The organism is Actinopolyspora lacussalsi subsp. righensis, from assembly GCF_900116555.1.
In the GTDB taxonomy this organism is placed as follows: domain Bacteria; phylum Actinomycetota; class Actinomycetes; order Mycobacteriales; family Pseudonocardiaceae; genus Actinopolyspora; species Actinopolyspora lacussalsi.
The window spans coordinates 343,075-400,745 of sequence record NZ_FPAT01000004.1; the positions used below are offsets into that span (position 1 = coordinate 343,075).

Sequence of the window (57,671 nt, forward strand, 5' to 3'; positions counted from 1 at the left end):
AGGCGAACGGGCGGGCCAGCACCTTCGGGGCGTACTGGGTGAGGAACAGCGCGATTCCGCCCGCCACGGGCATCGCGATGATGAGCGCCACCAGCGAGCTCGCGACGGTGATCCAGGCGAGATCGACGATGCCGAAGGCCATGTTCTCCGGATCGCCGGTCCGCCACTGCCCCGAGAACAGGAAGTTGGCCTCGTTGGCGTGCAACGCGGGGATGGCCCTGACGAGCAGGAACAGCCCGATGGCCGCGATGATGGTGACGACGAAGATCCCTGATCCGGTCGCCACGCCCTGGAACAGCCGGTCCCCGAGGCGTACCACCTTCTTCTTCCCGCCCGGTTGCTCCGGCGGTGTGGGTGGTTCCGGCGACACCGGCTCTTCGGGGCTTCCCACGAGGGTGCTGCCGGCCTCGCCCGGCGGTGTGACTGCTTCGCCCGGCGGTGCGGACCGCCACTCGGAATTCGTCGACTCGGTCACCGTTGTTCGCGACCTCTCAGTTTCCGGATTTCCCGGTCGTACTCGTGTGCCGTGGCTGCCGCACGGCGCGAGCACGCACTAGCCCGGGAGGACGTCGGGTTGGTGGCGACCTGGCTCGGCACTGCCGGGCTCAGGTCCGGATCGCCTCGACCGCGTCGAGGACCTTCTCGCGGAACTTCGGAGGCAGCGGCACGTAACCCGCCTGCTCCAGGTTCTCCTGGCCCGCGTGTGCCGCGATCCGCAGCGCGGCGGTCACGGACTTCGCGGTCTGCTTGTCGTAGCCCGCCGAGCACACGACCTCGTAGGTGGCCAGCACCAGCGGGTAGACCCCCGGCGAGTCGTTGCCGTAGATCGACTCCAGGTTCAGCCGGAGGTCGTGCCCGGTACCGGCTATCTCGGCACCGTCGATGGCCTTGCCCGCGGATCGGCTGGTGAGTTCGACCGGACCGTTACCGCTGTCGATGGCGGCGATGCCGAGTCCTGCGTTCTTCGGGAAGGCCCAGGCCGCGTAGGTGATCCCACCCTCGGTCTGCTCGACCGAGGAGGTGACTCCGTCGGTACCTGCCCTGCCCTGGCCGACACCGGATCCGGGGCGGAACGTCTTGCCCGAGCCGTTCCACATCCCGTGGGTGGCGATGGAGAGGTATTCCTGGAAGTTGGCCGAGGTGCCGGACTCGTCGGAGCGGTAGAACGGCACGATCTCGGTTCCCGGCAGGTCGGCCCCCTGGTTGAGCCGCTGGATGGCCGGGTCGTTCCACGTGGTGATCTCGCCCTGGTAGATCTTGGCGATCGTCTCCGGGCTGAGGTTGAGGTCGTCGACCCCCGGAAGGTTGTAGGTGATCGCGAGCGGCCCGAACACCATGGGGATGTTCCAGGCGGGGTTGCCCCCGCAGCGTTTCCTGGCCTTCGCGGCCTCGGCACTGTTGAGCGCCTCGTCCGACCCGGCGAAGTCGACCTGCCCGGCGGTGAAGGCGGATATGCCCTTGCCCGAGCCGGAGGCCGTGTAGTTGAGCTGCCTGCCCTCGCACTTGACGCCGAAGTCCCTGGCGAAGACATCCATCGCGTTCTTCTGCGCGGAAGAGCCCTCGGCGACCACGGAGGCGTCTCCGCAGTCGACCTCGAGTTGCCGCAACTCGGTGTTCAGATCGGCCGTGGTGACGTTGCGATCGGTTCCGCAGGAGGTCAGCGCGAGAACACCGACCGCGAGAAACCCGAGCGCGAACCTGTGCCGCCCGAAGTGCACGTCGCTCCTCCAAGACAACGGAGTTGACGGCGTGTGCCGTTCCGAGAGCGACCCTAAGCCGACTCGGTAGCCATCGACCGCCATCCAGGTGAACAGAAAATGAACACGGCACGCTAAGTAAGCAAGCACACAGCTAAGCGGGTGAGCACACCCGAAAACTGCTCACCCGCACCACAATATTGAACACCCTCAGTGTTCAGCGTTGCTCATCGGCCGAGCTGTGCGTCGACATCCCAGCGCTCGAAGCCGAGACGACGGTAAACACTGACGGCGGGACCGTTGTCCGCCTCCACGTAGAGCAGCACCCTCGGACATCCGACGTCGCGCAGGTAGCGCAACCCGGCCAACGTCAGAGCTCTCCCGAGTCCACTACCCTGCGTGTTCGGATCGACTCCGACCACGTAGACCTCGCCGCTCCCGTCCGGGTGAATCTTGGTCCAGTGGAATCCGAGCAACCGGTCGGCATCGTCCACGGCCAGCAGGAACCCCGCCGGATCGAACCAGTCCAGTCCTTCCTTCTCCCGCAGCTCCGCCTCGGTCATCCCGCCCTGCTCGGGGTGCCAGGAGAACGCGAGGTGATTGACTCGGACCAGTTCCGGTTCGTCCTCGCCGACCCGGAAACCACGTACCGTCACTCCCTCCGGCAGGACCGGCTCGTCGAGTTCGGCACCGCTCAACTCACGCCCCATCCGCCACAGTTCGCGAACCCGGGTGAAACCGAACCGGTCAGCCAGCCGGACCGCGGCCGCGAGCAGGCCGTGCGACCAGATGCGCAGCCGGTACGAATCCCCTTCGTCGTCGGGTTCGACGGGTATCTCGGCACGTTCCAACAACGCCGCCACCAGCTGGGTACCGATCCCGTTCTCGCGGAAGCGGGGATGTACCGCGAGTTCGGCGACCAGGGGTTCCCCCCGGGATTCGCCCTCGGTGTCCATGTGGGCGTAACCCGCCAGTTCGCCGCCGTCGGCACGGATCACGAAGTGTTCCGAACCCGCGACATCGGCCTGCACCGGCTCGATCTGTTCACTGACCCCCCGGTGGGAGCGCAACCGCAGGATCACGTGCTCACCTACGGGCGCCACCCCGTCGGCTCGCTCGGCAGCGGTCAGCAGGTCGAAGACCTCGGCGGTCTCGGTCTCGTCAAGTCCGTTTCGCCACGTCAGATGCACCACACGACCGAGATTACCGATGTTCAACCAGCGTTGGTTGCCCGCGTGACCCACCTCCGGCTAGAAAACCAACCGAACAACCGTCACAACCGCGACACGATCCCGGAGGGGAGTGAGTCGACGGCTGCGGAGCAGCGTCGATTTCTCGCGAAATCGCCGCGTCCGCGAAGCTCCCAAAGCCGAGCCCCAACCACTCCCGCAGGCTGAACTCCGACCATCCTCGCAGCCCGCACCGCCGCGGGTTCTCTCGTGCGGCTCTCGCGAGGACGGCCCCGACGTTGTGTAGGTCGCTACCCGATGTCGGGGCATCCGCAGCGAGAGCCGCACGAGAGGTTCCGCCAAGCGACCAACCAGGCAACACAAGCCCATCACCCAAAGGAAAGTGGTCATGCGTTTGAAAGCCCGCCTCGGTACCGCCGACGCGGTGACGATCGGACTCGGTTCGATGATCGGCGCCGGGCTCTTCGCGGCGTTCGCCCCCGCGGCCTCGCTGGCGGGCTGGAACCTCGTCCCGGCACTGTTGCTGGCGGCGTTCGTGGCGTTCTGCAACGCGTCGAGCTCGGCGGCGCTGGCGGCCCGCTACCCCACCGCGGGAGGTACCTACGTCTACGGCCGCGAACGGCTCGGTCCGCTCTGGGGCTACCTGGCCGGTTGGGGATTCGTCACCGGCAAGACGGCTTCGTGCGCCGCGATGGCGCTGACTGCGGCGAACTACCTCTCGCCGTCGCACCGCGAGGCCGTGGCGGTGGTGTTCGTGCTGCTGCTCGCCGGGACCAACTACATCGGGATCACCCGCACGGCGCGGCTGGCCCGAGTGCTGCTGGTGATCACGCTGGCCGGGTTGGCGGTGGCGCTCGTCGCGACATGGCTCCCGGACTCGGATCCACCGCTGCTGCCCGGCACCGGGGCCGTCTCGTCGGATACCGGGTCGCGCTGGGGCGGCCTGTGGGGGACGACCGGCGCAGCGGGGTTGCTGTTCTTCGCCTTCGCCGGGTACGCGCGGATAGCCACCCTCGGTGAGGAGGTCCGCGATCCGGAACGGACCATCCCGCAGGCCATTCCGATCGCCCTGGGCATCGTGGTGCTGCTGTACCTGGTGGTCGGAGTGACGCTGCTCGGTTCGCTGGGGCCGTCCGGGTTGGCCGAATCCACCGCACCGCTCGCCGAGGCGGTAAGGGAGGGCCCCCTTCCGTGGCTGGCACCGGCCGCACGACTGGCCGCGGGTACGGCCGCGCTGGGAGCGCTGCTCGCCCTGCTCGCGGGGGTGGGAAGAACCGCGATGGCGATGGCCCGCGAGCGAGACCTGCCGGGCACGCTGGAGCGCGTTCACCCCCGGTTCGGCACCCCGCACCACGCCGAGCTCGGAGTAGCCGCCGTAGTGGTGCTGCTGATCGCGGCGGGTGACCTGCGCGCGGTGATCGGCTTCTCCTCGTTCGGTGTGCTGATCTACTACGCGATCGCCAACGCGGCGGCGTGGACCCTGCCCGGGGAACAACGGTGGTTCCCCAGGGCGCTACCCGTCGTGGGCCTACTGGGGTGCGCTGTACTCGCGTTCAGCCTGCCGTGGCAGGCCGTCGTGGCCGGGATCGGCTGCTTCGGCGTCGGGATCCTGTTCCGCGAGCGGCGGAAGATCCGCTCTCTCCTGCGCGGCCGAGTCGGCACGTCGTGAACCGGTCGCGTCCCGGTTCGTCCGCGAGGGCCGCACGAACTTGTAGCCCACGCTGCGGACCGTTCCGATCATGGCCTCGTGCTCGGGGCCCAGCTTCGCGCGCAGCCGCCTGATGTGCACGTCCACCGTCCGGGTACCGCCGAAGAAGTCGTAGCCCCAGACCTCCTGCAGCAGCTGCACCCTCGTGAAGACCCTGCCCGCGTGGGTGGCGAGGTGCTTGAGCAGCTCGAACTCCTTGTAGGTCAGTTCGAGTGCCTTGCCCTTGAGCCTGGCCGTGTAGGTCTCGTCCTCGATGACCAGGTCGCCCACGGTCACCGGTCCACCGGCGACGGATTCGGCCCCACGCTGCGCGGTGCGCAGCCTGATCCGCGCGTCGACCTCGGCCGGACCCGCGGTGGGCAGCAGCACGTCGTCCACGCCCCACTCGGCGTTGACCACCACGAGGCCGCCCTCGTTGACCACGGCGAACACCGGCACCCCGGCGCCTCCCGAGGACAGCATCCGGCACAGGTTCCTGGCGTTGGCGAGGTTGTCGCGGGCGTCGACGACGACGAGTTCGTGTCCGCTGGCAGTGACCATCGCGGAGCTGTCCGGAGCGATCACCCGCACCCGGTGCGGCAGCAGGGACAACGCGGGCAGCACGGACTCGCAGTCGGACTCGTTACTCAACAGCAGCAGATCGGAGCTCATACAATGCCTCCGTGAACCGGCGCGAACGCCGGAAGTGGGCGATACGGAAAATGCGCCGTAACCGGGCTGTGAGGCTCCGTTGCCTCCGATGACGGTGAGAATACCCATAACACGCCGGACAAGCACGGGTAACGCAACACAGGTCACACGAGCGCGGCAGCGCTGCCAGCGCGAAGAGCGGCCAGTCCGAAGAGCGATCGGTCTCGAACCGTCCGGTGGCGGGAATTCGCGCGGCGAGCACGGAACGGCCGCGCACCCGACGCGGCGCGGCCCGAGGGATTCCGCCACGAGAGGTAAGCGACGAACTCCTACTAGAGTGAAAACACCGTGTCCCCCGCGGCGGATACACCAGACAGAAACGGAAACCTCCCGGTGCGACGTGCCTTCCCGTTCAAGAAGCTCACGATCACGCTGGTCGTGCTGCTCGGCCTGTTCCTGGCGGCCGACTTCGGCGGCGCGGCCCTCGCCGAGTACCAGGTGTCCAAGAAACTGGGGAGGAAACTCGAACTCGGGCGCGACCCGGGAGTCCGGATAACCGGCTTTCCGTTCCTGACCCAGGCGGTGCGGGGTGACTTCCGCGACGTGCGGTTACGCGTACCGGGTGTGGACGTCGGTCCGCTGCGCGACGTCGACGTCCGGGCGGAGCTGCATCACGCGCGGATCTCCACCCTCGGCATGTTGACCGGTGAGAACAACCGGATAGCGGTCGACGAGGTGACCGGCGAGCTCCGAATCGGCGAATCCGATCTGGACAAGGCGGTGCCGGTCGAGGACCTGCGCATAACCCCGGTCGATACCCCCGCGGCCTCGGCGGCCGCGTCCGGCGGCGCGGGCAGCGACTCCTCGACGGGTGTACGGCTGCGCGGAAAGGTCGACATCGCGGGGACGACCAACCGGGTCACCGTCACCGGCACGCTGCGGCTGGAGAACGGCAAGCTGCGGATCGTGCCGAACGAACTGGATCTGGAGAACAGCGCCGTCGGCAGGGTGGACATTGCGGGCACCTTCGAGAAGATGATCCTGCGGCAGTTCGACACCACGCTCGACCCGGGAGGACTTCCGTTCGACGTACGCCCCACGGCCGTCGAGGTGGAACGCGGCACCCTGGTGGTCGCGGGCAGCGCCGACAACGTGATCATCAACGGGAACGGGAGTGGTGGCTGATGCCGCCGGAGTGGTGGGCGCTGCTGCTCTCGCTGATCGCGACGCTGGTGCTCGGCTCGGCGCTTCGCGCGCGGGAGGGGCGGATCACCACGCGGAATAACCACCGCGGCAGCGGAGTTTCCCGGGAAGTGTTCGATCAGCTTCCCGCGGAGATCGCCGAGGTACTGCGCCGCGAGGTGACCGGAACCGGCGGCGAGGTGACCGGCGACGGGGTGACCGGAACCGGGCGCACAACCGGTTCGGTGGCCGGCTCCGCCGCACGAGACGCCACGCCCGAGATCACTCTGTTGCAACTGTCCACCACGTTCTGCGCCCCGTGCAGACACGCCCGCATCCTGCTGTCGACGATGGCCGAACGGACCACGGGACTGCGCCACGTGGAGATCGACCTGACCAACCGTCCGGAGTGGTCGGCACCGTTGGGCGTGCACACCACACCCACCACGCTCGCGCTGGACACCGACGGGCGGGAACTGTTCCGGCTCTCGGGGGTGCCGCGCCGCGAAGGGCTCACCGAGGCACTGCGCCCGTACCTTCCCTGATCGAAGTTTTCCGATCGGGTTGTCGGGTCGCTCGCTCGGCGGAACCTCTCGCACGGCTCTCGCTGTGGGTCCCCCGACATCGGGTAGCCAGACCGGCACAAGAAGCGCCGGTTCGGATACATCCATCCCAACAGGTGAACAATCTTTCCGCTCGCCGCTCGTGACGGGTAATCTCCGAAGTGTGCATGTACTGCTGACCTCCAGGCGCGCTGTGGATCTGTGCCGCGTCGGAAGCAGCCTGTGTCGCGGGTGACGACCCGGGCGGCGGCACCGAATGCGATCGGTTCTCACACCGACGTGGCGGCCTTCCCCGTCCCGGCGGATTCGGCACCCTGTTCCACCAGCCAGGAGACACCATGCCCAGTGATGACCGCCTCGATCCACGCGGTGTCCGTTTCACGGCATGGATCACCAGCGGCATCCTCGTCCTGGGGCTGCTGACCGGTAGCTGGCGGATCCTGGCCGCACAGACCGCGCTGTTCGCGCTGTGCGCGTTCGTGGGGCTACGCCTCAATCCGTGGGGACACCTCTACCGGCAAACGGTGCGCCCTCGGTTGCCCGAGGGTGGCGAGCAGTCGTACGAGGACCCCGAACCGGTTCGTTTCGCCCAGGGAATCGGATTCGCCTGCACCCTGGTGGCAACCGTCGGATACGCCGGAGAGTGGCTCCTCTTGGGGGTGACGGCGAACGCGCTGGCACTGGTCGCCGCGCTGCTCAACGCCGCCTTCGGCTACTGCCTCGGTTGCCGGTTGTATCCGTTGATCCGGAGGTTGGTTCCCGCGGGCTCGACCTCCCAAATCCGCTGAGAATTCACTTCGCCGATACGAGCAAAGGAGTCGCTCGATGAGTCGTGAACAGGTCCTGGTAACCACCGACTGGGCCGAACAGAACCTGGATACCGACGGGGTCGTGTTCGCCGAGGTGGACGAGGACACCACAGCCTACGACGGTGGACACATCCGCGGCGCGGTCAAGCTCGACTGGCGCAACGAACTGCAGGATCACGTGCGGCGTGACTTCGTGGGCCGGGAGGACTTCGGCAAGCTTCTCTCCGCCAAGGGGATCTCGAACGACGACACGGTGATCCTCTACGGCGGCAACAACAACTGGTTCGCCGCCTACGCCTACTGGTACTTCAAGCTCTACGGGCACCGCGACGTGCGGCTGCTCGACGGCGGCCGCAAGAAGTGGGAGCTGGACGGCCGGGAACTGACCAAGGAGGTCCCGGAGCGCCCCGCCACCAACTACGTCGCGGGTGAGCCGGACAGCTCGATCCGCGCGTTCCGCGACGAGGTCGTGGATTCGATCGGTGAGCGCAACCTGGTCGACGTACGCTCGCCCGACGAGTTCTCCGGGAAGCTGCTCGCCCCCGCGCACCTGCCGCAGGAGTCCGCGCAGCGCGGCGGTCACATCCCCTCGGCGATCAACGTTCCCTGGAGCCGCGCGGCCAACGAGGACGGCACCTTCAAGTCGGACGACGAGCTGCGCAAGGTCTACAACGAGGCCGGGCTCGACGAGTCCAGGAACACGATCGCCTACTGCAGGATCGGCGAGCGTTCCTCGCACACCTGGTTCGTGCTGCACGAACTGCTGGGGCACCAGAACGTGAAGAACTACGACGGTTCCTGGACCGAGTACGGCTCGCTGGTCGGCGTGCCGATCGAGAACCCGAGTGAGCAGGAGGCATGATCGTGAGCAGTGGATGCGGAGCACCGGATCAGTCGACCGCGGGCGCGGACACCGGTGACCAGACCGTCGTGGCGGGCAAGGTGCGTTCCGGTGGTCAGCCGGTGGGCGGTGCCTTCGTCCGACTGTTGAACCCGGCGGGCGAGTTCACCGCCGAGGTCGTCTCCGCCGAGAGCGGTGACTTCCGGTTCTACGCGGCAGAGGGAACCTGGACCGTCCGTGCGCTGCACCGCGACGGCAGCGGCGAATCCGAGGTGGCCGCGAACGGGCCGGGGCTGCACGAGGTGGAGATCGCCGTGGCGTGACGCCGGAGGTCGGTGTCGGCGCTCCGCGCGCCGACACCACCCCCGAGCTCGGTCTCACTCCCCGACGTCGCGGGAACGCAGCAGGGCGAACGCCCGCTCATCGCGGTCCTGTGCCGCCGGATCGGAGTCCGTGGTGTTGCCGACGGTGGTGAAGTCGAGCACTTCCCACCCCGTGCGGTCGAACAACCTGCGCAGCCCGGCCTCCGAGAAGATCCAGAAATTCGTGGCGTCGTTGTTCGCCTCGGTCGGGTGGAGCAGATAGGCCACCGGCTGCTCGGCGAACCGGGTGCCGTGGTCCGGGCTCAGTTGCGCGATCCGGGTGGAGACGAAGCAGAGTTCGCTGTGCCGGGCCAACGTCTCCAACACGTAGAACGGGTTCTTCAGGTGGTACAGCAGACCGAGGAACAACACGGCGCGGTAGTGCTCGGCCGGTAGCCGGAACTGGCTGTCCAGATCCACGTCGTGGATGCCCGCCTCGGAGCCCAGCCGCTCGGCGAGCAGCCGTGCGCCACGCAGTCCGTTGTAGTTGGGAGCCGAGGTATCGACCACGTCCAGTCGGCATCCCAGCTGGGATTCCAGGAAGAAGCCCAGATCACCGTCGGCGGCGCCGATATCGGCGATCCGCTGCCCCGCCAACCGGTCGAACACGGCCCGGTTGCCCCCGGACAACAACCCGTCCAGATGAAGCATGTTGGCGATGGTGTCGAAGGGGTACCAGGGGAACTCCGGATCGATCTCGGACTTGCGCCCGAGTAGCCACTCCCGGTAGTTCATCGCCTTGTCCCGCAGCGTCGCGAACTCCATGTGATACCCGTCTCCTCGGCGCCGGCCCCAGACCCGCTGAGCACCGAAACGCGGCTTGGCAACCCTCTGGTCCGAGCAGATCATGCCTGAGACCACATCCCACTCGAGCCGGGTGGTGGTTATGCTTACGGCCGTGACACTCATCGACTTCCTGCACTACGGCCTGGTCACTCTGGTGGGGATCGCCGCCCTGGCGACGGTCTGGTTCGCCTTCTACGTGGTGTATCGCCTGCACAGCGACTGATCCACCCAGCACTGGACGGGGGAGCGGCGACGAACGCGGCGAGCCTTCGAGGTAACCTCGAAGGCGATGTCTGCCACGCCCAACCAGCCGTCCGAACAGTCCGACCCGTCCAACGGTCAACCGCAGCCCGGCAGCGGTGACGCGGCGGTGCGCGCCCAGGCCGAGCGCGCGGAGAAGACCCGCGGGCGCAACATTCCCGAGTTCGACGACCTGCCGGGAATCGGGGACACCGCGAACCTGCGCATGGGCCCGGAGCTCAACGGCGCCTGCCTGGGGCTGCTGCCGCTGGTCGGTGTCTGGCGGGGCGAGGGCGAGGCCAACCACCCCACGCTGGACGAGAAGTACCGCTTCCTGCAGCAGGTGACCTTCGCCCACGACGGCAGGCCGTTCCTGTACTACGAGAGCCGCGCCTGGAAGCTGGACGGCGAGGGCGGCGAGATCGTGGAGCCCGCCTTCCGCGAGCTGGGCTGGTGGCGGCCGCAGCCCGACGACAGCATCGAGCTGCTGCTGGTGCACTCCTCCGGCATCGCGGAGATGTTCTTCGGCAACCCCCTCAACCAGACCAGCTGGCAGTTGTCCACCGACGCGGTGCTGCGCACCCCGACCTCGGAGGACGTGACCGCCACGACCAGGCTGTACGGCGTGGTGGACGGCTCGCTGGCCTACGTCGAGGAACGCGCCACCTCGGAGCACGAGCTGCAGCCCCGCCTCTCCGCCAAGCTGGAACGCGTGGTCGGCTGACCTCAATCCTCGGGGCGTGTGGTGAGAACGCGGCGAACAACTCAGCCGGCTCCGTTCGGACTCGGTGTGACACGTTCGGCTCGGCGCTCGTTGCCGCTCTCCGGCGCGGCGAGTGCCGAGCCGACTCGCACGGGGTGAAGTCCGGACACCCACAGCCGGGAGCCCACCCCGGAGACAGCCAAAAGACAAGGGGACTCTGACACCCGTTCGGTCCCGGAGTTCGCCATGAGCAGTTCGTTCGTGTGTTGTTCGGGCTACCCCGGCTCGGACGTAGTACACGACACGAAGCAGCCAGGATATGGTGCACGGTCGTGACTACCGGACTACTGTCGCATCGCGCTGTTCACGAGCCCACATGATCCCGGCGTGTGTGGCGGCCAAAGCGCCGGGCCAGGCCGGTTTCATCGGTCCGGCCCGGGCCATCGGTTCCCGATGGGACCAACCAGGTCTCAGTCCGAGCGACGAGCGCGGGGGATCTCAGTCAGTGCCGGCTCCACGGCACGGTGCCTCGTTCCACCGACGGAGCTTGTCGGCGACCTTCCGCAGCCGGCCATCACCAGGTCCGACCTCGATCTGGAAATGCCCCTGTTTGGGCATTCTCTCGTCGCCGCCCCACCGCAGGACACCTTCGCAGTCGTTAAGGATCTCGCGCACAGTGGCCACCTGCGCGGGGAACAATCCGTCACCTGCCCCTACCGGGAACTGGTCGGGCTGAATGGCTAGAGCGGTGCCGGACAAGTAGTTGCTCTCGTACGACGCGGCCACCTTCCGGGAGGTGGTGTGCCCGACGACGTCATCGGGATCCAGCTCCTCAACCTCGTAGTGAAAACGACGCGCTGCGTGCAACAGCACCACGGCCGCATCTCCCGAGAGCAGAGCCACTGAGGCATCACTGCCCTCGATCGTGTGAGTGGGCACCGACCGGGCCCGCATCGTGCCACCGAGTACGGGCCAACCATTCGCACTCCGCCCGCTGTTCCACACGCCGGGCTCGGTAACAGCGGCGTGAGCCGAGGGAGTCAGCCCACTCGCCCACAGAACCGCGCCGCCGACCAAACCGGTGCCCGAAGCCAGCAGGCTCCGCCGGGATAACGAGGGGTCGGATACGTGATCATTCATGAGTGTCCTCTTTCTGCGACAGATTTCGACGGTTTTCTCCGAGCGAGATATAGGGCCACCACCGCGCAAACGACCGCTCCGGCCAAGAAAGCGTACAGCAGCGGGGCTACGTAGCTCGGAACCAGATCGGAAGTGTTTCCATTCGCCCACACACATTCGGCGCTCGGTGGGAAGGTTCCATAATCGATCCGTTCGAAACCACCCCCGCGAGGCCCTTCCCGCGGGAGAGATAAGCATACTTCACCCGCGTCGGGAACAGTGATCGCTCGTAGACCCCCCCAGACGTAGTCCAGAAACGCGAGAAACAGAAAAATTATAGCGGCGCACGACCAGACCCCGACAGGGTTTCTCTGATCGATAGAGGTCAGCAATTTTATCACCGAAGCGAGCAGCCCGAACACGAGCAGCGGCAACAGAAGAAAGAGCAGGAAAACCATGCCTGTATTCTACATTGTCTCGCATCTTGGGCGTTGCTACCGCGCATCCTCCTTCCCGACTATCTGCTGAATAGTGTCAGCATACCCCTCAAAGAAGGGGTTCAATTTATACGGTGGCATATCCCTGGGAATCATAACTTCCCATCCTCCGGATTTCTGGTAAGCCGCGAACCTCAACTGCTCCAGAGTGACGCCCACCTCTCTGACAAGCATGTTGGTGGCACTTTGTACCACACCTTCGACGCTTCCGCCGTACCGTTCTTCGTAGAACCGCTTGAACCTGCTGAGGTGTCCGTTTCCTCCGAGCTGATCTTGGATTGCCTTGACGACGCTCGTCCCACCTCTTACAGTCATTCCCACATGGTAACCATCGACGTCCTCGATTAGGTCACCAAAAGAGAACGAAGAAGTGGTATTGATCTTCGCGAGACGATCCATGCAGAACTTGTATCCGGAGGCGTATTCTTCGATGTTGGAGTACCATTCTCCGTACAAGGTACACAGGTCGCCACCCCAACCACCGAAGTCACCTTCGTTGGCTGCGTCCTCCCCTCCTACTCCCTTCAGGTAGACCGCATTGGCGGTGGCACCGAAGTGGTCGACGTTTACGGTCACGCCATAGGATGGGTCGGCGAACTGTTTCACCTTTCGGGGTCCATTATTTTCGACGTAGTCTATCCACGCCTCGTCGACATTCCCAATCAGTAGTTTCCAGCCACTTGCTACCCCATTGTACTTCGGATAACGGAGGTACTCCATGACGCGAAGATCAGGGTCGTCGCTTCCGTAGGAAACAGCGGTGTCGTAAAGATCCTGAATATATTGGAGGAATGCGTCGACCGGGGAACTCTTCTCGCCGACAGAGCCTACTCCTGGGTCAGTTCCCGGGCGGTGGATGTTCTTGTCAATATTTATTTCACCGCTACCTGAACCGATCGTGAGGGTCTGGATCTGATTGAAGCTCCAGTTCGCGGGCAACGGGAAACCGAGATTGCCGGAGAAACCGTACGACATACCTGACACGAAAGAATAGCGCGCGTATGCCTCATCAGAGATACGTGAGCACACATTGCGGGAGCCGTACACCCCCGCGAGGTATTTCTTGCCGTTGGAGGACAGCGCAGCTTGCACACCGAAGAAATACGGTCGGATGTACTGGTCGATCTGAGCGTCGGTGGCGTCGTAGTCCACGGCGAAATAGAGGACAGTACCGCGGTTGAACCCGTAGTGTTCGGCCCTCTCGTGAGCCTTCAACCCATGCTGGTAACCCCGGCTGTACGTGAAGTAGGTTACTTCACTACCGTAGTATTGCGAGATCGGGAAGACACGCAGCCCACCATCGAAGATGTTTTGCAGCTCACCGGGCTGGATCTCCTTGTTGTGCCTGCCGTCCTCTGGTTCGTCAAGATACCGGCCGATCACTCGGTATCCGGCATCGTACAGTGCCTGAGCACGAGCAGGAGTAATGGTGGTAACGCAGTCGGCGGCCGTACCGTCCCGGTCCGGATTTCCGCACGATACCAGCAACTGGCACCAGGTATTGTAGTCGCCTACGCCGTTGACATCGAGTACTGAGAATCCCTGAAAGACCCGTACGTACTCAGTCAGAGCAGCATCGAAGGTCTCCTTGAACGTAGTGGACGCATTACCGTCACCGTCGTCGACGGTGCCGTTGAACACGCAAGCCGCACTGAACAACTGTACGAATACTCCCGAGTCTCCTTCGGCTACTGGGTGAGCCCGTAATCCAGCCTTCGTTTTCGGACCGAAATTACCATTCACCAACGACTCAGAGAGACCGAACTCGTACTGCAATCCCTTCATCAATGCCTTCTGCACGCCACGAGAATAATGACCGTCACAGGGACTGACAAAAAAGTTCTCCCGATTAATATAACGACCGTTGAGCCATTGCTGGATTTCGCGGATCTTCTTGGAACCACCACTGAGCAGCACATAAGCGTCCATGGTCAGTAGAGCTTTGAACACCTTGGGCCGCACCGCTCCGGTTGTTCCGTCAAGTCCGGCGTCGACCTCCATCGAGACGATCGCGTTGCGCGTGTTGTTGTGGTATTCCCCGTCGACGGGTCCACCCCAATATCCTTTGCAAAAGCATGCGTGCTGCACAATCTTAACGATATTTTTGTTGGGTTCGCCCGGACCGATATTCCCATGCGCTCGCAGGTGACTCAGCGTGGAAGGACCAAAGTTGTCCGACAACGCTGTTATACCTAACTCGTGCTGCAGAGCACGAGTTAGGGAGTACATCACACTCCAACCTGTTTCACCGTCCTCCGGACATTTCTCATATCCTGAAACATCACCATAAGTTGCGTTGACCCACTTCTGTGCAGCAAGAACTTTTTCATCCATCGGTAGCCACTCTAAAATCGACAGGTTGAGCATCAGTAAATTTCACAAGTTTCACTGCATTCTACTAAAACAAATCGACCATGAACCCCTTAGAACATTGGTTATCTTGCCTGGGCATAATCTTGGTCTATGGCCGCGTCGTGGTTTTTATCGGACGAGTTGTGGACCCGGATTGAGCTGTTACTGCCGGTTCGTCCGGTCGGTAGGACGACTCCGAGGCCATTGCCGGAGCAGCAGAGTTATCGCAGGGGATCATGTTCGCACTGTTCACCGACATCGCCTGGGAAGACCTGCCCAAGACCCAGGATTCGACTCGGTGATGAAATACTGCCCCGCCTGTGGTACCGGCAAAAACCCGGGGCTTCGAACAAGCCCACAAGACATTACTCGCTGAACTCAACGCCGCTGGCGAGATAGACTGCTCACGGGCGTGTGCAGATACTTCCAACATCTGCGCACCAGAAGGGGCCACGAACGATCCGAGCCCCATCGATTGGTCCCAGACCGACTCGAAAACCATCTGATCCGTGGCGGTGGTTTGTCGCTGAGCGGCGGCAACCGCAAAGACATCACCCAACTCCTCCTGTCGAGACGGTACCGCTCGTAGACTGGAACCAACTTCCCACTAATTTTTCAGAATAAAGTTCTTTTGATTAAAATTTCGAAGCAAAAACGATCATCACAAAATCCCCTCCCGATGTCAACTATGACCTATCTCATTCCTAAACTTAACTCTCTAGGTTGCTCAGTATTTCTGTTTTTGCTATTAAGGACAAATTTAGACTTTCCGGGGGATCCAGTGCCGCCGTACAGGCTATTGCGATTCCTCAAAAGGAAACAATTCATTGCAATTTGAATATAGAGCGCTTATCAGGTTAGCGATCTTTGCCTGAGATAATCTTGGTGTGGCTGTGACGTAGGGTGTATCAGACGAGTTGTGAGAGCGGATCGAGTCGGTTTTGTCGGTGTGTCCGGTCGGTAGGACGACTCCGAGGCCATTGCCGGAGCAGCAGAGTTATCGCAGGGGATCATGTTCGCACTGTTCACCGACATCGCCTGGGAAGACCTGCCCAAGACCCAGGATTCGACTCGGTGATGAAATACTGCCCCGCCTGTGGTACCGGCAAAAACCCGGGGCTTTGCCAGTTGGCATCAGGAAATGCTTGCCGAACTCAGTGCGGCTTGGATGCTGGGGGCGGTTTTTCTGGGGCTGGCGATGAGGTGTTCCGAGACGCGTCATCGCTGTGTGATTAGGACGAAGCCGCGTTCGTCCAGGCCGCGGAGTCCACGGATCAGGGCGTTGTATGCGCGGTTGTCGGCGTCGAGGATCTGGGTGCCGGGTGGTTGTTTGATGGGGGTGTGCACGCCGATACCGGTGCCGTCGTAGCCACCATCGGCCAGGCTCGGAGGCCCGTGAGCTGCTGCTGCCTACAGCGCGGGCAGCACGTGTTCGTGGGCTGCGGTCAGGTCATGGGGCGAGCCGGGTTCCTCGTCGGAGAGAGCCATAGTGGGAATCCGTTGGGCGCCGACAGGACCTGGATCGTGCCACCGTGCTCGCCGGTCTTGCCGGAGTAGCACAGGTCGATGGTTTTCCCTGAACACTGCTGGTTTTCTCGGCAAGACGGTCGGTGGTGACCACCGTGTCGTCGAGAACGACGGAGGCATGGACGTCCTCGTGGGCCTGCCGCAGCGCCTGATGAAGATCCGGTGAGTGGTCAGCGAGCACGGTGATGATCTCATCGACATACCGATACGCCGTGGCCCGCGAGACCTGGCGATCACGATCCGCCTTGCCCGGATCGGTGTGGTCGCGAAACCATCGCACTCCCAGCCCAGCCTGCCAAAGGCAGGTCAGCACCCGCGTGTCGGCACGGGTACCGCAAGGCCGAGTAAGTTCTGCGTCCGGAGGTCGGTGACGCGGTGTGGGGCGACCGAGGGCGGGAACCGGTCCTGATCCGTCAGTACTGCGACTCGTAGAGCTTGCAGATCCGCTCGTGCAATCCCGGGTCGGTGGCCACGGGCGTGCCTTCCACGGTGTGCACCTGGGTGATCTTGCGGATGCTCGACGCCAGCCAGACACCGTCGGCCCGCCACAACCGCTCGGCGGTGATCGGCTCCACGGCGGTCGACCAGCCGGCCTCCTCGGCGGCCCGGAACAACGCACCCTGGGTGGTGCCCCGCAGGATGCCGGAACTCGGCGGTGGGGTCGCCAGCCTGCCGCCCTCCGCCAGCACCACGTTGGAGGTGGGCCCCTCCAGCAGCGAACCGTCGGTCGCCGTGAACACGACCTCGTCGGCGCCGCGCCGCTCCGCCTCGCGCAGGGCGGCCATGTTGACCGCGTAGGACAACGTCTTCGCCGAGAGCAGCAGCCAGGGAGCGCGCTCCATCATCCCGGGGTCGATGCCGCGCTCCAGGGTCACCACGGAGATGCCCTCGGCACGCTTGCGCATCAGCTCCGCCGACAGCGACTGCCCCGAGACGAACGCGGTCGGGGTGCCGTCCCCGCCGTCCAGGCCCCTGGTGCACACGAGTTTGATCGCGCTCTCCGGCTCGCTGTCCCACGGCCACTCCGCGAGCACCGCCCGCACGGCGCGTCGCCAACTCGCCCGTTCGGGCAGCGGCAGCTCCATCAGCCGGGCGGAACGCTCCAACCGGTCCAGGTGGGCCTCGATCTCCCGTGGATTACCGTCGACCGCCAGGATCGTCTCGAAGATCCCGTCACCACGCTGCACCCCGAGATCGTCGGAACGCAGCAGCGGGGCCTCGGGGTCGGCCAGGGTGCCGTCCAGCAGAGCCAGAATGCGCATACTCGCAGCCTAGAACCTACGCACCCGGGTGCCCGAGCGGGCCGCGCCGGCTCACCCGGTCGTACGATCGGAACCGAGAGTCGGCCGAAGCGCTGGAGAACGTTGCGCGGACCGTTACCCGCGGGGAGCTCGGATGAGGCAGGACGACGAACGGGGCACGAACACGACACCGTCGGGCGCGGGTCCGGCGCGGAGTGCCACGAAACCCGCGCTGCGGCGCACACTGCACCGACGGGGCAGGCGCATGACCCCGCAACGCCAGCTGGTGCTGGACGCCGTGCGGGAGCTGGCCCACGCGACCCCGGAGCAGGTGTGCAGACACGTCCAGCGCACGACGCCGACGGTCAACATCACCACCGTCTACCGCGCCCTCGACCTGCTGGAGCAGCTCGGGCTGGTGCGGCACACCCACCTGGGGCACGGGGCTCCCACCTACTCCGTGGAGGAGCACGAACACGTGCACCTGGTCTGCCACCGCTGCGGCGGGATCGACGAGGTCCCCTGCGAGTGGTTCGAAGAGCTCGGTGGGCTGCTGCGCAGCGAACGCGGCTTCGCGCTGGACGCCACCCATCTCGCGCTGTCCGGGACCTGCGCCACCTGCCTGGCCGAGGAGGCGGACCAGGACGGGAATATCGAGGCTCCGCACGGAGCTGACCCTGTCGAGGGCGACCCTTTCAAGGGCGATCCTGCCGAAGGCGGCCCTGTCGAGAGCGACTGAGTCGCCACGTGAACACCGAACAGCACCCGACCGGACGGCCCCGCGACCGAACCGCCGGGGATCCCCCGATGGGAGAAGGATGAACTCACCGCTGCTCGAACTTCCCGGTGCGGTTCCCGCACCCGAGGACTCCCCCGATTTCGGGGTGCCGTGGCACTTCGGCGACCCGTTCGGGGAGCAGCGCGCGGCCGCGCGTGGCGCCGCGATCGTGGATCGTTCGCACCGGCAGGTGATCGCGGTACCGGGCGGGGAACGCCTGAGCTGGCTGCACCTGGTGCTGTCCCAGCACCTCACCGAACTGGCGGAGGACCGGGGCACCGAGGCGCTGGTGCTGGACAACCAGGGCCGGGTGGACAGCCACATGATGGTGGCCCACCACGACGAGGTGGTCTACCTGGACTGCGAAGCAGGCTCCACGGCGACCAGCGCACTGCCCACCATGGGCACCGACGGCACCCAGTCGCTGCCGGAGTACCTGGAGGCGATGCGCTTCTGGTCCGATGTCCAGCCGCGCGAGGCCACCGAGGAGTTCGCCGTGTTCACCGTGATCGGGCCACGGGCCGGCGAGGTGCTCGAGGAGTCCGGCGTGACGGTGCCCGCCGAACCCTACGGGGTGAGCGGACTGCCCGGCGGTGGCCTGGTGCGGCACGTGCCGTTCCGGCAGATCTTCACCGCGGACCTGCTGGTGCCTCGGGATTCGATGGTCGACTGGTGGATGCGGTTGACCGGGAACGGCGCGCGCAGAGCGGGCAGCATGACCTATGAGGCGCTGCGCGTGGAGGCGCTGCGCCCCCGAGTGGGACTGGACACCGACGACCGCGCCATCCCGCACGAGTTGGGCTGGATCCACACCGCGGCTCACGTGGCCAAGGGCTGCTACCGCGGCCAGGAGACCGTGGCCAAGGTGCACAACGTGGGCAAGCCGCCGCGCAGGATGCTGCTGCTGCACCTGGACGGTTCGGTGGAGATACGTCCCGAGACCGGTGATCCGGTGCTGCACGGCGAACGCACCGTGGGACGGGTGGGCAGCGTGGTGCTGCACCACGAGCTCGGCCCGGTGGCGCTGGCGCTGTTGAAGCGCTCGGCCCCCGTGGACGAGGAGCTGCTGGCCGGCGATGCCGAGCAGGAACGCCAGGTGGCCGCGGCGGTGGACCCGGAGTCGGTGCCCCCGGACACCGGGGAGCCGCCGGGCAGGATCGCCGCGCAGCGGGTCCGCGGGCGCTGATCGGGTGACGCGTCCCCGCAGCCGTCGGATCGGCGGCTCGTGCGCCACGGTCATTCCGAACGACGGGTCGCCTGCCGACGCCGTTCGGGTGAGACCGCCGTACGACCACCGTGCGAGAGCCGTCGAGCCGCGTCGGTGAAATCCGGGAACAGTGCTCGCCACGGGGGGCACCGCGAGGTGCGGCTGTGCCAAGATCGAAGCATGACAGCGCCGTCAACCGATCCAGCCAGCTCGCGGGCGCGACCGGGAACGATCATCACGGTCGCGGTGACGGGAGCCCACGCGAAAGCCGATGTCCCCGCACTGCCGGTGGGCAGCGAGGAGGTCGCCGCGGCGGCGGCTTCCTGCGCACGGGTGGGTGCTTCCGTCATCGACCTGGAGCCGCGACACGACACCTCGGTTCCGGACGTGGTGGCCGCTGTCCACAACCGGACGGACCTGGTGGTGCGGGTGGCCGCCTACGCCCGGTCGGAAACCCTGACCACCCTGCTGGACTCCGGCGCCGAAGTGCTGACCTGTCCGGTGGACGCACCGGAGGACTTCGTCGCCGCACTGCGGGAAGGAGCGCGGGCACGGGGGATCGCGGTGCACCACGAGGTGCGGGAGCTGGGACAGCTGGACACGCTGCGAGTGCGTTGCGCGGCGGAAACCGGGCCGGTGCACGCGGTTCTGGTCTTCGGTTCGGCCGTCGACTCCGGTATGCACGGTGACCCGGAGACGTTGAGCAGGGCCGTGGCACGGCTGCCGGAGGGGGCGAGCTACACGGTCACCGGTCTGGACGACACGGCAGTGCCGATGCTGCTGGCCACGTTGGCGACGAACGGGCACGTCCGGGTGGGAATGGCGGACACACTGGAGTACTCGCCGGGAGAACCGGTGCGGGACAACGCACAACTGGTGGCACGTGCGGCTGGTGTGGCGAAGATAGCGCAGCGATTGCCGCTGTCGGTATCCCACGTTCGTGGAGTGTTCGGCCTGTCCGGGTGATTCAACCGGGCGGCACACCTCCGAACACCCCAAGTGGTGGATCGCCTCCCCTAGGATGTGGGTAATCGAGCGCCGAAGTGCCGGCTCCGGCGAAGTCAGCGCCTGGATGCAGAGGATTTAGCCGTGATCGAAGTGCGCCCCGGAGGCCGCCGACGCATCGACCGGGTTCTGGACCCGGAGTTCGCGGGCGGTCTGGAACAACGTGATCTCGATGAAGTCCGCTCGTTGCGGGACGAAGCCGCACAGGAGGAGACCGACCTGTCCTATCTGCGCCGGATGCTGCACGCGCGGATCGACATCGTGCGGGCGGAACAGCGCAGACGCGCCGAGAACGGCTCCGCCACGGTGGTGGAGGAACTGGTCGGCATCCTCTCGGACAACGCCGTCGGACCGGCCACCGGTTCGGGGCGGTACCAGACTGTGGAACCCTCGCGGGTCGAGGCGCACCGCAGGCACGTGGAGGCACTGGTCTCGGATGTGGACCTGTCCGACGTGATGTCGCTGTCGGCCGCGAAGCTCGACGCCGCGCTGCGGGCCTTCGAGTCGGAGGAGGAGTCCGTCTCCACCAGGCGCAAGCAGGTGCAGGCGGTGGTCGACGCGCTCAACGACGAGATCGCCCGACGGTATCGCGAGGGCGTCGCCTCGGTGGACGAATTACTGGCCGCGGAAAGGGACGGGCATTGAACGAGCAGGTCGAGCTGACTCCGCTGGTGGAGCTGGTTCGTGGCGAGATCCGGGAAGGGCTGCACCACGGATCCGTGGTGGTACTGGCGCCGGACGGGCGGGTGTCGCACTTCGCGGGTGAGGTCAACCGCCCGATGTACCCGCGTTCGGCGAACAAACCGGCGCAGGCGGTGGGAATGCTGCGGGCCGGGCTGCGGCTGGACGAGGAGGTCGACCTCGCCATGGCGGCGGCGTCCCACAACGGGGAGCCGGAACACGTGCTGCGCACCAGGGAGGTGCTGCACCGCCACGACCTGACCGAGGACGCGCTGAGCTGCCCCACCGACTGGCCGCTGCGGGAGGACGAGCGGGACCGGCGTGCTTCCGAGGGATTCGGCAAGCAGCGCATCACCATGAACTGCTCGGGCAAGCACGCCGCGATGCTGGCCACCTGCACGCAACGGGGTTGGGCCACCGAGGACTACCTGGATCCCAAGCATCCGCTGCAGATCGACCTGCACGAGGCCGTGTCCGACCTGGCGGGCGAACCGATCGACTCGGTCTCGGTGGACGGCTGCGGGGCTCCGCTGTTCGCGCTCTCGCTGACCGGGCTCGCCCGTACGTTCCGGAACATGGTCACCGCGGCCACCGATACGCCCGAACGGCGGGTGGCCGACGCCATGCGGGCGAACCCGTGGTTCGTGGCGGGGACCGAGCGCGAGGACACGCTGCTGATGCGCGCGGTCCCGGGCCTGTTGAGCAAGTCGGGGGTCGAGGGCGTGCTGGCGCTGGCACTGCCCGACGGGCACGCGATCGCCCTGAAGATCGCGGACGGCTCGGCGCGGGCCAGGCTGCCGGTGGCGGTGGCCGCGCTGCGCGCGGTGGGGATCGACGACGAGAACCTGGCGGAGCTGGCGGAGAGCGGCGTGCTGGGCGGAGGTCGCCGGATGGGCACCGTCCGCGCGCTCAAGGGACTGTTCGACTGATCCCGACCGGCGTTGTCCTGTCCTGACGAGCGGGGTCCTGACGAGCGGGGTCCTGACGAGCGGGACCCGGACGAGCGGGGTTCGGGCGGTCACCGAAGTGGCGGAGGCCGCCCGGCCCGTCGGTCGAGTGCCCACGTCGAGCCGGTGGGAAGGCTCCGATCAGTTGCTGCGATCAGTTGTAGCGTTCGTGCGCGGCCAGCTCGGCCCAGAACTCGCGCAACGCCTCGTAGCGCTCCCCCACCTCGGTGGTGTGACCGAGCTCCATGGCGTCGACGATCGCGTGCACGTCCTCGGCGGAGGAATCCGCTTCCAGATCCGCGTCGGACATCATCTGCACCAAACCGCCGTAGTCCAGTTCGACGGCCGCGTGGGGGTGGAACCGTTCCAGCCAGCGCCCGGTCTCCCGCAGGATCTTCGGTGGCCCCTCGTCGCCGAGGGTGTTCCTCGTGACGGTGTGCGCCCGGGAGACCCGCCTGCGGGCGTCCGCCATCGAGGTCAGCCAGTAGAGCCGCCTGATCCGCCCGTGCTCGTCGTGGAGCACGGTGCGCTGCTCCGGATCCACCACGGCGAACCACGGCAGCGGGATGGTCCAGGTCGAGGAGATCACGTGGACCGCGCTGTCGGAGAGCTCCTGCACCACGGCGGAGGCCTTGGACTTGGCGGTGTCCTCGGGAACGTTCAGGGCGGCTGTTCGCAGCGGGGGGTCCGCCGCGCCGATGAAACCGACCAACGCGGCGGCGGCGCGACCGCGCAGGTCCAGCGGGCAGACGAGCGGTCCCGGCCCCACGGCGGAGGACTCCCCCGTGGGAACCTCCTCGGCGTCGAGGGCCAGCACCTCGTCCGGCCCCTGGGCGGTACCGTCGACCGCTTCACCCGGAAGCAGTCGCGGACGGATGGACAGTTGGGTACGCAGCCACCTGTTCTGTTCCCGAGATCCCACTCCGACCGGATCCACAGCACCCTGATCCAGCGCTTCGGAGAGCTGTTCACGTCGGGGCGACTCGAATGACGACAGGGGCTCGTACACCCTCATGTAGGCGACGAACGGCTCCGGCACAGCGTGTATGTTGCCATGCCGGTGGAACGGGATCGGCAGTGCCCGTCCCGTGTGACAACCGCCGGGAACCGCTGCGGCCCACATCACCCGCCGCAGGTAGAGCGGGTTGGCCTACCACGTCGCGAAGAACCGCATCGGCACGGTACGGTAGTTACAGGAAAAGGTTGTCGAGATTCATGCGGGGCCGCCGTTCCCCTGGCCGCCCCGCAAACCCTGCGCGAGGGGGTCGAGCCATGGGGCGCGGCCGTGCCAAGGCCAAGCAGACGAAAGTGGCCCGCGAGCTGAAGTACAATTCCCCCAGTGTTGACCTCGGGGCGTTGGAGCGTGAACTTTCCTCTGACTACACCCCTGAGTGGTACGAAGAGGAAGATTACTACGACGACGACAGGGACGACGACCACCGAAGCTGAACGCGGCCACGTCGACGAGTGACGGGTTCATTCGTCGAACGGGTTTCGGGTTCCTGTCGGCGGGCGAGTCAACGGCCGGCATCACGACCGACCGGGACTGATGCGCCGGTTACGCGACCGATTGTTCGGAGATCCCACCGAGTTGTGTCACCGTTTTCGGTGAGGCGGCTCGGTGGGTTCCGTATTGTCCGGACGAAATTCTCCGGAGGAAGCCCGCGTCGGGCCCGGGTACGAACGGCTCAGTGCGCGTGCGCGCCGTGCACCACGGCGTGCCCCAGGCCACGACCGATCATCCACTTGTTCACCGGCAACGCCAGCAGGAAAGCCATCGCCAGCGCGAACGCCAGCGCCGCCCAGAAGAACCAGTCGGCCAGCCCGGCGTGCATCGCCCCGGGGATGCCCACCATCACCAGGTTGTCCACCAGCTCCATCACCGCGATCGAGAGGGTGTCGGCGGCGAGGGCCAACCGCAGCGCCCGCTTGAACCCCACCCCGGCACGCAGCACACCGCGCATGGTGAGGCTGTAGCCGAACACGAACGCCAGCACGACGGCGAGAGCGACGGTCGCGGCGTTGTGCAGTCCCAGCGCGGTTCCGATGACCATCCCCAGGACCTCGCCGATGGCGCAGCCGGTCAGGCAGTGCAGCGTCGCCGAAGCGGCCATGGCCCAGGAAGCGGCGGGTGTCGACATCGGCTCCTCCTCGATCGCGACTCCTTCCGCCCAACGGGTACCCCAGAGGGGTATATTCCACGCTCGCGAAGTCGCCACCGGACCCTCCCGCCGGTACTAGCGGCGGGTAGTCGACTACAGGGGAGCCGGCCGCGGGGAGCCGGCGGATGCGTACGCCGAGTTCAGAACCTGGGGTGGTTCCCCCGCAGCACGACCCGCTCCCCGGCCTCGGAGCCCGTGGAGTCCTTGGTCACCTCACCCAGCACCCAGGCGGGCAGATGCCTGGCGGTGGAGACGGCCAGCGCACGGTCCACGTCCTCGGCGGCCACCACGGCCACCATGCCCACCCCCATGTTGAAGGTGCGCTCCATCTCGGCGTTGTCCAACCTGCCGCGCTGCCCGATCAACCCGAAAACCGGATCCGGCGTCCAGCTCCCCCGGTCGATCACGGCGCTGAGCCCGCTGGGCAACACGCGTTCGAGGTTGGCGGCGAGCCCGCCACCGGTGATGTGCGCGAAGGCCCGCACCTCGGCCTCGGCCGCCAGCGACAGGCACTCCTTGGCATAGATGCGCGTCGGTTCCAGCAGCTCCTCGCCGAGCGTGCGCCCGAACTCCTCGACGTGCCCGTTGAGCGGCATCCTGGCCTGTTCGAGCAGTACGCGGCGAACCAGCGAGAACCCGTTGGAGTGCAGCCCGGACGAACGCATCCCGATCAGCACGTCCCCGGGGCGAACCCGGTCCGGCCCCAGCATGTCGTCGGCCTCGACCACGCCGACACCGGTGGCCGAGATGTCGTACTCACCGGGGGCCATCATGCCGGGGTGCTCGGCGGTCTCACCGCCGAGCAGCGCGCACCCCGCCTGGACGCAGCCGTCGGAGACCCCTTTGACCAGACTGCTTATCCGGTCCGGGTCGACCGACTCGGTGGCGATGTAGTCCTGCAGGAACATGGGCTCTGCGCCGCAGACCACCAGATCGTCGACCACCATCGCCACCAGGTCGACACCCACGGTGTCGTGGATGTCCATGGCCTGCGCGATCGCGAGCTTCGTGCCCACCCCGTCGGTTGAGGAGGCGAGCACCGGTTCGGTCCAACGGTCGAGTTTGAGCTGGAACAAGCCGGCGAAGCCACCGATGGAGCCGAGCACCTCGGGGCGCGTGGCACGGGCCGCCAGGGGACGCATCCGCTCGACGGCCTCATCGCCCGCTTCGATACTGACCCCGGCATCGGCATAGGTGGCTGCGGGGCCCTCCGGATCGGAGGGACCGGAATTCGACCCTGCCAGCAGGTCTTCGGACACGTCTTGCTCCAGATCTGGTGCGCGTTTCGGATGCGATGTGCGTAGCCGTGTGCCGCACGCCCACGCTACGCGTGAACATGGGCGACCGAGGTAACGAGCACGGCGCCGCGAAAGTTGCGAGGACGTTTCGAAGAGAGGAGAGCTCCGGCACCGGGCCTTCGCCTCACCCGACGGCCCTCTCCCGACGCCGAAGCGTCACGGTCTGCTCACGGCGTCCTCGGCTCCGTAGCCGCTCGGTAACACCGGGTCGGACGAACCCGCGGTCTCCCCATCCTTGGGCTCGGGGTTCTCCAGCAGGTGTTTGCCGATCCGGTCCTCCTCGGGGATCGGGATCGGGTAGTTCCCGTCGAAACAGGCCGCGCACAACCGGTTGCGGGGCTGCTCGGAAGCGGCCACCAGCCCGTCCAGCGAGACGTAGCCCAGCGAGTCGGCACCGATCGACTGCCGGACCCCGTCGAGGTCGAGTCCGTTGGCGACGAGCTCGGCTCTGGAGGCGAAGTCGATCCCGTAGAAGCAGGGCCAGCGCACGGGTGGCGAGGCGATCCTGACGTGGACCTCGAGCGCTCCGGCCTCGCGCAACATCTTCACCAGGGCACGCTGGGTGTTGCCGCGCACGATGGAGTCGTCGACCACGACCAGCCGCTTGCCCCGGATCACCTCTCGCAGCGGGTTGAGCTTGAGTCGGATGCCGAGCTGGCGGATGGTCTGGGACGGTTCGATGAAAGTACGGCCCACGTAGGCGTTCTTGACCAGGCCGTTGCCGTAGGCGATGTCGGCTTCCTGGGCGTACCCGATGGCCGCCGGGGTTCCGGACTCCGGTACCGGCATCACCAGGTCGGCCTCGACGGGGTGCTCCCGAGCCAGCCTGCGCCCGATCTCCACCCTGGTGCTGTGCACCGAGCGCCCCGCGATCGTGGTGTCCGGCCGCGCCAGGTAGACGTACTCGAACACGCACCCCTTGGGTTCGGGATTGGCGAACCGCTGGGAACGCAGCCCCTCGGAGTCGATGGCCAGCAGTTCGCCCGGCTCGACCTCGCGCACGAAGGAAGCGCCGATGATGTCCAGCGCGGCCGTCTCGCTGGCCACCACCCAACCGCGCTCCAGACGGCCGAGCACCAGCGGGCGGACACCGTGCGGGTCCCTGGCGGCGTAGAGCGTCGACTCGTCGGAGAAGACCATGCTGAACGCGCCGCGAACCGTCGGCAGCAGTTCCATCGCGGCCTGTTCCACGCCCTTGTCGGCGGCGTTGACCGCCAGCAGCCCGCACACCAGGTCGGAATCGGAGGTGGCGCGTTGGCAAGCGCTGGAGGCGGACGAGGCGTTGCCCACGGCCGTGTCGGCACCCTGCTCCACGGCGCGGTCGAACAGCTCCGCGGTGTTGACGAGGTTGCCGTTGTGCCCCAGCGCGAGACCGCGGCCGGTGACCGTGGTCCGGAAGGTGGGCTGGGCGTTCTCCCAGGTGCTGCCACCGGTGGTGGAGTACCTGGCGTGTCCCACGGCCACGTGCCCGCGCAGCGAGGCCAGGACCTGCTCGTCGAAGACCTGGCTGACCAGCCCCAGGTCCTTGTAGACGAGCATCTGCGAGCCGTCGCCGACGGATATGCCCGCGGCCTCCTGGCCCCGGTGCTGTAGTGCGAACAGTCCGTAGAAGGCGAGCTTGGCGACTTCCTCGCCGGGCGCCCAAACGCCGAAGACACCACATTCCTCGCGTGGGGTGTCCTGCTCGACCGCCTCGGCACTGCCCGGATATGGCAGGTCGGTGACCACCGAAAACTCCCTGAAGGACGGAGTCGGAGTTACACCTCAGTGTAAACCGTGTGTCATCCCGCCGTATCCACCTCCCGAGGGTGGGGCCGGTCACTTCTCCGGAGCCCGCCCCTCGGGATCGGAGATGCGCAGCAACGGGAGCCACCACGAGAGATCGGCTCGGGAGCCGGAGGCGACGATCAGCTCCTGACGGATCGCTCGGTCCCAGCCGAGTTTTCCCGTGGCGAGGGACAGCCAGGTGTGCGGATCGGTCTCGACGACGTTGGGCGGTGTCCCCCTGGTGTGCCGCGGACCGGAGACGCACTGCACTGCCGAGAAGGGAGGCACCCGGACCTCCACCGTGTGCCCGGGGGCCAGCTGTTCGAGGGTGCGCAGGCTCAGCCGCACCGCCCGGGCCAGTTCGCTTCGCCCGGGGCGCGGCGCTCGGTCGTCCAGCCACGGCAGCGTGGCGGCCACGGCGGTACGCAGCTCAGCGGGATCGACGTCTCGTCGGGCCGGCATGTCCGGCAGCCTACGAGCCCGCCGGGAGCGGCACGACACCGGCCGCCGACCGAGCGCCCCTCGACGCCTCGGACACGAAACGGCCCGGATCAGAGCCAGCCCAGCTTCACCGCCCGAACTCCGGCCTGGAACCGGGTCTCCACTCCCAGCCTGGTGACGAGCTCGCGCACCCTGCGATGGGCCGTACGGGAACTGAATCCCATCAGCCTTCCGATGGCGTCGTCGGTGGCTCCCGAGGCCAGCAGCGACAGGATCCAGCGCTCCTCGTCGGTGGGGACGTCCGGTTCGGCGGACGCCACGGACTCCCGCAGCGGGGCCGCCGGTCGCCACAGGTCGTCGAAGACGCGGATCAGGGCGGTGAGCATCGCCGAATCGCGCAGCAGCACCGCGCTCTCCAGCTCGTCGGGCCCACCGGTCAGCGGCAGCAGCCCGAACTCGTCGTCGACGATCAGCAGTTTCGTGGGGGCGAATTGCACCACCCGCGCCTGCTCGCCCCGTTGCATCATGCGGGTGGTCGTGTCGAGCTGCGGTGGACGGGCCAACGCGGCACGGTCGTAGAGCACTCGGTACTCGACGCCCTCGGCGAGTTTGTGGCACTCCAGGGTGTCCAGCGGTTCGGTGGCGGCGTAGGGTGGTTTGACCACGCCACGCACGAGACTGTTCGCACCACGCTGCAGGCGGTGTGCGGTGCTGCCGATCCGCTCGGCACCGTGTACGACCCGTAGTACGCCGGCCGCTCCCACGGTCGAGCGGCTCACGGATTCCACGGCTTTCCGCGCTCTGGTGTGCGCGTCGTGTCCGGCCGCGGTGCTGTTCACGGTCGGGTTCCGGGGTGTCGGATCCGCGGGTCGCGGCATTCCGGCTTGGATACTCGGCACGATTACCCCTCTCAGTGGGTGCCCGGCCAGGAGCGGACCGTTGTCCTCTCCTGCGCGGCAAAGTATCCGAGCCGAACATGTCGCGGAACCCACTTTAGGGGGAGCCCAACCAGCCGTAGGGCTTAGAACGAACGACGGACTCAAGCATTCCGAAGTGCGAACACGAAGATCGAATCATCACGGAGAAATCGGACAGGACGGATTTTTCACCCGCCTCAGGGGGACAAGCGTGGGCCAGGACAAGTGCTCTCCGTAACCGGACCGAAAAACATCTTAACGCGATTCTCCGACTCTCGCGGGAAATCGAATCACTTCGGTCGGGCGCGACGGGTCTCCCGCGCGCTCTCGCCGGGGCTCACCCGACGTGGCGTGACTCGCCACTCGTGCCGGGCCGCCCGAAGCGAGAGCCGGCGGAAGATTCCGCGACGGCACCACCCGCGTGACGCACGGGCGGGCGAACTCCTACTGGCGACCTCCTACTGGGGGGCCGCCGCCCAACGCCGCAACCGGGTGCGGACGGCCCGCACCTGGCTACCCTCCATCGCGGTGGAGCGTCGTGGCGTCTCCTCGAAGGGCAGCACCGGTTCCGGCGTGTTCACTCCGTAGCGCATCCCGTAGTGCGCGTACAGCTTCGTTTCCTGCTCCGGTTCCAGATCGCCGTCCTCGAGTGCGACGCGCGGCGCTCGCCGAACCGTTTCCCGATCGACGGCCACGGTGAGCGTGTCACCGTCGAACGCGGCACCGGCCAGCGGAACGAAACTCTCATTGGTGCCGAACAACCCGGTCTGCACCGTTATCCAAGCGGGCTGCTCGGTGTCATCATCCACGAACATCCGGCCGACGACGCCGATCCGACTACCGCGGGGATCGAACGCCTCACAACCGGTCAACCGCAACGCCTCTCGTTGTCCGATCAAGAGCAACCACCTCCCACCCACCTGCTCGCCCCGACACGAGCATCGACTGTTTAGTCTGCACGCCTACCCCCGCACGAAGCATCCCGATCATCCGTGCGGCACAGAGCCGTTGTCATATCGAAACCACACGTCGGACCGGACCGAGACCCTCGGCCCCGACGACCGGGGCGCATACTGCCGTGCGGGATCCGTTCGAACCGACCACCGCATCCGAAAGGGCCGTGAACCGAAATGGCAGCCGACGAATCGCTACCCCCCTACGCGCCACAGATCACCGAGGAGATGCGGGAACAGGCGAAACAGACCCCCAACAGCTGGCTCTACATCGTGGACCCGGCCTACGAGGCCTCCGGTGAGAACGTTCCGCCCGAAGGTGTGGTCGGCGCGTTCCGGATCGACGAGTCCGGCGAGATCGACGAGCGGTTCCACCCCAACGACGAGTACGAACCGGGCACCAGCACGTTCGAACCCAGCAACGAGCTGGAACGGGTGCTGCAGCTGATCGCCACCGGTCACGCCTCGGAGTCCGAGTTACCGGCCGCCGTACTGGCGGGGGAGCTGCTGCTCTACGCCGAGGAGGACGACGAGGACGCGCTCTACGAGGCGGAGCTGGACGACGGGAGCAGGCTCGTACCCGCCTGCACCTCCGTGAACCGGGTTCCGGAGGACTGGCCGAGCTACCGCACCGTCGCGGGTGCGCGGTTGCCCGAGCTGCTCGACGGACTGGACCTGGGGCTGAACCTGGACGACCCGGTGCGCGCGGTGATTCCCCACGACATGCTGACCCGGTCGCCCGCCTCGGATTGAGCCGACCCGCCTCGGCGGCCCGTCTTCCCGGGGCGCCTGCCCCGGGAATCACCTGCACAGGGATCACCTGCACAGGGATCACCTGCACAGGGATCACCTGCACAGGGAGCCTCGCCACGATCGGGCGAGACGACCACATCGGCACCAGGCCGGGATGAGCACGTGTCCCGCGCCACAACCGGGGAGTCGTGACCGACGCGGTTAGCCTCGAAACCGTGAGTGAGGATCAACGACGCGGCGGACCCGGACCGATCGAGCACTACGCGCTGCTGTCCGACCTGCGTACCGCCGCCCTGGTTGGCAGGGACGGCTCGATCGACTGGCTCTGCCTGCCCAGGTTCGACTCCCCGTCCTGCTTCACCCGGTTGTTGGGCGACGACCACCACGGCCACTGGCGGATCGCACCGACCGGCACCGTGCGGCGAGTGGAGCGGCGCTACCGGGACAACTCGCTGGTGCTGGAAACGGACTTCCACACCGACACCGGCGTGGTGCGACTGATCGACAGCATGCCCCCGCACGAGAAGAACCACAACGACGAGCCGTGCGTGGTGCGGACCGTCGAGGGGATCTCCGGCGAGGTGGAGATCGGAATTCGCTGGGTGGTGCGGTTCGCCTACGGCCACTCGATGCCGTGGGTCCGCACCATCCGCGAGCGGGAACCGGTACCGGACGAGTACCTGTTCGCGCTCGCCGGGCCGCACACCGTGGTGCTGCGCGGCGACGTGCTTCCCGCCCGCAAGGAGGACGAGCGCGCGCACGAGATCAAGACCACCGTGAGCGGTGGGCAGCGCTACTCCTGGGTACTGCAGTGGTCCTCGGATCCGGACGATCTGCCCGCCCCGATGGATCCGGTGCGGGAGGTGCGGGACAGCGAGGACTTCTGGCGGGACTGGTCGCGCCGGATCAACTACACCGGACCGCACCGCGAACCGGTGTACCGTTCGCTGGCCACCCTGAAGGCGCTGACCTACGCCCCGACCGGCGGCATCATCGCGGCTCCGACGACCTCGCTGCCGGAGGCGCTGGACGGGAACCGCAACTGGGACTACCGCTACTGCTGGCTGCGGGACGCCACGCTGGTACTGCTGGCGCTGGACAACTTCGGGTGCTCGGCGGAGGCGGCGTCGTGGCGACGGTGGCTGTTACGGGCCGTTGCCGGGGATCCGGCGGATCTGCAGATCATGTACGGCGTCGGTGGGGAACGGCACCTGCTGGAGTGGGAGCCGGAGTGGCTGCCCGGTTATCAGGGCGTCTCGCCGGTGCGGATCGGCAACGCCGCCTACGACCAGTTGCAGCTGGACGTGTTCGGCGAGGTGATGGACGCGCTGCACCTCGCTCGCGAGCGGGGCGTCACGGAGACCCCGGACTCGTGGGCGCTGCAGCGAGGGATGCTCAAACACCTGGAGACCATCTGGCAGCTGCCGGACAAGGGACTCTGGGAGGTGCGCGGGCCGGACCGGCACTTCACCCACTCCAGGGTGATGGTGTGGGTGGCGTTCGACCGCGCGGTCCGGGCTGTGGAGGAGGACGACCTCCCCGGGCCGGTGGAACGCTGGCGCGAGATCCGGGACTCGGTGCACGAGGAAGTGCTGCGCGAGGGGTTCAACACCGAGCTCGGCGCGTTCACCCAGTACTACGGCGGCGACACGCTGGACGCCGCGACGCTGCTCATCCCGGCGTTGGGATTCCTGCCGGGCGACGACGAGCGGGTCCGCGGCACCGTGCGCGCGGTGGAGCGGGAACTGCGGCACGGCGTGCTGGTGGACCGCTACAGCACCGAGCCGGGCACGAACTCCGTCGACGGCCTGACGGGCCGTGAGGGCTCGTTCCTGGCCTGCTCGTTCTGGCTGGTCGACGCGTTCGCACTGTGCGACAGGCGCGAGGAGGCCGAGCGGATGTTCGACGAACTGCTGGGGCTGCGCAACGACGTGGGCCTGTTCGCCGAGGAGTACGACCCCCACGCGGACCGGTTCACCGGCAACTTCCCGCAGGCGTTCAGCCATCTCGCCCTGGTCAACTCGGCGGCGATGCTCTACGGCGGGCACACTCGCGAGGAGTCCAGTCGACGAGACGGAGGGAGCCGACGTTGCGAGCGGCGACCGTGATTCCGGGAAAACCGGGCTCCTCGGCCGTCGACGAGCTGCCCGATCCTTCACCGAAACCGGGGGAGCTGCTGGTCGAGGGCCTGCTGGCGGGGGTGTGTTCGACCGACGAGGACGTCGTGGAGTCCGAGCACGGCGCTTCTCCCGCGGGTAGGGAGCGAATGGTGCTGTTCCACGAGTCGCTGGGCAGGGTGAGTCACGCACCCGCGATCAGCGGCTTCCGGGAGGGCGATCACGTCGTGGGGGTGGTCCGCAGACCCGATCCCCGGCCGTGCCCGGCGTGCGCCGCCGGGCAGTGGGACTTCTGCCGCAACAACGAGTACACCGAGTGCGGGATCAGGGGGCTCGACGGGTTCGGTTCGCAACGCTGGACCGTCGAACCCAGGTTCGCCGTACCGGTGCCCCACCGGCTGGGCGAGCTGGGGGTGCTGACCGAACCGACCTCGATCGTGGAGAAGGCCTGGGAGCAGGCCGAGTTCGTCGCCAGGCGCTCCTACTTCGCACCACGCCGGGTGCTGGTCACGGGTGCCGGACCGGTGGGGCTGCTGGCGGCGTTGCTCGGCAAGCAGCGTGAACTGGACGTACACGTGATGGACCGGGTCGAGCGGGGCGCGAAACCGGATCTGGTGCGTGAGCTGGGGGCCGGGTACCACACTTCGCTGGACGAGCTGGACTTCGAACCGGAGCTGGTGTTCGAGGCCACCGGCTCGGGGGACGTGGTGTTCGACGTACTGCGCAGGACCGCTCGGAACGCGATCACCGTGCTGCTGGGGCTGTCCGGAGGTGACCACACGACGCGGATCCCGGCCGGAGCGATCAACGACGAACTCGTGCTGGACAACGACACGGTGCTGGGGACCGTGAGCGCGAACCTGCGGCACTACCGCGGTGCGGTGCACGCGCTGGACGCGGCGGACCGGGGGTGGTTGAACGGGCTGATCTCGCGCAGGGTGCCGCTGGCGGAGTGGCAACGAGCGCTGCGCGCGGAGCGGGACGACGTGAAGGTAACGGTGCGGCTGGCGGACTGATCGAAGTCTTCCGGTCGGGTTGTCGTGCTACTCGCTCGGCGGAACCTCCCGTCGGCTCTCGCTCCGGGTGGCCGAAATCGGGTAGCGACGTGCCGGGAAACCGCGCCGGGGGCGGAGCGGGACACGAGGCCCCGTCCCGGGAGTCATCCTGGCTCCGTCTCCGAGCACCCGACGGACGGCCGCGCGGTCGACACCGCGCGCCGGGCGAGCCTGATCCTCCCGAGCAGCACACAGACCAGCGGCCAGCTCAACATGACCAGCACGACCACGGCCGCCGCCAGCACGTCCCAGAACGAGGAATCCAATTGCCACACGGCAGTAACAGTAACTGAGTTACAGTAACTGGCAATCTTCACAGCTGTTGCTCACTCTTCCGTGGGGGCACATCCCGAAACTTCCCTCTGCCGAGTGATCAAGTAGCTCAGCTCCGGTTCCGCCCAGGTGGAACCGGGAACCGCACCGGGTGAAACGGCGGTCGCACCACTCGCCTCCCCACCCGGATCGCCGTCGGCGACCGAAGCGTCTCACCCGCGTTCGGTCGCGGTGACGACTCGGCGAGAGTGATCACATGACACGACTGCTCAGCTCCGCGGTCTACCGCCGGATGATCGCTCTCGAACTACAGCGCATGCGCAAGGCCGCCGAGGTCACGCAGCAGGAGGCCGCGGCGAAGCTCGGCTGCTCCAGGGTGCGCATCAATCACTTCGAGTCGATGCGCAACCTTCCCCGGCCCGCCGATGTCGAAGTGCTGCTGCCCCACTACGGAGCCACCGAGCGCGTCGAGGAGTTCCGGGACGTCATCACCATGCTCAAGGACGTGCCACAGGACTCCGACCTGGCTCGGCTGGCCGAGGTTCCCAGGGGATTCGACATCTACCTGGGACTCGAGCAGGGGGCGCACAGCATCCGTTCCTACGAGGCGATGATCGTCCCGGGGCTGCTGCAGGCCCCGGAGTACGCCGGAGTACTGATGCGGGGACACGACGAGGAGCTCCCCGAGGACGAGGCGGTGCGCAGAACCGAGCTCAGGTTGACCCGACAGCGGGTCCTGGACCGCGAGGGCACACCGCTGGAACTGACGACCTTGGCGTGCTCCCCGCCGTGAGCGGCGGGGATTCCGACGCGGCTCACGCCGCGTGCGGAGCGGCGGCCCCTCGCGGGGTTCCGCTGCTTCCTGTTTCGTCCCCGTCTGCCCCGGTGTGGGGTCTTATGTCGGGTCCACAGGCGTTTTGCCTCTCCGCACGCCCTGCGGCGAGGATGTTCTTGGCGGCGTTGTGGTCGCGGTCGTGTGTCGTGCCGCACGGGCATTCCCAGGTGCGCACGTCGAGCGACTTCGGGCCGTCGATGCGTCCGCACGAGCTACAGGTTCGCGAGGTGGGTAGCCACCGGTCGATGATGACCAGCTCGCGTCCGTACCGCGCGGCCTTTTCCGACAGGAGCCGCCGGAAGGTGCCCCAGCTCGCGTCGTGCACGCTCTTGGCCAGCCGGGTGCGGGCCAGGCCCGAGACTGCGAGGTCTTCCAGCACGATCGTTTGGTTCTCACGAACAATGCTGGTGGTTGCCTGGTGCAGCCAGTCTGTCCGGGTGTCGGCGACTTTGGCGTGCTGACGGGCCAGACGATGCCTGGCTTTGGCACGGTTGTTGCTGCCCCGCTGCTTGCGGCTGAGTTCCCGCTGCGCCCGCTTGAGTTTCCGCTCCGCGCGGCGCAGGAAACGCGGATTGTCGATAACCCGGCCGTGCTGGTCCACCGCGAACGCCGACAGACCCAGGTCCAGGCCGAGTTCTACGTCCTGACCGTGTTCATCTGTTGCTACGGGCAGGGTTTCGCCGCCGACCTCGACCACGAACGAGCAGTAGTAGCGCTCGTCGGCCGTCTTGATGATGGTGACCGAGCTGGGCATGCTCGGAAGGTCCCGCGACCAGGCCACCTTCACATCCCCGATGCGAGCCAGACGCAGCTTCCCGTTCGAGCGGATCGAGAACCCGCCGGTGTGCAGCCGGATGGCCTGCCGGTGGTCCTTGCGGGACTTGAAACGGGGCGCACCCACCCGGCGACCCACGCGCTTGCCCTTCAGGCTGTCGAAGAAGTTCCGGTAGGCGGCGTCGCAGTCGCGGATGGCCTGTTGCAGCACGATGTTCGAGCACTGGCCGAGCCAGCCGCGTTCGTCGCTGTGCTTGGCGTCGGTGATCAGCCGCTTCTGCAGCACGGTGCCACTGGGGAACTTCTCTCCCGCCGCGTGGGCGTCCTGCCGAGCACGCACGGCGTCGTTGTAGACCACACGGGCGTTGCCGAACGCCTGCACGAGTGCTTGGCGCTGGTCGTCGCCGGGATAAATCCGGTAGCGGTACCGCAGCCGCATCGGCTGATCACCTCCCTTCACACGATCACTGTATCATGTTGGTCTATGGCAGAAACCGAGGATTACCGCACTGGTCGACACTGCGTTTTCGGAATGCACGTTCACTTGGTCTTCGTGACGAAGTACCGCAGAAACGTGCTCACCAACCAACACCACGACTTCCTGCGCGAGGTGTTCGCGAAGGTCTGCGCCGACTTCGGGGCGACCCTGAGCGAGTGCAACGGTGAGGACGACCACGTGCACCTACTCGTGGAGTACCCGCCGCAAATGGCGGTCTCAAAGCTGGTGAACAGCCTGAAAGGCGTGGCCTCGCGGCGACTGAAGCAACACTTCCGGATGCGTACCTATCGAGGACACCTGTGGTCGCCGTCGTACTTCGCAGCCTCCTGCGGCGGAGCGCCGTTAAGCATCATCCAGCAGTATGTGGAAAACCAGCGACGCCCCTCATAACGTACCCGACCACAAACACCCCTGATCGACTTACTCCGACCCGCAGGCCGGAGCTTACGCCGATAAATCACTGGTCAAGGACGGTCGATTCGACAACCGAACCGGTTTCCCCCGGTAGCCGTGACGGCTGCCCGCGCCCGTTCCGTTACGCACAATGGACGGTTCCGGGGTGGACGGCGGCGGTTATAAGCTCGCGGGATCATGACGCAGCACAGCTCGACGGCACATGCCGTCAGGAAGATCATCGCACCGCTGGCGGCACTCGCACTGCTGACCGCGGCCGGTTGCGGTGGTGGGGGAAGCGCGAACGATTCGACCGATGGTTCCGCTCCGCCTTCGGCCACCGCTTCGCACTCCTCGGCATCGGAGCCCGGCGACGAGTCCGCCGCACCCAGCGGATCCGAATCCGGTGAATCGGAAGCGGCCTCGTCCGGCGAGGACGCCGGGAACGGTGGCAACGCGGATTCCGGCGGCGGAGCGGGCGACGACGCCTCCGGCTCGGCGGGCAACGGGAGCTCGGGCGACAGCGGCTCCGGCAGCGGGGGGAAGCCACCCGCACCGACGTTGGCGAGTATCGACCCGTGCGAGCTGTTGACCACGGCACAACGCGACGAACTGGGGCTTCCCCGCACCACCGCCAACAAGAAGAACGGCGAGACCCGCAGTTGCGAGTTCAATCCGCCGCGGGGCGACGGGCCGGGCACGAGTGCGCTGCTCGCGATCCACGAGGAGGAGGGGCTGAAAGCGTTCACCGGCATAACCGGTGAGGCCGAGAAGACCACCGTCACCGGGCACGAAGCCAAGATTGAGTGCGAGTACGGCAACTGCCTGATCGGAATAGCGGTCACCGATACCTCGCGCGTGGACGTGCAGTCCACGGTGCTCGGTGACGACGCCGCCACGAAGAAGCTCGGCAATCGAATCGCGAAAATGATCAGCGGGAACCTGGGCAGTTCCTGAACCGGACGCCGCGCGGCGATTTCGCGAGAAATCGCCGCGCTCGGGCCGCCGGAACCGCCGACGAGCTACGGGATCAGCTCTCCCCGGCGATGAACGACTCCACCGCCTGGTAGGCGTCCGAATCGGAGTACTGCTCCGGCGGTGACTTCATGAAGTAGGAGGAGGCCGACAGCACCGGCCCACCGATCCCGCGGTCCGCTGCGATCTTGGCGGCGCGAATGGCGTCGATGATGATGCCCGCGGAGTTCGGCGAGTCCCAGACCTCCAGTTTGTACTCCAGGTTCACCGGTGCGTCGCCGAAGGCGCGTCCCTCCAACCGGATGTAGGCCCACTTCCGGTCGTCCAGCCAGGGGACGTAGTCCGAAGGACCGATGTGCACGTTGCGGTCCCCCATGTCACGCGTCACCTGCGAAGTGACCGAGTTGGTCTTGGAGGTCTTCTTGGACTCCAGCCTGCCGAGCTCCTTCATGTTGAGGAAGTCCATGTTCCCGCCGACGTTGAGCTGCATCGTGCGGTCCAGGTGCACGCCGCGGTCCTCGAAGAGCTTGGTGAGCACCCGGTGGGTGATCGTCGCGCCCACCTGGGACTTGATGTCGTCACCGACGATCGGCACGCCCGCCTCGGTGAACTCGCGTGCCCACTCCGGATCGGAGGCGATGAACACCGGCAGCGCGTTGACGAAAGCAACACCGGCCCGCAGCGCGGCGCGCGCGTAGAACTTGTCCGCTTCCTCCGAACCCACCGGCAGGTAGGAAACCAGCACGTCGGCACCGGACTCGCGCAGCGCCTCGACCATGTCGACCGGCTGTTCCTCGGACTCCTCGATGGTCTCGGAGTAGAACTGCCCCAGCCCGTCCATCGTGTGACCGCGCTGCACCGACACGCCCAGCGGCGGGACATCGGCGATCTTCATCGTGTTGTTCTGGCTCGCCACCACGGCCTCGGACAGGTCGCGGCCTACCTTCTTCGCGTCGACGTCGAACGCCGCGACGAACTCCAGATCACCGACGTGGTAACCACCGAAGTCCACATGCATCAGGCCGGGAACCCTGCCGCTCGGATCCATCCGGCCGTAATACTGCACACCCTGTACCAGCGACGCGGCGCAGTTGCCCACACCGACGATCGCCACTCGGACCTTGCCGGTCGTCGCCTCGTCGTGACGATCTCCGCCCATGGTCGCCGGCCTCCTTCTCCGTCATGTCCCGTTCGTCGTGTCCCTGTCCAAGCCTCGGTCGAGGCGGTCACCCACACCCGCGGGCCGCTCGGCTCCCTGCTCGGCCCGCTCGTGCGCGATCAGCTCGTCCAACCAGCGAACCTCCAGCTCGCTGTGATCCAGGCCCAGGCGGTGCAGTTGCGCCGTGTACCGGTCGCACTGCTCGTCGGCTCTAGCCAGGATCGCCCGTTGCCCTTCCCGGCGCTGTTCCACGCGCCGACGGCGGCTCTCCAGAATCCGCATCCGGACCGGTGCCGGTGTTCGTGCGAAGAAAGCCAGCCTCACGTCGAACGCCTCGTCCTGACACGCTCGTGGCCCGCAGTCCTCGACCAACTCGACGAAACGCTCCCGCCCCGACTCGGTGAGACGATAGACACGTCGAGCCCGCCGCGAGCGCTGCGCCTCCTGCCCCTGCTGCGCCTCCTGGGTTTCCTCGATCAGCCCCGCGCGACGCATCCGGCGCAACGTCGGATAAACCGTTCCGCAGGAGAACGCACGAATCTCCTGGAGTCGCTTACGCAGCTCGTAACCGTGCATCGGCGCCTCGTGCAGCAGTCCGAGCACCGCGAGTTCGAGCACCGGCCCTCCTCTCGCGGACGAAGCCCAGTCGAGCAGCACCCGGCGATGATTATATCGTCCCGATATATCGGAGTACTACAGTCCTCGCCACCGCCGAATCACCGGTGGGGCAACCGGAGCGGCAGCACCGGCCCCGTGACCGTTCTCACCGGTTGGCATCCCATGGGCCGGGACCGAAACGACACCACCGCACCATCGGACCGGTTTTCACCGACCCGCTCCGCCGTGTCACGGCCACCGTCGGTGGTTCGGAGACACCCCGCCAGGGGGCTGCCCCGAACGGCCCAATTGAGCCCGGGCACAGGACACGTACGCTGAGGGCGTGCGGACCCAACGGCAAGTGGTGGATTACGCGTTGCGGCGTCGGTCGCTGCTCGCGCGACTCCATGCTGGCCGGGTGGGCGTACAGGAGGTCTGCGACGCGGGACCGTACCTGCTGCAGGCAGCCAAGTTCCACGGTGAGCCCAGTGACGTGATCTGTCCGGTGTGCCGCAAGGAACGCGTGACCTACGTCTCCTGGGTGTTCGGCGAGCAGCTCAAACACGCCGACAATTCGGCCCGGAGCAACGCGGAACTGGCACGTATGGCCACCATGTTCGAAGAGTTCAATGTGTTCGTCGTCGAGGTTTGTCGTACATGTAACTGGAACCACCTGGTGCAGTCATACGTCCTCGGAACCGGGGGCCACCACGGCCGCGGTCGGGGACGCAGGACCGTGGCCGAGTGAGCAAGTAGCCTCATCGGTCACGGCCGGTGGCACCCGCCGACGTGAACGCATCGCACGGCGTCCGTGTTGACGCCTGTCCCGGAGGACGACTTCTCGTGAGTGACGAGCGTGACGACCGGTCCGAAGACGGCCGCCGCCACAGGCAGCCGGCTGCCGAGGACCGGGAGCCGGAGCGCGGACGGCAACCCGGCCGACCGCCCCATACGGATCAGCAGGGGGAGCAGGCCGGGCAGCACAACGAGCCCCCGCGGGAGAACCAGCCCCCACCGCCACCCGAGCGGGGCGGAGGACAGCCGCCGCCACCGCAGGCACCGCCACCACCACAGGCACCACAGTCGTCCCGTGGACAACAACCACCGCAGCACCGCTGGCCGGGTGGCCAGCAGAGCGGCCAGCCCTCCGCTCCGCAAGGAGGCCCGCCGCCACCGGCACCGCAGCGGCCCGGACAACAGGGTCCCGACGGGGGATACTTACCGCCCGGGCCCGCCTCCGAACAACCACCGCCTCCGCCGCAGAGCGGACCACCACGAGGGCAGGCGCCACCACAGGGACAGGCCCAGCCGCAGGGACAGGCCCAGCCGCATGCCGGAGGTCCGCCGCAGGGCGGGCCCGGCCAACAGCCACCGCAGGGTGGTCAGGAGTGGCCCGGCGAGGACGCCACCGCACAGTGGCCCGGCGCGCAGCAGCGGGCGGGTGGCCAGCAACCACCATCCCCGCAACCCGGTGGTCAACAGCGGCCGACCGCCGACCCGGACGCGACCGTGCAGCATCCGGCCGTGGACGGTTCGGGAACTCCCCGGGACGCATCCGGCAGGCCGCCCTCCGGCGCACCCGCTCCCCCACCGGGCAACCCCGGCGGACGCGGCGCGCAGGGCAACCCCGCCGGTCCCCAGCAGGGCGGCAATCCGGACGAAGTACCGACCAGGAAGACCACACCACCCGGAGCTCCGCAGGGCCCACCCCCCGGGCACGCCGGCCCCGGACAGCACCCGAACGATCCGGGTGAAGCACCGACCCAGCACATAGCTTCCGTGAACGGGCCGAACGCGGCTCCCGGCGGTGGCGACGAACCGACCAGGGAACACCGGCCCACCGGCGGCAAGGCAGCGGGTGCCGCGGGTGCGGCTGCCGGGGGCATGGCAGGCGCCGCCGCCGGTGCGGCGGCTTCCTCCGGTTCCGGCGGCCCCGAGGGAACCACCGGCGACTCCCGGGACGGGTCGAACCCCCGTGGGGAGTCCGACGCGACGGCTTCGGCCCGGTCCGAATCGCCCGAGAACTCCGCCGAGTTCGGCGTGAGCCGCGCCGACCAGTCCTCGCCTCCGGACAACGATCCGGGGCTGATCACGCACCGCGCCTCGCAGGGTGGCTACAGCTACTACTCGGACTCGGATCCCTACCCCGACGACTACGACGACTTCAACGAGGGGTTCGACGACGAACTCGACTATCCCGACGATCCGGATGACGACGACATGACGGCCCTCGCCCGCAAGAAACGCGGCAGGCGCAGGATCTGGCGCGGTCTGCGGCGTACCTGTTACGTCGCGGCGGCGCTGGGAATCCTGGTGCCCGGCGCGATATTCGTCTGGTGCTACTTCACCTTCGAGGTCACCCCACCGTCGAAGGTCGCCAAGAACTACAGCACCAGCATGGTGGTCAAGTACTCCGACGGCAGCGTGCTGAACAAGTTCTCGTCGGATGAGGTGGATGAGCGCGTGCTCATCGACGACCTCAGCGAGGTCTCGGCGGACATGCGGCACGCCACCATGGCGGCCGAGGACGCGGACTTCTACAGCAACCCGGGATTCTCGGTGACCGGAATCGGCCGCGCCGTCTACAACCAGCTCTCCGGCGGGCAGGGCGGCGGCTCGACCATGACTCAGCAGTACATCAAGCTGAGCACGGGCAAGGACGACCACAGCATCACTCGGAAGTTCACCGAGATCGTGCGGGCGTTCAAGCTGACCAACCAGTACGACAAGAAAACGATCTTCAAGGCCTACCTCAACACCGCCTACTACGGCCGGGACGCCTACGGCATCGACAACGCGGCCGAGGCCTACTTCGGCAAGGACCCGAGCGAGCTCAACGCCTCCGAGTCGGCCGTGCTGGCCGGGATGGTGCAGCTTCCCAGAGGCAACGATCCCCAGGTGGACGCCAAGCGGGCCAAGGACCGCTGGGACTACGTCACCCTCCAGATGAAGCAGAACGGCTGGATCAGCCAGCAGGAGTACCAGAACCTGCAGATGCCGCAGACCCGGGAGATGTTCGCGTGGAAAACGAAAACCACCACCGCGCAGATCCACATCCAGCGGCGCATCGTCGAGGAGCTGGAGGCACACGGCTACACCAAGGACGAGCTGACCAGCCAGGGCCTGCAGGTGGTCACCACGCTGGACAGCCAGGCCCAGCAGGCCGCCCGCGATGCGGTGCAACAGGTGATGGCCGACCAACCCGAGGAGATCAACCCGGCCCTGGCGGCCGTGGATCCCGAGACCGGCGCGGTGCGGGCCTACTCCCCGGGCAACAAGGGCTACGACTGGGTCAAGGAACGCCAACCCGTGGGCTCGTCGTTCAAACCGTTCGTCACCGCGACCGGCCTGAAGCAGGGTGACGGGATCGGGGAGACCTACGACGGTTCGGACGACCAGACCATCGCCGGCACCGAGTTCGGCAACGCGGCCGGTGTCGACTGCGGCAGCGATCCGGAACGTTGCGGCGTACGCGAGGCCACCGAGAAGTCGGTCAACACCGCGTTCCTGAACATGGCCAACGAGTTCGGGCCGCAGAGCGTGGCCGAGACGGCCTACGAGGCCGGTATCCCGCGCGAGAAGGTCAACAACAACGGCGAGACCGTGCCGGTGCTCGCCAATTCCGAGGGAGACACGAACCTCAACATCGCGCTGGGCGCCTACCCGGTGAGCACGGTCAGCCTGGCCAACGGCTACGGCGGGCTGGCGGACGGGGAGCGGGCCGAGCCGTTCCTGGTCGAGAAGGTCGTGGACAACGACGGGGATGTCAAGGAGGACTTCTCCCCCGAGACCGAGACCGCCTTCGGGGACAGCTCCACCCGCAGCGCCAACATCGCCGCCAACGTGACCGAGAGCATGCGGGACGTGGCCGAGGGGTACGGGCTCGATCTGAACGGCGACCGGCCGGTGGCCTCCAAGAGCGGTACCCACCAGCTCGGCGAGATCGGCGGACACAACGCCACCGCCTCGTACGTGGGCTACACCCCGCAGATCTCCACGGCGGTGGTGCTCAACAAGAACACCACCTCGCGGCAACCGCTGACCGACGCGTCGGGCGGGGACATCTACGGCGCCGACCAACCCGGCGCTATCTGGCAGAAGTTCATGAACTCCTACCTGGAGGGTAAGCAGGTCGAGGAGTTCCAGGAGCCGGATCCGATCGGCCAGTTCACCGTTCCCCCGCCACCGAGCTCGGACTCCCCGGACGAGGAGCAGAACGAGTCGGAGACCCTTCCGAGCGATGAATCGCCGTCCGACGAAGTGCCGTCCGACGAAACCGGCCCCAGCGACTTCCCCCCGTCGGAAGGGGCCGGGGAGAGCTCGGACCAGAACGACGAGTGCCAGGAGAACCCCTGGTTCTCGGACTGCGAGGACGAAGACGACCCGACGGACCCGAGCGGTTCCGAGGAGGAGCAGCCGGACCAGCAGGGCAACGGGAATGAAGAGCACAGCGCCCGCGGTCCCGACTGACCGTCCGAACACCTGACACGGCGCCCTGTGACTCCGTGGTTCCCGCGAGCTCGTGGGGATGGCCACACGGCAGGCCGAGGGCACCGATGCCTCGAATCCAGCGAAGAGTGCGACCGGTTCGTCGAACCGGTCGCACTCTTCGTAGCGAGGGCTCCGTAACATGCGGACCGTGTCCGAGCCGGAGCAGCCCGAGCGAGCGGGAGACGAGCGGGACCTCGCCGAAGGGGTCGGCGAGGAACGCCACGGTGCTCCGGAGTCGGCCGGAGCCGAACCGCTCACCGCGGTCCCCGAACGAGCGGCACGGGTGGACAGCGCTTCGCTCGCCAGGGCCCGACGGGTAGCTCCCACCTGGACGGAACCGTTGGCGATCAGGCTGAGCGGCCTGTTCGGCGGGCGACTCGGCGCTCATGCCCAGGTGGGCAGGCAGTGGTTCTGGACCCCGCTGCGGGTGATCCTGCTGCTGGCGGTACTGCTGTTGGCGGCGAGCTGGCTCCTCAAGGCACCCTGCGCGCAGACCTACGAAACCACCGACGGCCCCCGGTTGGACTGGCGCGACCACCGGCAGTACGTCGCGTTGTGCTACACCGATCTCATCCCGCGCTACGGAGCCGGGGATCTGGCGCCGGACGGGGCGTTTCCCTACAAGACGTCCTGGGTGGACGATCCGGGCACTCCCCGCGAGCAGGTCCGCTACATGGAGTATCCGGTGCTCACCGGGCTGTTCCAGTGGGCCAACGCGCGGCTGACCGACGGCTGGATGACGCTGGCCTCCCACGGGCTGCTGCCGGCCACGGTGCAGGGCGCGGTCTACTTCGAGATCAGCGCGTTCTGGCTGGCCGCGGCCTGGTTGGTGACCGTCTGGGCGCTGTACCGGTTGTGCGAGTTCCGGGCGTGGGACGCGGCTCTCGCCGCCACCGCCCCGCTGGTGTTCGTGCACGCCTTCACCAACTTCGACGCGCTGGCGACCGCGCTGGCCACCACCGCACTGCTCGCCTGGTCCCGTAAGCGAGTGGCGCTCGCCGGGGTGCTGCTGGGGCTGGGTGCGGCGACCAAGCTCTACCCGCTGCTGCTCATCGGCCCGATCCTGGTGCTCTGCCTGCGTTCCGGGCGGATCCGCGAGGGGCTGCGCGCCCTGCTGGCCATGCTGAGCGCGTGGCTGGCGGTGAACCTGCCGATCATGGTCATGTTCCCGCGCGGCTGGTGGGAGTTCTTCCGGCTGAACAGCACCCGGCCAGCCGACCCTGACTCGCTGTACAACGTGGTCATGCACTTCGGCGACTGGGCGGGTTTCGACGGCCCGCTGGGGCCGAACGAGACGCCCACGGTGCTGAACGCGGTGAGTCTCGTGCTGTTGCTGCTGGGATGCGCTGCGATCGGAGCGCTGGCGCTGTCCGCACCGGTACGGCCGCGGCTGGCGCAGCTGTGCTTCCTGGTGGTGGCGGTGTTCCTGCTGACCAACAAGGTGTGGAGTCCGCAGTACTCGTTGTGGCTGGTGCCGCTGGCCGTGCTCGCCATCCCGCGCTGGCGGCTGCTGGTGACGTGGATGCTGATCGACGCGGCGGTCTGGGCACCGCGGATGTACTACTTCCTCGGCCCCGCCAACAACGGACTGCCCGAGGGCTGGTTCCTGGGCGCGGTCGTGATCCGCGACGCGGTGGTGGTGCTGATCTGCGTGCTGATCGTGCGGGAGATCCTGCGTCCGGAACTGGACAAGGTACGCCGTGCTCCCGGTTCCGATCCGCACGGCGGGTTCCTGGACGACGCCCCCGACCGGTTCGTGCTGCCTATTCGGCGAAGGCGGGGCGAGGATCCCGATCGGCTGCCGCCCGTGGCGGCGAACTCCCGGGGAACCTGAAGCCGGAAGCCCCGAGAAACGCGACGAACAACCCGACCAGCAGCGCCGCGCGCCCCCACACTCCGATCATCACCGCCTGTGCCGCGAACGACTCGTAGACGGCGAAGGGTTGGTCGGTGTTGATCAGATACATCCAGCGGAAGAACCCGATCCCCATGGCGGCGTCGGCCAGCAGGTAGGCGATCACCCAACCGGTACGCACCGGCACGAGCACGAGGAACGGCAACAACCAGAGCGCGAACTGCGGGGAGTGCACCTTGTGCAGCAGCAGGAAGCCGCACAGCATCGCGGCCGACACCGCCACCCACGGGAAGGCCCCGCCCCGGGACCAGTGGCGCATCCCCACCGTGCAGGCCAGCGCGAACGAGGTGAGCACCAGCAGAGGGGAAAGCACCCCGACCAGGGCCTCGAACCGGTCCTCCGCCATCAGCGGTCGCAGGCCCCAGTACCAGACCGAGTTGGTGGTCAGGTCCACCGAGCGCCGCAGCTGGAACCGGAACGAGGCCGCCCACCCCTCGAAACCGATCACCGCGAACGGCAGGTTGACCAGCACGAAAGTTCCCAGTGCGGTGCCGAGCACCCCGAACGCGCCACCGATGTCGAACCGGCCGCGGCGCACCTCGGAATCACGGGCGACGGCCGCGACACGGCCATCGGCGGCATCACGGGCACCGGCAGCATCACGGGCACCGGCAGCGCCGCCGGTGAGTACGTACAGCGCCAGCGGCAGCGCGAACATCGCGGGGTAGAGCTTGCAAGCGGCGCCGATCCCCAGCAGCACGGCCGCCAGCAGGGCCGGCCGTCGCAGCCCGGTGGCCCGGTAGCGATGGACCGCGTAGATGGCGCCCACCGAGCAGACCACGGCGGCCAGGTCCCAGTTGTGGAAGGAGTAGAGCACCAACGGCGGGCCGAGCGCCCACCACAGCGCCCGCCAGCGACTCAGCCGTCCCAGCCACCAGGCGGTGAGCAGTCCGAACGGGGCGAACAACAGCGCGGAGGCGGCCAGGAAACCCGCGTCGGTCCGCACGAACAGCGACCCCAGCCACACCAGCACCCCGATCAGCACCGGGTACTCGACGACGCTGCCGTACAGCTCCCCATCATCGGTGATCCCGCCGGTGGCGTAGGGGAAACCCATCTCGTCGAGTTCGCGCGCGTTCCACAGGTACTGCAGGTCCGAGTAGCAGACGTAGCGGGAGCTGCGCGCCGAAACGTCGGAGCGCGAGACGCCGGACTCGTCGAACTCGGGCCCGGTGCAGCGGGCCTTGTTCGCGTACCCCAACAGCATGGTCATTCCGGTCAGCACGCACAGTGCCGCCAGGGCCAGGGCGGAGAGTCCGGCCGTTCGCCGTCTCACCGATCGGTCACGCACGCTCGCTCCCGGACAAGAATCGAGGTCCCGGTCCTCCGCGGTCGGGGAGACTCGGCCCGACCGGCGTCGGTTTCACGCGAAACCGCCGATGTCCCCGAGCCGAGGGAATTCAACCACGGAGGTAGGCGATGTCCTCGGCCTGCCCCTCGGGGGGTGTCTCCACGACGATCGGCGCATCGGCCGTGGCACAGACCTCGCGCAGCACTTCGGGATCGATGGTGCCGGAACCGACGTTGGCGTGCCGGTCGCGCCAGGACCCGAACGGATCCCTCGAGTCGTTGAGATGCACCAGATCGAGACGCCCGGTGATGGCGCGGACCCGCTCCACGATGCCGACGAGGTCCTCACCGGCCGCGTACGCGTGGCAGGTGTCCAGGCAGAATCCCGCGCCGAACTCGCCGACCGCGTCCCAGAGCCGGGCGAGGTCGTCGAACCCGCGCGCCATGGCGTTGGCGCCGCCCGCGGTGTTCTCGATCAGCACCGGAACCTCGAAACCGCCCTCGGCGGCCTGGCGCTCGAAGAGTTTGCGCCAGTTGGCCACTCCCTCGGCCGGATCGTCGTCCTTGGTGACGTGACCACCGTGCACCACCACTCCCTCGGCCCCGACCCGCGCCGCCGCCGCGGTCTGCGAGAGCACGGACTTGCGGGAGGGGATGCGGATGCGGTTGTTCGGCGAGGCGACGTTGATCACGTAGGGCGAGTGCACGAAAACCCGCAGCTCGGACTCGCGGAGTTGTTCCTCCCACGGATGCGGTTGCGGAGCCTTCCAGCCCTGCGGATCGGAGAGGAAGAACTGCACGACCTCGGCGCCGCGTTCGCTCGCGGCGGTCAGTGGATCGTCGTCACGAACATGGGCACCGATCTGCATACCCCGAGCCTAGGAGTTACCCACGGAGTAAGTCGCGTGGGTGGTTCCTTGGCGGTACCTCTCGCACGGCTCTCACCGCGGCTCCGGAGACACCGAGTAGTTACCAGCGGCGCGTCGATTTCGCGAGAAATCGACGCCGCACGGTACAAACCCCGGCAGTGTCGACCGCGAGGATGGTCGGGGTTCGGCCTCCGCGAGCACGCGGCGGAGGTGATTCGAAACGGTTTCACACTATGGCGTTACCGTGACCGTACTCACGCGTTAACCAGGGTGAGGGCTTCGATCTCCGCGAACCGCCCACCCGCGAGACGACGGCGGGCGCCCGGAGAGCGCGCACGGAGTGAGGGGTACGTGTATGAGCAGTCAGCGCGATGACCACCCGACCGGGGAATCCACTGTCGACTCCCGGAAACGGGCGCCCGCCGCGTTGCGGCGAGCCGCCGCTGCCACGGCGGCGAGCGCCGTGGTCGCGACGAGCGGGTTCCTGGGCGGCGGTGTGGCCGCCGCGGCGGATCCGGTGGTGATCGGTACCTGCACCGAGGACGTGACGAGCACCGAGTACGGGCAACCGATCGTGGTCTCCCCCCGTGCGCTGGACTCCCGGGTCAAGGACGCGGCCGGGCTGACCTTTCCGCTCGATTTCGACCGGATAGACCGGATCCACCAGCAGTTCCTGCGAACGGCGCCGATCGACATCGGCGAAGTGACAGCCGAGGAACAGCACTTCTCCGGTTCCGCGCTGGCCGACGCGCTGGCGGACCGCATCGCCGGTCTGCCCGCCGTCGAGGATCGCGGCGACACGATGAACTTCCACGTGGGCAACCTCGCGGTCACCTGCCTGGGTGGCGTGAACGTGCCGGGCCAGGCGAAGCCGGAACCGACCGAACCGAGCACCACTCCGGAGAAGCCGAACACCACCCCGCCCGCCGAATCCCCGGATCCGGGCTCCTCCGGTGACGAGCAGCGGAACCCCGACGCGCCCGGTTCCGGCAGTGGCGGTGATCCCACGACGGAACCGACCGACGACCAGCAGCGGCGGCAGGCGGGCGGGCCGGACTCGAACTACTCCCCGGGGTCCGCCGAACAAGTGGCGCCTTCCGAGTACGCTTACGTGCCGGGGTCGCTGCCGCCGTGGTCGGACAGCCGGTTCGGCGAGACGTCCGGTGGAGAACCCGCCACCGGTGACCTGCGAACCGGCGACGAGCACAACCAGCAGGACCGGGTGCGCGAAGCGGGAAGCGCGCAGGCACTGCCCACCGGTTCCGGGGAGCGCGTGGCGTTGCCGGTGCTGTTGGCCGCTGTCTCACTGGCCGGGGTGACCGCCGCGCTCATCAGGACGTGGGTGCTGCGCCGAGCCTGATACGTCCCGCTTTCGGCCGTCCGCGCTCGCGTGGGTGGGGGAACGTTCGCGTCGTCAGGCGAGAGCACCACTCGTCACGCGGAACCGGCACCGGACAACCGGGTGGCACTCGGGATACCCAGGTCACCGGCCGATTCGCCGGATTGCTACGCTGTGCCGGATCGCCCGGCATTGGCGACCCTCCTGCCGCGGAGAGTCCGCGGCCGTAAGTCCACAGGAGGTGAGTGGTCGTTATGCGTCATTACGAGCTCATGGTCATTCTTGACCCGAGCCTGGACGAGCGGAATGTCGCCTCGTCCCTGGAGAACTACCTCAAGGTCATCCGCAACGACGGTGGCAGCATCGAGAACATCAACGTCTGGGGCCGCAACAGGCTGGCCTACGAGATCGACAAGCGCTCCGAGGGCATCTACGTCGTAGTGGATCTGAACTCCGAGTCGGCTTCGGTCAACGAGCTCGATCGCCAGCTCAACCTGAGCGAGAACGTGCTGCGCACCAAGATGCTGCGCAAGATCGTGCAGCCGCGCAAGGAGGCCCGTCTGGCCCGCGCCAGCGCCAAGGCGGCGAGCCGCGGCAAGGCCGAGACCTCTGCCTGATCGCCGTGCCACGAGCTGCACAGCCATCCGACCTCAGCACAGAGACGGAGTCCACAGGCGATGGCCGGTGAAACCGTAACCACAGTGGTCGGCAACCTGACAGCCGATCCGGAACTGCGCTTCACTCCCTCCGGCGCGGCGGTGGCGAACTTCACCGTCGCGTCCACGCCGCGGTTCTACGACCGCCAGGCGGGTGAGTGGAAGGACGGCGAGGCCCTCTTCCTGCGTTGCAACATCTGGCGGCAGGCCGCGGAGAACGTCGCCGAAACGCTCACCCGGGGTATGCGCGTGGTGGTGCAGGGACGGTTGCGCCAACGCTCCTTCGAGACGAAGGAAGGCGAGAAGCGCACCGTGGTCGAGATGGAGGTCGACGAGGTCGGCCCCTCGCTGCGCTATGCCACGGCGAAGGTCAACAAGATCAGCCGCGGCGGTGGCTCAGGTGGCGGCTCCGGTGGAGAGGATCCCTGGAGTTCGGCACCCCCGGCCGGTTCCGGCGGCGGTTTCAGCGACGAGCCACCTTTCTGATCCGGGCGGGACGAGCACGGTCACCCGGTGACCGGGCGAACCGTCCCGCCGTGGCCGCGGCGTTTTCGACGCCCGGGAATCGACCGGCCGTGGCCGGTGCGCCCCGGAGTCGTGCCCACCGCGCGGCCGAACCAAAAGTCCATTACGGAGTTCTCGCTCGCTTCGAAGGAGCAAGCACATGGCCAAGGCGCCCGTGCGCAAGCCGAAGAAGAAGGTCTGCGCCTTCTGTGACGACCAGAACGCACTGAGTATCGATTACAAGGACACCGGGCTGCTGCGCAAGTACATCTCGGATCGCGGCAAGATCCGGGCACGGCGTGTGACCGGCAACTGCAGTCAGCACCAGCGGGACGTCGCCATCGCGGTCAAGAACGCCCGCGAGATGGCGCTGCTGCCGTACACCTCGACCGCCCGGTAAAACCGGGATTCTCGCCACCGCCCCGCGCTCCCACGTGTGCACGATTCACGACGGAGACCCGGACCGTCAGGGCGCGACCTCGCTGCCCGGATTCGGGAACTCGGTCGCACGCTCGGTCACACACGGGAAAGCGGCCGGCTCTTCGGTGCCGGTCGGCGACGGGGCCGGGGTGACCTCGGTTCGGCTTTGAAAGGAGACACGCCGTGAAGATCATTCTGACCTCGGACGTGAGCGGTCTCGGCGCCTCGGGTGACGTTGTCGAGGTACGTGACGGCTACGCCCGTAACTACCTGCTGCCGCAGAACATGGCCATCCTGGCCACCAAGGGTGCGCAGAAGCAGGTCGAGACCATCCGTCGCTCGCAGGAGAACCGCAGGGTCCGCAACCTGGAGCACGCCCGGGAGCTGCAGGAACAGCTGCAGAACATGGGCATGGTGCGGCTTTCCAAGAAGGTTTCCAAGAAGGGCAAGCTGTTCGGTTCGATCACCGAGTCCGACGTGGTCTCGGCCGTGCGTCAGGCGGGTGGCCCCAGCCTGGACAAGCGTTCGGTGGAACTGAAGGGCAACGTCAAGTCGCTGGGCAAGATGGCCGTCGGCGTGCGGTTGCACCCCGACGTCTACGCCTCGATGCACGTCGAGGTCACCCCGGGCGGCTGAATCACTCACCGCGGTTCCGCGCGGCGGTGGCGTACGCAGGCCGCGCGGAACCGGCTCGGTTCCGTTCCTACACCGTTTTTCCGCACCGGTAGCACACCGGTTGGGGACGGACGTTTCGCATCCGTCACGGACGGACAAGCTGTCCACAACCTGTCCACAGGGCTTTCGTTGCGAAGTGCGCTGCGAAAACAACTGCTACGACAGAGTTGTCCCCAGTTTGTCCACAACGCGCGTCGTCGGGTGGACACGTGTGTCTCATTCCGCTCGGCCAGTTGTCCCCCGACTTTTCCACAGCCCCTTCGAATCGGCTCGGTGCCGAACCGGGTCACGTAAGATGTGGGCACCTTCGAGATCACGGACATGACAGCACGCACCCGCGACACGCCGGGGCGCGACCAACCGGGCGCTGTCGATGTCTCCGCGATTATTTGCCGCGACGACTCGTGACCCGGCGACCCCAACGGGTCGGCACGGTGACGCGTATGTCGGAACTCGGCCCGTGCCTCGGGGCCGGACTCTGCGTCCAGGAGGTGGCAGTAAGCCGTGGCGTTGGCTGACGAGCGCGGAGCGGAACCGCCCCCCGACGAGAACGATGGTGACCCCGGCGCGGGCTTCGAACGGCAACCACCGCAGGACGTGGCCGCCGAGCAGTCGGTGCTCGGCGGGATGATGTTGAGCAAGGACGCCATCGCCAACGTCGTCGAGGTACTCCAGCCACAGGACTTCTACCGTCCCGCACACCACGTGATATACGAGTGCGTTCTCGATCTGTACGGACGGGGTGAACCCGCCGACGCGGTCACGGTCTCGGCCGCGCTGGAACGGCGCAACGAGCTCGGCAAGGTCGGCGGCGGCGCCTACATCCACACGCTGCTCCGGACGGTCCCCACCGCGGCCAACGCCAACTACTACGCCGAGATCGTCTCGGAGAAGGCGGTACTGCGCAGGCTGGTCGAGGCGGGTACCAGGATCGTCCAGTACGGCTACAACGGTGCCGAGGGTGCCGCGATCGAGGAGGTCGTGGACCGCGCGCAGGCCGCTGTCTACGACGTGACCGAACGGCGCACCAGCGAGGACTACGTCGCGCTCGAAGAGCTGCTGCAGCCGACGATGGACGAGATCGACGCCATCGCCTCGCGCGGCGGCGAGTCGGAGGGGATCCCGACCGGTTTCGTGGATCTGGACGGCGTGACCAACGGGCTGCACCCGGGACAGATGATCATCGTCGCGGCGCGCCCCGGTGTTGGCAAGGCACTGGCGCTGCACACACCGCTGCCCACTCCGGAGGGCTGGACCACCATGGGCGCGGTTTCCGTGGGGGACACGCTGCTCGGCGCGGACGGCAGACCGGTCCGGGTGACCGCGGCCACCGAGGTGATGCACGGTCGCGACTGCTACGAGATCGAGTTCTCGGACGGCACGCTGGTGGTCGCCGACGAGCAGCACCAGTGGAGCCTGCGGGACGGCACCGTGTGCACCACGGCCGGACTCCGCGACAGGCTCGGTAACCGGATGGACGTCGAGCTGCCCGACCACGGGCCGTTCTCGCTGGCACAGCGGGATCTGCCGATCGCGCCCTACCTGCTGGGAGTGTGGCTGGCGGCGGGTGACAAGGCGGGCGAACTGTCCGGGGTGGCCGAGGACGTACTGGCCAACCTGGAACCGGACGGCCCGGTACGCGTGAACGACGGGGTCGTGCTCGACGAGGAAACCGCCGCCGAGTTGGCCGAGCTGGGAATTCGGCACGAGGCCGAGGTACCCGCCGAATACCTGCGCGGGAGTCAGCAGCAACGGCGCTCGCTGCTGGCGGGGCTCGCGGACGCGGCGGGCAGCGTGGGTGAGGACGGCCGCGTGCTGCTGCGAGTGCGCGAATCCCTTTCGGTGCGGGTTCGCGAGCTCGTCCTCACCCTGGGATACCCGTGCACCGCCACCGTGGACCCGGACTCGGGCGACGAGATCACCACTCTCGTCGTCTTCGACAGCGGCGAGGACCAGATCTTCCGACGCACCGAACTCGACGACCAGCACAAGCGGAAGCGGGGCGGTGAGCGTCGCGCACGGGGGATCAGGGCCGTGCGGCGCACCGCGAGCGTCCCGGTGCGGTGCGTGGAGGTCGACTCGCCCGATCGGCTCTACCTCGCGAGCCGGTCGATGATCCCGACCCACAACTCCACGCTCGGGCTGGACTTCGCCCGTGCCGCCTCGATCAGGAACGGGCTCGGCAGCGTCATCTTCTCGCTGGAGATGGGCCGCACCGAGATCGTGATGCGCATGCTCTCCGCCGAGGCGCGGATCCGACTCGGCGACATGCGCGGTGGCCGGATGACCGACGAGGACTGGACCCGTCTCGCGCGCCGGATGAGCGAGATCAACGAAGCGCCGCTGTTCATCGACGACTCGCCCAACCTGACGATGATGGAGATCCGCGCGAAGGCGCGGCGCCTGAAGCAGCGCAACGACATCGGGCTGATCGTGGTCGACTACATGCAGCTGATGACCTCGGGCAAGCGGGTCGAGTCCCGACAGCAGGAGGTCTCGGAGTTCTCCCGGAGCCTCAAGCTGCTCGCCAAGGAACTGGAGATCCCGGTGGTGGCGATCTCGCAGCTCAACCGTGGTCCGGAACAGCGCAACGACCGCAAGCCGCAGCTGTCCGACCTGCGTGAGTCGGGCTGTCTGACCGGGGGGACACGGCTGCTGCGGGCCGACGACGGTTCGGAGATCACCTTCGACGAGCTGATGGCCGAGGGGCAGCGTCCGCTGGTGTGGTCGGTGGACGACCGGCGACGGATGGTCGCGCGACCGATCACGAACGTGTTCAGCAGCGGCGTCAAGGAGGCGTTCCGCGTCGTGCTGGCGTCCGGTCGCGAGATCGAGGCCACCGCCAACCACCCGATGCTGACCCCGTGGGGCTGGACCCCGCTCGGCGAATTGGCCGAGGGAACCCACGTCGGGGTGCCGGGGCGGATTCCGGAACCGCTCGGCGCGGAACCGGTCTCGGAGTCCGAAGTGGTCTCGCTGGCACGGTCGGCGCTCGACAGCGGCGACGTGCCGCGCCGGGTGTTCGCACTGCCGCGGGAGCGGCTGGCCGTCTTCCTGCGGCACATCTGGGGGATCACCGGTACGGAGACGCCGGACGCCGACGGCCTCCCGGTCGGGCAGGGGGGATGCGTGGTGACCGGCCGCGCGCTGGCCGACGGGCTCCAACTGCTGCTCTCGCGGTTCACCGTCCACTCCCGCCTACGTCGTCCCTCCCCGGAAGCGGAACCGGACCGCTGGGAGGTGCTGCTGGACGGGCTCGACAGTCGGCTGCGCTTCGCCCGTGAGATCGCCGGACCGGAGGTCGGGAACCAGGGGGTCGCGAGTCGGGAGAGCGCGAGCACGGCGCCCGCACCGGTCGCCCGAACCGGTGTGTCCTTCGAGCCGGGGGCGGTCGCCGGAGGGGTTGGCACGCTCCCCGCCGATCGGCGGGCACGAGCGGTCGCCGACGACGGATCGCGCCGGAACGATGTGTCCCCGGACGGAGCGCCCTCGGACGACGTGTGCTGGGACGAGATCGTCGAGATCACCTCGCTCGGTGAGCAGCCGGTCTACGACGCGACGGTGGCCGACACGCACAACTTCGTGGCGAACTCGGTGGTCATGCACAACAGCCTGGAGCAGGACGCCGACATGGTGATCCTGATCCACCGGCCCGACGCGTTCGAGCGGGACGACCCCCGGATGGGTGAGGCGGATCTGATCCTCGCCAAGCACCGTGCCGGTCCCACCGAGACCGTGACCGTGGCGCACCAGCTGCACTACAGCCGGTTCGTGGACATGGCCCAGGAGTAGGGCGTCAGTCCTCGCGACCCGGCCACGAGGTCCGTGCCCGGTGCCGCACGCGTGCTGCTTCACGGGTGAGGTGGTCGCGTTCGGCCAGGTTGGTGGCGGCGTGGGCGGCTTCGGCGTACAGCTTGGCGGCGTGGCCGAGAGTGCCCGCCTTTTCGTGGAGGTGTGCCGCCACGGCGGTGTACCGGGGCAGGGTGGGGTCGATGTCGGCGAGCGCGGCGAGACCGGCCCGCGCCCCGTCGGCTTCGCCGACCGCCACGGCACGGTTGAGCCGCACGATCGGGCTGCCGGTGAGGCGCAGCAGTTCGTCGTACCATTCCACGATCTGCGCCCAGTCCGTCTCGGAGGCGGTGCGGGCGTCGGCGTGCAGGGCGGCGATCGCGGCCTGGGCCTGGTACTCGCCGAGCCGGTCGCGGGCCAGCGCGCTCCGCAGGATCGTCACTCCTTCGGCGATCATCTCGGAGTCCCAGAGCGAGCGGTCCTGCTCGGCCAGCGGCACCAGGCGACCACCGGTTCCGGTGCGAGACGCCCGGCGGGCGTGGTGCAGCAGCATGAGCGCGAGCAATCCGGCCGCTTCGGGCTCGTCGGAGAGGGCGACGAGTTGGCGGGCGAGCCGGATCGCCTCGGCGGCCAGGTCGACATCCCCGCTGTATCCCTCGTTGAACACGAGGTAGAGCACTCGCAGCACGGTCGCCGCGTCGCCGGGCTCCTCGAATCCGACCCCGGCGATGCGGCGTTTGGCCCGGCTGATCCGCTGGGCCATCGTCGCTTCCGGAACCAGATACGCCGTCGCGATCTGCCTGGTGGTCAGGCCGCCGACCGCGCGCAGGGTCAGCGCGACCGCCGAGTTCGGGGACAGAGCGGGATGCGCGCACAGGAAGTACAGGCGCAGCGTGTCGTCCGTCGCGGGCACGGAGCCGCCGGTTGGTTCGGCCGCCACCGCCAGTTCACGCCCGCGCCGGGTCCTCTCGGCCCGGGCGGAGTCGAGGAACTTGCGCCAGGCGACCGAGATCAGCCACGCTTTCGGGTCGCGTGGCCGCTCCTCCGGCCCGGCTTCGAGCGCCCGGACAAGGGCCTCCTGCACGGCGTCCTCGGCCGAGGCGAAGTCGGCGCCGCGACGGACGAGAACGCCGATCACGGCGGGGACGAGTTCCCGCAGCGGTGTTCCGTTCACTCGGTCACCGTGGGTGGCTCGGTGAGGAAGGGCCGTACTTCGATCCACTCGTGGATCGGCTCGCCGCCGACCCCGGGAGCCGCCGACAGCTCGCCGGCCAGCTCGACCGCGCGATCCCAGGACTCCACGTCGATGACCATCCACCCCGCGATGAGGTCCTTCGTCTCGGCGAACGGACCGTCGGTCACCGGTGGTTGTCCCGCACCGTCGTATCGCACGAAGGTTCCCCCGGGAGTCAGGGCCTGCGAGTCCACGAACTCGCCGTTCTCCTCCAGGCGGGCTGCGAAGTCCTTCATGTACTGGATGTGCGCGTCGACCTCCTCCGGATTCCACTGATCCATCGGCGGGTGGTCCATGACCGATTCCGGGCCACCTCGGTAGTGCTTGAGCAGCAGGTACTTCACGATGAGCTCCTTCTCCGTCGGACGACCGGTTGCTCCGATCGTGCCCCGGGGACGGAGCCGGCGCGCCGTTCTCGACACTGTCGCGCGTCGATTTCTCGCGAAATCGCCACCCACGGAAACCGAGCCGGAGCTCCGCTCAAAGCGCGCGGTGCATGATGTGCAGTCCCACGAACCCCTTCTCGGGGTGCTCGAAGGCCTCCGGCACCGTTGCCAGGATCTCGAAGCCCAGGGAGCGCCACAGCGCCACCGCACCGGTGTTGGTCTCCACCACCGCGTTGAACTGCATCGCCGAGTAGCCGTCGGCGCGGGCCTGCTCGACCACGTGCTCTCCCAGCGCACGACCGTAACCGCGTCCGGCGTGGGCAGGGTCGACCATGAAGCCCGCGTTGGCCACGTGCGCGCCCGGCCCGGCGTGGTTGGGATGAGTCTCGGCGGTTCCGACCACGGATCCCTCGTCGTCGATGGCCACCACGGTCCGCCCCGGTGGCTGTCGCATCCACCCCGCGCGAGCGCTCGGTTCGGTGGTGTCCCGCTCCCAGCAGAAGGTCTCGCCCGCCGAGACTATGTCACGCATGAACCGCCAGATCGCGGGCCAGTCGTCGGCCGTCGCCTCCCTGATACGCACGTCACCAGCATCCACGACCGATCGGCCTGGAAGCAATCGAGGGGACCGCCGATCGTGCGGCACCGCCGGATCCCGAGCGGCCTCTCAAGCGGACAGTTCGGTGAGCACCCCGGGCAGCTCGTCGATGCGTTCCAGTCGCCGTTCGGCCAGTCGCAACGCGTCCCCGGCGGGCGGAAAGTGCGGATTCGGCACGGCGACCACGGTGGCACCGGAAGCCGCCGCCGAACGCAGCCCGTTGGAGGAGTCCTCCACCGCCACACACCGGCGCGCGTCCACTCCCAGCTCGTCGGCCGCGCGCAGGTAGACGTCCGGGGCGGGCTTGCCCGCTCCCACCTGCTCGCTGGAGACGGTGCGGCGCACCACGTCCGTGAGTCCACCGGTTTCCAGGAACGCACCGATGATGCGCGGCGGGGCGGAACTGGCGATGGCGACCGGATACCGCTCGGCCACGGTCCGAACCGTCTCGACGGCCCCCGGCAGCGTCGGT

The 57,671-nt window shown here is 67.5% G+C and carries 54 protein-coding genes and 1 pseudogene (2 of these 55 only partly in view); 29 read left to right on the top strand and 26 right to left on the bottom strand.

Features of this window, described 5'->3' with window-relative positions:
• The 3 genes from pstC to mshD form a co-directional block, all read right to left on the bottom strand.
• Positions 1 to 475 carry the 5' end (the start) of a phosphate ABC transporter permease subunit PstC gene (gene pstC, locus BM394_RS10000; RefSeq protein ID WP_092977042.1) on the bottom strand. 611 nt of this gene lie to the left of the window's left edge, so the window shows 475 of its 1,086 coding nt (coding positions 1-475); the start codon lies at positions 473 to 475; its stop codon lies off the left edge, out of view.
• A 130-nt stretch (positions 476 to 605) separates the two neighbouring features.
• Positions 606 to 1,718 (bottom strand): phosphate ABC transporter substrate-binding protein PstS, encoded by a 1,113-nt coding sequence (gene pstS / locus BM394_RS10005; protein ID WP_092977045.1) that lies wholly within the window; start codon positions 1,716 to 1,718, stop codon positions 606 to 608.
• Between the two features lie 206 nt (positions 1,719 to 1,924).
• A complete protein-coding gene (mshD, locus tag BM394_RS10010) occupies positions 1,925 to 2,890 on the bottom strand; it encodes a mycothiol synthase (protein ID WP_092977238.1) in 966 nt (321 codons plus the stop codon).
• Positions 2,891 to 3,275: 385 nt separating this feature from the next.
• On the opposite strand from mshD, the pseudogene BM394_RS10015 reads away from it, so the two are divergent.
• Positions 3,276 to 4,517 (top strand): annotated as a pseudogene (locus BM394_RS10015) (APC family permease); the annotation flags it as partial.
• Here BM394_RS10015 and BM394_RS10020 read toward each other — a convergent pair.
• Positions 4,416 to 5,246 carry a winged helix-turn-helix transcriptional regulator gene (locus BM394_RS10020; protein WP_245780085.1) on the bottom strand — a complete coding sequence of 277 codons (831 nt, stop codon included), beginning with the start codon at positions 5,244 to 5,246 and terminating at the stop codon, positions 4,416 to 4,418. The pseudogene BM394_RS10015 and the gene BM394_RS10020 overlap by 102 nt on opposite strands.
• Positions 5,247 to 5,618: 372 nt before the next feature.
• On the opposite strand from BM394_RS10020, the gene BM394_RS10025 reads away from it, so the two are divergent.
• From BM394_RS10025 to BM394_RS10045, 6 genes are all read left to right on the top strand, one after another.
• Positions 5,619 to 6,410: an LmeA family phospholipid-binding protein gene (locus BM394_RS10025; RefSeq protein WP_092977051.1), complete on the top strand. Its 792-nt coding sequence runs from the start codon at positions 5,619 to 5,621 to the stop codon at positions 6,408 to 6,410.
• Positions 6,410 to 6,952, top strand: coding sequence for a TlpA family protein disulfide reductase (locus BM394_RS10030; protein ID WP_092977054.1), 543 nt, complete (start codon positions 6,410 to 6,412; stop codon positions 6,950 to 6,952). Before BM394_RS10025 ends, BM394_RS10030 begins: the two co-directional genes overlap by 1 nt.
• Positions 6,953 to 7,133: 181 nt before the next feature.
• A complete protein-coding gene (locus BM394_RS23920; protein ID WP_408626654.1) occupies positions 7,134 to 7,205 on the top strand; it encodes a putative leader peptide in 72 nt (23 codons plus the stop codon).
• Between the two features lie 103 nt (positions 7,206 to 7,308).
• On the top strand, positions 7,309 to 7,758 hold the full coding sequence (locus BM394_RS10035; RefSeq protein ID WP_092977057.1) for a DUF4395 domain-containing protein: 450 nt from the start codon (positions 7,309 to 7,311) through the stop codon (positions 7,756 to 7,758).
• Between the two features lie 37 nt (positions 7,759 to 7,795).
• Positions 7,796 to 8,641 (top strand): sulfurtransferase, encoded by an 846-nt coding sequence (locus BM394_RS10040; protein WP_092928712.1) that lies wholly within the window; start codon positions 7,796 to 7,798, stop codon positions 8,639 to 8,641.
• Complete coding sequence (locus tag BM394_RS10045; RefSeq protein ID WP_092928713.1) at positions 8,638 to 8,943, top strand: DUF1416 domain-containing protein; 306 nt, start codon at positions 8,638 to 8,640, stop codon at positions 8,941 to 8,943. Before BM394_RS10040 ends, BM394_RS10045 begins: the two co-directional genes overlap by 4 nt.
• A gap of 54 nt (positions 8,944 to 8,997) precedes the next feature.
• Here BM394_RS10045 and BM394_RS10050 read toward each other — a convergent pair whose 3' ends face one another.
• On the bottom strand, positions 8,998 to 9,747 hold the full coding sequence (locus tag BM394_RS10050; RefSeq protein ID WP_092977060.1) for a methyltransferase domain-containing protein: 750 nt from the start codon (positions 9,745 to 9,747) through the stop codon (positions 8,998 to 9,000).
• Positions 9,748 to 10,057: 310 nt separating this feature from the next.
• Between BM394_RS10050 and BM394_RS10060 the strand changes: the two genes are divergently transcribed.
• Positions 10,058 to 10,732: a heme-binding beta-barrel domain-containing protein gene (locus tag BM394_RS10060; protein WP_092977066.1), complete on the top strand. Its 675-nt coding sequence runs from the start codon at positions 10,058 to 10,060 to the stop codon at positions 10,730 to 10,732.
• 477 nt (positions 10,733 to 11,209) lie between these two features.
• On the opposite strand, the gene BM394_RS23315 is transcribed toward BM394_RS10060, so the two are convergent.
• The 4 genes from BM394_RS23315 to BM394_RS10080 form a co-directional block, all read right to left on the bottom strand.
• Positions 11,210 to 11,587 (bottom strand): hypothetical protein, encoded by a 378-nt coding sequence (locus tag BM394_RS23315; protein ID WP_245780086.1) that lies wholly within the window; start codon positions 11,585 to 11,587, stop codon positions 11,210 to 11,212.
• A gap of 737 nt (positions 11,588 to 12,324) precedes the next feature.
• Positions 12,325 to 14,694, bottom strand: coding sequence for a glycoside hydrolase domain-containing protein (locus BM394_RS10070; protein ID WP_245780087.1), 2,370 nt, complete (start codon positions 14,692 to 14,694; stop codon positions 12,325 to 12,327).
• 1,203 nt (positions 14,695 to 15,897) lie between these two features.
• On the bottom strand, positions 15,898 to 16,026 hold the full coding sequence (locus tag BM394_RS23510; RefSeq protein ID WP_139235189.1) for a transposase family protein: 129 nt from the start codon (positions 16,024 to 16,026) through the stop codon (positions 15,898 to 15,900).
• Positions 16,027 to 16,619: 593 nt separating this feature from the next.
• Positions 16,620 to 17,468, bottom strand: coding sequence for an aminodeoxychorismate lyase (locus BM394_RS10080; protein ID WP_092977075.1), 849 nt, complete (start codon positions 17,466 to 17,468; stop codon positions 16,620 to 16,622).
• A 244-nt stretch (positions 17,469 to 17,712) separates the two neighbouring features.
• On the opposite strand from BM394_RS10080, the gene BM394_RS10085 reads away from it, so the two are divergent.
• The 5 genes from BM394_RS10085 to BM394_RS10105 all read left to right on the top strand — a co-directional run bounded on the left by BM394_RS10085 (position 17,713) and on the right by BM394_RS10105 (position 22,047).
• Positions 17,713 to 18,186: a Fur family transcriptional regulator gene (locus BM394_RS10085; protein ID WP_342752667.1), complete on the top strand. Its 474-nt coding sequence runs from the start codon at positions 17,713 to 17,715 to the stop codon at positions 18,184 to 18,186.
• A gap of 79 nt (positions 18,187 to 18,265) precedes the next feature.
• Positions 18,266 to 19,411 (top strand): CAF17-like 4Fe-4S cluster assembly/insertion protein YgfZ, encoded by a 1,146-nt coding sequence (ygfZ, locus tag BM394_RS10090; protein ID WP_175530042.1) that lies wholly within the window; start codon positions 18,266 to 18,268, stop codon positions 19,409 to 19,411.
• Positions 19,412 to 19,612: 201 nt separating this feature from the next.
• A complete protein-coding gene (locus tag BM394_RS10095) occupies positions 19,613 to 20,398 on the top strand; it encodes a 3-keto-5-aminohexanoate cleavage protein (RefSeq protein ID WP_092977081.1) in 786 nt (261 codons plus the stop codon).
• 123 nt (positions 20,399 to 20,521) lie between these two features.
• Entirely contained in the window at positions 20,522 to 21,082 is a 561-nt protein-coding gene (locus BM394_RS10100; RefSeq protein ID WP_092977084.1) for an RsiG family protein, read from the top strand.
• Complete coding sequence (locus BM394_RS10105) at positions 21,079 to 22,047, top strand: asparaginase (protein WP_217643429.1); 969 nt, start codon at positions 21,079 to 21,081, stop codon at positions 22,045 to 22,047. Before BM394_RS10100 ends, BM394_RS10105 begins: the two co-directional genes overlap by 4 nt.
• 172 nt (positions 22,048 to 22,219) lie before the next feature.
• Here BM394_RS10105 and BM394_RS10110 read toward each other — a convergent pair whose 3' ends face one another.
• Entirely contained in the window at positions 22,220 to 23,104 is an 885-nt protein-coding gene (locus tag BM394_RS10110; protein WP_092977087.1) for a DUF8083 family protein, read from the bottom strand.
• 233 nt (positions 23,105 to 23,337) lie between these two features.
• On the opposite strand from BM394_RS10110, the gene BM394_RS10115 reads away from it, so the two are divergent.
• Positions 23,338 to 23,514 carry a DUF3073 domain-containing protein gene (locus tag BM394_RS10115; protein WP_092977090.1) on the top strand — a complete coding sequence of 59 codons (177 nt, stop codon included), beginning with the start codon at positions 23,338 to 23,340 and terminating at the stop codon, positions 23,512 to 23,514.
• A 239-nt stretch (positions 23,515 to 23,753) separates the two neighbouring features.
• On the opposite strand, the gene BM394_RS10120 is transcribed toward BM394_RS10115, so the two are convergent.
• From BM394_RS10120 to BM394_RS10145, 6 genes are all read right to left on the bottom strand, one after another.
• Positions 23,754 to 24,206: a DUF4396 domain-containing protein gene (locus BM394_RS10120; protein WP_207227462.1), complete on the bottom strand. Its 453-nt coding sequence runs from the start codon at positions 24,204 to 24,206 to the stop codon at positions 23,754 to 23,756.
• A 161-nt stretch (positions 24,207 to 24,367) separates the two neighbouring features.
• Entirely contained in the window at positions 24,368 to 25,486 is a 1,119-nt protein-coding gene (gene purM, locus BM394_RS10125; protein WP_092977093.1) for a phosphoribosylformylglycinamidine cyclo-ligase, read from the bottom strand.
• A gap of 195 nt (positions 25,487 to 25,681) precedes the next feature.
• Entirely contained in the window at positions 25,682 to 27,253 is a 1,572-nt protein-coding gene (gene purF / locus BM394_RS10130; RefSeq protein WP_092977096.1) for an amidophosphoribosyltransferase, read from the bottom strand.
• A 90-nt stretch (positions 27,254 to 27,343) separates the two neighbouring features.
• Positions 27,344 to 27,754, bottom strand: a complete 411-nt coding sequence (locus BM394_RS10135) for a sterol carrier family protein (RefSeq protein ID WP_092977099.1) — start codon at positions 27,752 to 27,754, stop codon at positions 27,344 to 27,346.
• Positions 27,755 to 27,843: 89 nt separating this feature from the next.
• Positions 27,844 to 28,572 (bottom strand): response regulator transcription factor, encoded by a 729-nt coding sequence (locus BM394_RS10140; RefSeq protein WP_092977248.1) that lies wholly within the window; start codon positions 28,570 to 28,572, stop codon positions 27,844 to 27,846.
• Positions 28,573 to 29,108: 536 nt separating this feature from the next.
• Entirely contained in the window at positions 29,109 to 29,549 is a 441-nt protein-coding gene (locus BM394_RS10145) for a PRC-barrel domain-containing protein (RefSeq protein WP_092977250.1), read from the bottom strand.
• A gap of 231 nt (positions 29,550 to 29,780) precedes the next feature.
• On the opposite strand from BM394_RS10145, the gene BM394_RS10150 reads away from it, so the two are divergent.
• The 3 genes from BM394_RS10150 (at position 29,781) to BM394_RS10160 (ending at position 33,489) form a co-directional block, all read left to right on the top strand.
• Positions 29,781 to 30,356: a type VII secretion system-associated protein gene (locus BM394_RS10150; protein WP_092977102.1), complete on the top strand. Its 576-nt coding sequence runs from the start codon at positions 29,781 to 29,783 to the stop codon at positions 30,354 to 30,356.
• 215 nt (positions 30,357 to 30,571) lie between these two features.
• On the top strand, positions 30,572 to 32,464 hold the full coding sequence (locus tag BM394_RS10155; protein ID WP_092977252.1) for a glycoside hydrolase family 15 protein: 1,893 nt from the start codon (positions 30,572 to 30,574) through the stop codon (positions 32,462 to 32,464).
• On the top strand, positions 32,446 to 33,489 hold the full coding sequence (locus BM394_RS10160; RefSeq protein WP_092977106.1) for a glucose 1-dehydrogenase: 1,044 nt from the start codon (positions 32,446 to 32,448) through the stop codon (positions 33,487 to 33,489). Before BM394_RS10155 ends, BM394_RS10160 begins: the two co-directional genes overlap by 19 nt.
• Before the next feature lie 143 nt (positions 33,490 to 33,632).
• On the opposite strand, the gene BM394_RS22785 is transcribed toward BM394_RS10160, so the two are convergent.
• Positions 33,633 to 33,803: a hypothetical protein gene (locus BM394_RS22785; protein ID WP_175530044.1), complete on the bottom strand. Its 171-nt coding sequence runs from the start codon at positions 33,801 to 33,803 to the stop codon at positions 33,633 to 33,635.
• A gap of 254 nt (positions 33,804 to 34,057) precedes the next feature.
• Here BM394_RS22785 and BM394_RS10165 point away from each other — a divergent pair, with 254 nt between their 5' ends.
• Positions 34,058 to 34,594: a Scr1 family TA system antitoxin-like transcriptional regulator gene (locus BM394_RS10165; RefSeq protein WP_092977109.1), complete on the top strand. Its 537-nt coding sequence runs from the start codon at positions 34,058 to 34,060 to the stop codon at positions 34,592 to 34,594.
• Positions 34,595 to 34,616: 22 nt separating this feature from the next.
• Here the strand turns inward: BM394_RS10165 and BM394_RS10170 are convergent, their stop codons facing one another.
• Complete coding sequence (locus BM394_RS10170; RefSeq protein ID WP_139235195.1) at positions 34,617 to 35,849, bottom strand: RNA-guided endonuclease InsQ/TnpB family protein; 1,233 nt, start codon at positions 35,847 to 35,849, stop codon at positions 34,617 to 34,619.
• Positions 35,850 to 35,894: 45 nt separating this feature from the next.
• On the opposite strand from BM394_RS10170, the gene tnpA reads away from it, so the two are divergent.
• On the top strand, positions 35,895 to 36,299 hold the full coding sequence (tnpA, locus tag BM394_RS10175; protein ID WP_092977112.1) for an IS200/IS605 family transposase: 405 nt from the start codon (positions 35,895 to 35,897) through the stop codon (positions 36,297 to 36,299).
• A gap of 201 nt (positions 36,300 to 36,500) precedes the next feature.
• Positions 36,501 to 37,259: a DUF3558 domain-containing protein gene (locus BM394_RS10180; RefSeq protein WP_092977115.1), complete on the top strand. Its 759-nt coding sequence runs from the start codon at positions 36,501 to 36,503 to the stop codon at positions 37,257 to 37,259.
• Positions 37,260 to 37,332: 73 nt separating this feature from the next.
• On the opposite strand, the gene BM394_RS10185 is transcribed toward BM394_RS10180, so the two are convergent.
• Positions 37,333 to 38,436 (bottom strand): inositol-3-phosphate synthase, encoded by a 1,104-nt coding sequence (locus BM394_RS10185; protein WP_092928733.1) that lies wholly within the window; start codon positions 38,434 to 38,436, stop codon positions 37,333 to 37,335.
• 21 nt (positions 38,437 to 38,457) lie between these two features.
• Positions 38,458 to 39,054 carry a PadR family transcriptional regulator gene (locus BM394_RS10190; protein WP_092977254.1) on the bottom strand — a complete coding sequence of 199 codons (597 nt, stop codon included), beginning with the start codon at positions 39,052 to 39,054 and terminating at the stop codon, positions 38,458 to 38,460.
• A gap of 322 nt (positions 39,055 to 39,376) precedes the next feature.
• Here BM394_RS10190 and BM394_RS10195 point away from each other — a divergent pair, with 322 nt between their 5' ends.
• From BM394_RS10195 to BM394_RS10215, 3 genes are all read left to right on the top strand, one after another.
• Complete coding sequence (locus tag BM394_RS10195; RefSeq protein WP_165400725.1) at positions 39,377 to 39,781, top strand: DUF5318 family protein; 405 nt, start codon at positions 39,377 to 39,379, stop codon at positions 39,779 to 39,781.
• A gap of 95 nt (positions 39,782 to 39,876) precedes the next feature.
• Positions 39,877 to 43,503 (top strand): transglycosylase domain-containing protein, encoded by a 3,627-nt coding sequence (locus BM394_RS10210; RefSeq protein ID WP_245780089.1) that lies wholly within the window; start codon positions 39,877 to 39,879, stop codon positions 43,501 to 43,503.
• A 304-nt stretch (positions 43,504 to 43,807) separates the two neighbouring features.
• A complete protein-coding gene (locus BM394_RS10215; RefSeq protein WP_425427654.1) occupies positions 43,808 to 45,358 on the top strand; it encodes a glycosyltransferase family 87 protein in 1,551 nt (516 codons plus the stop codon).
• Here BM394_RS10215 and BM394_RS10220 read toward each other — a convergent pair.
• Together BM394_RS10220 and BM394_RS10225 are read right to left on the bottom strand one after the other, a co-directional pair.
• The gene (locus tag BM394_RS10220) at positions 45,288 to 46,652 is read right to left on the bottom strand and encodes a hypothetical protein (RefSeq protein WP_425427655.1); all 1,365 of its coding nucleotides are present in this window, start codon (positions 46,650 to 46,652) and stop codon (positions 45,288 to 45,290) included. The genes BM394_RS10215 and BM394_RS10220 overlap by 71 nt on opposite strands.
• A 187-nt stretch (positions 46,653 to 46,839) precedes the next feature.
• Complete coding sequence (locus BM394_RS10225) at positions 46,840 to 47,598, bottom strand: deoxyribonuclease IV (RefSeq protein WP_092977127.1); 759 nt, start codon at positions 47,596 to 47,598, stop codon at positions 46,840 to 46,842.
• A 355-nt stretch (positions 47,599 to 47,953) separates the two neighbouring features.
• On the opposite strand from BM394_RS10225, the gene BM394_RS10230 reads away from it, so the two are divergent.
• The 6 genes from BM394_RS10230 (at position 47,954) to dnaB (ending at position 54,984) form a co-directional block, all read left to right on the top strand.
• Complete coding sequence (locus tag BM394_RS10230; protein WP_175530045.1) at positions 47,954 to 48,958, top strand: hypothetical protein; 1,005 nt, start codon at positions 47,954 to 47,956, stop codon at positions 48,956 to 48,958.
• 233 nt (positions 48,959 to 49,191) lie between these two features.
• The gene (gene rpsF, locus BM394_RS10235) at positions 49,192 to 49,554 is read left to right on the top strand and encodes a 30S ribosomal protein S6 (protein ID WP_092977129.1); all 363 of its coding nucleotides are present in this window, start codon (positions 49,192 to 49,194) and stop codon (positions 49,552 to 49,554) included.
• A 60-nt stretch (positions 49,555 to 49,614) separates the two neighbouring features.
• The gene (locus BM394_RS10240; protein WP_092977131.1) at positions 49,615 to 50,079 is read left to right on the top strand and encodes a single-stranded DNA-binding protein; all 465 of its coding nucleotides are present in this window, start codon (positions 49,615 to 49,617) and stop codon (positions 50,077 to 50,079) included.
• Between the two features lie 178 nt (positions 50,080 to 50,257).
• Positions 50,258 to 50,497: a 30S ribosomal protein S18 gene (gene rpsR, locus BM394_RS10245; RefSeq protein ID WP_092928741.1), complete on the top strand. Its 240-nt coding sequence runs from the start codon at positions 50,258 to 50,260 to the stop codon at positions 50,495 to 50,497.
• Positions 50,498 to 50,700: 203 nt separating this feature from the next.
• Positions 50,701 to 51,153 carry a 50S ribosomal protein L9 gene (gene rplI / locus BM394_RS10250; RefSeq protein WP_092626635.1) on the top strand — a complete coding sequence of 151 codons (453 nt, stop codon included), beginning with the start codon at positions 50,701 to 50,703 and terminating at the stop codon, positions 51,151 to 51,153.
• A 543-nt stretch (positions 51,154 to 51,696) separates the two neighbouring features.
• The gene (gene dnaB / locus BM394_RS10255) at positions 51,697 to 54,984 is read left to right on the top strand and encodes a replicative DNA helicase (protein WP_092977133.1); all 3,288 of its coding nucleotides are present in this window, start codon (positions 51,697 to 51,699) and stop codon (positions 54,982 to 54,984) included.
• Positions 54,985 to 54,988: 4 nt separating this feature from the next.
• Here dnaB and BM394_RS10260 read toward each other — a convergent pair whose 3' ends face one another.
• From BM394_RS10260 to BM394_RS10275, 4 genes are all read right to left on the bottom strand, one after another.
• Complete coding sequence (locus BM394_RS10260; protein WP_092977135.1) at positions 54,989 to 56,155, bottom strand: RNA polymerase sigma factor; 1,167 nt, start codon at positions 56,153 to 56,155, stop codon at positions 54,989 to 54,991.
• Positions 56,152 to 56,559, bottom strand: a complete 408-nt coding sequence (locus tag BM394_RS10265) for a YciI family protein (protein WP_092977258.1) — start codon at positions 56,557 to 56,559, stop codon at positions 56,152 to 56,154. The genes BM394_RS10260 and BM394_RS10265 overlap by 4 nt, the downstream gene beginning before the upstream one ends.
• A 136-nt stretch (positions 56,560 to 56,695) precedes the next feature.
• Positions 56,696 to 57,184, bottom strand: coding sequence for a GNAT family N-acetyltransferase (locus tag BM394_RS10270; protein ID WP_175530046.1), 489 nt, complete (start codon positions 57,182 to 57,184; stop codon positions 56,696 to 56,698).
• Between the two features lie 84 nt (positions 57,185 to 57,268).
• A protein-coding gene (locus tag BM394_RS10275; RefSeq protein ID WP_092977260.1) for an HAD-IA family hydrolase crosses the window boundary here: on the bottom strand, positions 57,269 to 57,671 show its 3' portion. It continues 248 nt past the right edge of the window; 403 of the gene's 651 nt are visible here — the last part of the coding sequence; its start codon lies off the right edge, out of view — the gene reads right to left on this strand; the stop codon is at positions 57,269 to 57,271.

Coding starts and splice junctions, on each gene's coding strand:
- BM394_RS10020 (WP_245780085.1), bottom strand. CDS start 5,246: ATGAGCTCCGATCTGCTGCTGTTGAGTAACGAGTCCGACTGCGAGTCC.
- BM394_RS10030 (WP_092977054.1), top strand. CDS start 6,410: ATGCCGCCGGAGTGGTGGGCGCTGCTGCTCTCGCTGATCGCGACGCTG.
- BM394_RS10035 (WP_092977057.1), top strand. CDS start 7,309: ATGCCCAGTGATGACCGCCTCGATCCACGCGGTGTCCGTTTCACGGCA.
- BM394_RS10040 (WP_092928712.1), top strand. CDS start 7,796: ATGAGTCGTGAACAGGTCCTGGTAACCACCGACTGGGCCGAACAGAAC.
- BM394_RS10045 (WP_092928713.1), top strand. CDS start 8,638: ATGATCGTGAGCAGTGGATGCGGAGCACCGGATCAGTCGACCGCGGGC.
- BM394_RS10050 (WP_092977060.1), bottom strand. CDS start 9,747: ATGGAGTTCGCGACGCTGCGGGACAAGGCGATGAACTACCGGGAGTGG.
- BM394_RS10060 (WP_092977066.1), top strand. CDS start 10,058: ATGTCTGCCACGCCCAACCAGCCGTCCGAACAGTCCGACCCGTCCAAC.
- BM394_RS10070 (WP_245780087.1), bottom strand. CDS start 14,694: ATGCTCAACCTGTCGATTTTAGAGTGGCTACCGATGGATGAAAAAGTT.
- BM394_RS10080 (WP_092977075.1), bottom strand. CDS start 17,468: ATGCGCATTCTGGCTCTGCTGGACGGCACCCTGGCCGACCCCGAGGCC.
- BM394_RS10085 (WP_342752667.1), top strand. CDS start 17,713: ATGACCCCGCAACGCCAGCTGGTGCTGGACGCCGTGCGGGAGCTGGCC.
- ygfZ (WP_175530042.1), top strand. CDS start 18,266: ATGAACTCACCGCTGCTCGAACTTCCCGGTGCGGTTCCCGCACCCGAG.
- BM394_RS10095 (WP_092977081.1), top strand. CDS start 19,613: ATGACAGCGCCGTCAACCGATCCAGCCAGCTCGCGGGCGCGACCGGGA.
- BM394_RS10115 (WP_092977090.1), top strand. CDS start 23,338: ATGGGGCGCGGCCGTGCCAAGGCCAAGCAGACGAAAGTGGCCCGCGAG.
- BM394_RS10120 (WP_207227462.1), bottom strand. CDS start 24,206: ATGTCGACACCCGCCGCTTCCTGGGCCATGGCCGCTTCGGCGACGCTG.
- BM394_RS10135 (WP_092977099.1), bottom strand. CDS start 27,754: ATGCCGGCCCGACGAGACGTCGATCCCGCTGAGCTGCGTACCGCCGTG.
- BM394_RS10150 (WP_092977102.1), top strand. CDS start 29,781: ATGGCAGCCGACGAATCGCTACCCCCCTACGCGCCACAGATCACCGAG.
- BM394_RS10165 (WP_092977109.1), top strand. CDS start 34,058: ATGACACGACTGCTCAGCTCCGCGGTCTACCGCCGGATGATCGCTCTC.
- BM394_RS10170 (WP_139235195.1), bottom strand. CDS start 35,849: ATGCGGCTGCGGTACCGCTACCGGATTTATCCCGGCGACGACCAGCGC.
- tnpA (WP_092977112.1), top strand. CDS start 35,895: ATGGCAGAAACCGAGGATTACCGCACTGGTCGACACTGCGTTTTCGGA.
- BM394_RS10180 (WP_092977115.1), top strand. CDS start 36,501: ATGACGCAGCACAGCTCGACGGCACATGCCGTCAGGAAGATCATCGCA.
- BM394_RS10185 (WP_092928733.1), bottom strand. CDS start 38,436: ATGGGCGGAGATCGTCACGACGAGGCGACGACCGGCAAGGTCCGAGTG.
- BM394_RS10220 (WP_425427655.1), bottom strand. CDS start 46,652: ATGACCATGCTGTTGGGGTACGCGAACAAGGCCCGCTGCACCGGGCCC.
- BM394_RS10225 (WP_092977127.1), bottom strand. CDS start 47,598: ATGCAGATCGGTGCCCATGTTCGTGACGACGATCCACTGACCGCCGCG.
- BM394_RS10230 (WP_175530045.1), top strand. CDS start 47,954: ATGAGCAGTCAGCGCGATGACCACCCGACCGGGGAATCCACTGTCGAC.
- rpsF (WP_092977129.1), top strand. CDS start 49,192: ATGCGTCATTACGAGCTCATGGTCATTCTTGACCCGAGCCTGGACGAG.
- BM394_RS10240 (WP_092977131.1), top strand. CDS start 49,615: ATGGCCGGTGAAACCGTAACCACAGTGGTCGGCAACCTGACAGCCGAT.
- rpsR (WP_092928741.1), top strand. CDS start 50,258: ATGGCCAAGGCGCCCGTGCGCAAGCCGAAGAAGAAGGTCTGCGCCTTC.